General features: G+C 69.4%; 45 protein-coding genes, 2 tRNA genes and 1 pseudogene (1 of these 48 running past the window's edge). 20 read left to right on the top strand and 28 right to left on the bottom strand.

Features of this window, described 5'->3' with window-relative positions; genetic code table 11:
* Both typA and BUF17_RS07905 read left to right on the top strand, forming a co-directional pair.
* Window positions 1-343, top strand: partial view of a translational GTPase TypA gene (gene typA / locus BUF17_RS07910; protein WP_073627413.1) — the 3' portion only. The gene continues 1475 nt to the left of window position 1, outside the view; 343 of the gene's 1818 nt are visible here — the last part of the coding sequence; the start codon falls outside the window, past its left edge; its stop codon occupies window positions 341-343.
* Window positions 344-675: 332 nt separating this feature from the next.
* Window positions 676-1452: a metallophosphoesterase family protein gene (locus tag BUF17_RS07905; protein ID WP_073627411.1), complete on the top strand. Its 777-nt coding sequence runs from the start codon at window positions 676-678 to the stop codon at window positions 1450-1452.
* A gap of 127 nt (window positions 1453-1579) precedes the next feature.
* On the opposite strand, the gene BUF17_RS07900 is transcribed toward BUF17_RS07905, so the two are convergent.
* Window positions 1580-1849, bottom strand: a complete 270-nt coding sequence (locus BUF17_RS07900; protein WP_084564279.1) for a hypothetical protein — start codon at window positions 1847-1849, stop codon at window positions 1580-1582.
* On the opposite strand from BUF17_RS07900, the gene BUF17_RS07895 reads away from it, so the two are divergent.
* From BUF17_RS07895 to BUF17_RS07885, 3 genes are all read left to right on the top strand, one after another.
* The gene (locus tag BUF17_RS07895) at window positions 1848-3782 is read left to right on the top strand and encodes a type I secretion system permease/ATPase (protein ID WP_084564277.1); all 1935 of its coding nucleotides are present in this window, start codon (window positions 1848-1850) and stop codon (window positions 3780-3782) included. The two genes, BUF17_RS07900 and BUF17_RS07895, sit on opposite strands and share 2 nt — an antisense overlap.
* Before the next feature lie 3 nt (window positions 3783-3785).
* A complete protein-coding gene (locus BUF17_RS07890) occupies window positions 3786-5144 on the top strand; it encodes an HlyD family type I secretion periplasmic adaptor subunit (RefSeq protein WP_084564275.1) in 1359 nt (452 codons plus the stop codon).
* A gap of 112 nt (window positions 5145-5256) precedes the next feature.
* Window positions 5257-6249 (top strand): D-2-hydroxyacid dehydrogenase, encoded by a 993-nt coding sequence (locus BUF17_RS07885; RefSeq protein WP_244530816.1) that lies wholly within the window; start codon window positions 5257-5259, stop codon window positions 6247-6249.
* Window positions 6250-6304: 55 nt separating this feature from the next.
* Here BUF17_RS07885 and BUF17_RS07880 read toward each other — a convergent pair whose 3' ends face one another.
* From BUF17_RS07880 to BUF17_RS07855, 6 genes are all read right to left on the bottom strand, one after another.
* Window positions 6305-6781 carry a YbaK/EbsC family protein gene (locus BUF17_RS07880; RefSeq protein ID WP_073627405.1) on the bottom strand — a complete coding sequence of 159 codons (477 nt, stop codon included), beginning with the start codon at window positions 6779-6781 and terminating at the stop codon, window positions 6305-6307.
* A 287-nt stretch (window positions 6782-7068) separates the two neighbouring features.
* Entirely contained in the window at window positions 7069-8586 is a 1518-nt protein-coding gene (locus tag BUF17_RS07875) for a tripartite tricarboxylate transporter permease (RefSeq protein ID WP_073627403.1), read from the bottom strand.
* A 10-nt stretch (window positions 8587-8596) separates the two neighbouring features.
* On the bottom strand, window positions 8597-9082 hold the full coding sequence (locus BUF17_RS07870) for a tripartite tricarboxylate transporter TctB family protein (protein WP_073627401.1): 486 nt from the start codon (window positions 9080-9082) through the stop codon (window positions 8597-8599).
* Window positions 9079-10044, bottom strand: coding sequence for a Bug family tripartite tricarboxylate transporter substrate binding protein (locus BUF17_RS07865; RefSeq protein ID WP_073627399.1), 966 nt, complete (start codon window positions 10042-10044; stop codon window positions 9079-9081). The genes BUF17_RS07870 and BUF17_RS07865 overlap by 4 nt, the downstream gene beginning before the upstream one ends.
* A 376-nt stretch (window positions 10045-10420) precedes the next feature.
* Window positions 10421-12937: a sensor histidine kinase gene (locus tag BUF17_RS07860; RefSeq protein ID WP_244530815.1), complete on the bottom strand. Its 2517-nt coding sequence runs from the start codon at window positions 12935-12937 to the stop codon at window positions 10421-10423.
* Entirely contained in the window at window positions 12924-13598 is a 675-nt protein-coding gene (locus BUF17_RS07855) for a response regulator transcription factor (RefSeq protein ID WP_073627378.1), read from the bottom strand. Before BUF17_RS07855 ends, BUF17_RS07860 begins: the two co-directional genes overlap by 14 nt.
* 317 nt (window positions 13599-13915) lie before the next feature.
* Between BUF17_RS07855 and ybaK the strand changes: the two genes are divergently transcribed.
* The 4 genes from ybaK to BUF17_RS07835 all read left to right on the top strand — a co-directional run bounded on the left by ybaK (window position 13916) and on the right by BUF17_RS07835 (window position 16821).
* Complete coding sequence (ybaK, locus tag BUF17_RS07850) at window positions 13916-14389, top strand: Cys-tRNA(Pro) deacylase (RefSeq protein WP_073627376.1); 474 nt, start codon at window positions 13916-13918, stop codon at window positions 14387-14389.
* 216 nt (window positions 14390-14605) lie between these two features.
* Window positions 14606-15064: a hypothetical protein gene (locus BUF17_RS22525; protein WP_139282462.1), complete on the top strand. Its 459-nt coding sequence runs from the start codon at window positions 14606-14608 to the stop codon at window positions 15062-15064.
* A gap of 509 nt (window positions 15065-15573) precedes the next feature.
* Complete coding sequence (locus BUF17_RS07840) at window positions 15574-15924, top strand: ArsC family reductase (RefSeq protein WP_073627372.1); 351 nt, start codon at window positions 15574-15576, stop codon at window positions 15922-15924.
* Between the two features lie 96 nt (window positions 15925-16020).
* Entirely contained in the window at window positions 16021-16821 is an 801-nt protein-coding gene (locus BUF17_RS07835) for a 3D domain-containing protein (RefSeq protein WP_073627370.1), read from the top strand.
* A gap of 82 nt (window positions 16822-16903) precedes the next feature.
* Here BUF17_RS07835 and BUF17_RS07830 read toward each other — a convergent pair.
* Window positions 16904-16978 (bottom strand) — tRNA-Thr (locus BUF17_RS07830).
* A gap of 575 nt (window positions 16979-17553) precedes the next feature.
* Here BUF17_RS07830 and BUF17_RS23080 point away from each other — a divergent pair.
* Window positions 17554-18228 (top strand): BA14K family protein, encoded by a 675-nt coding sequence (locus tag BUF17_RS23080; protein ID WP_244530814.1) that lies wholly within the window; start codon window positions 17554-17556, stop codon window positions 18226-18228.
* A gap of 243 nt (window positions 18229-18471) precedes the next feature.
* Here BUF17_RS23080 and BUF17_RS07820 read toward each other — a convergent pair whose 3' ends face one another.
* Window positions 18472-19293 (bottom strand): TrmH family RNA methyltransferase, encoded by an 822-nt coding sequence (locus tag BUF17_RS07820; protein WP_073627366.1) that lies wholly within the window; start codon window positions 19291-19293, stop codon window positions 18472-18474.
* 417 nt (window positions 19294-19710) lie between these two features.
* Here BUF17_RS07820 and BUF17_RS23205 point away from each other — a divergent pair, with 417 nt between their 5' ends.
* Window positions 19711-20046 (top strand): DUF2794 domain-containing protein, encoded by a 336-nt coding sequence (locus tag BUF17_RS23205; protein ID WP_073628181.1) that lies wholly within the window; start codon window positions 19711-19713, stop codon window positions 20044-20046.
* A gap of 143 nt (window positions 20047-20189) precedes the next feature.
* On the opposite strand, the gene BUF17_RS07810 is transcribed toward BUF17_RS23205, so the two are convergent.
* The 5 genes from BUF17_RS07810 to BUF17_RS07790 all read right to left on the bottom strand — a co-directional run bounded on the left by BUF17_RS07810 (window position 20190) and on the right by BUF17_RS07790 (window position 25860).
* Window positions 20190-21230, bottom strand: a complete 1041-nt coding sequence (locus BUF17_RS07810) for a sulfate/molybdate ABC transporter ATP-binding protein (RefSeq protein WP_073628179.1) — start codon at window positions 21228-21230, stop codon at window positions 20190-20192.
* A 145-nt stretch (window positions 21231-21375) separates the two neighbouring features.
* Complete coding sequence (gene cysW / locus BUF17_RS07805; RefSeq protein ID WP_073627364.1) at window positions 21376-22266, bottom strand: sulfate ABC transporter permease subunit CysW; 891 nt, start codon at window positions 22264-22266, stop codon at window positions 21376-21378.
* 73 nt (window positions 22267-22339) lie between these two features.
* Entirely contained in the window at window positions 22340-23188 is an 849-nt protein-coding gene (gene cysT / locus BUF17_RS07800) for a sulfate ABC transporter permease subunit CysT (RefSeq protein WP_073627362.1), read from the bottom strand.
* 176 nt (window positions 23189-23364) lie between these two features.
* On the bottom strand, window positions 23365-24366 hold the full coding sequence (locus BUF17_RS07795) for a sulfate ABC transporter substrate-binding protein (RefSeq protein ID WP_084564269.1): 1002 nt from the start codon (window positions 24364-24366) through the stop codon (window positions 23365-23367).
* Between the two features lie 273 nt (window positions 24367-24639).
* Window positions 24640-25860 carry an MFS transporter gene (locus BUF17_RS07790; protein ID WP_073627358.1) on the bottom strand — a complete coding sequence of 407 codons (1221 nt, stop codon included), beginning with the start codon at window positions 25858-25860 and terminating at the stop codon, window positions 24640-24642.
* A gap of 166 nt (window positions 25861-26026) precedes the next feature.
* Between BUF17_RS07790 and BUF17_RS07785 the strand changes: the two genes are divergently transcribed.
* The gene (locus BUF17_RS07785) at window positions 26027-26779 is read left to right on the top strand and encodes a TetR/AcrR family transcriptional regulator (RefSeq protein ID WP_244530813.1); all 753 of its coding nucleotides are present in this window, start codon (window positions 26027-26029) and stop codon (window positions 26777-26779) included.
* A gap of 46 nt (window positions 26780-26825) precedes the next feature.
* Here BUF17_RS07785 and pyrF read toward each other — a convergent pair whose 3' ends face one another.
* The 9 genes from pyrF to BUF17_RS07740 all read right to left on the bottom strand — a co-directional run bounded on the left by pyrF (window position 26826) and on the right by BUF17_RS07740 (window position 34804).
* Window positions 26826-27548: an orotidine-5'-phosphate decarboxylase gene (pyrF, locus tag BUF17_RS07780; RefSeq protein ID WP_073627356.1), complete on the bottom strand. Its 723-nt coding sequence runs from the start codon at window positions 27546-27548 to the stop codon at window positions 26826-26828.
* Window positions 27549-27659: 111 nt separating this feature from the next.
* Window positions 27660-28607 (bottom strand): type I pantothenate kinase, encoded by a 948-nt coding sequence (gene coaA, locus BUF17_RS07775; RefSeq protein ID WP_428977633.1) that lies wholly within the window; start codon window positions 28605-28607, stop codon window positions 27660-27662.
* Between the two features lie 74 nt (window positions 28608-28681).
* Window positions 28682-29011 (bottom strand): phosphoribosyl-ATP diphosphatase, encoded by a 330-nt coding sequence (locus BUF17_RS07770; RefSeq protein WP_073627352.1) that lies wholly within the window; start codon window positions 29009-29011, stop codon window positions 28682-28684.
* Window positions 29008-29802 carry an imidazole glycerol phosphate synthase subunit HisF gene (gene hisF, locus BUF17_RS07765; RefSeq protein WP_073628174.1) on the bottom strand — a complete coding sequence of 265 codons (795 nt, stop codon included), beginning with the start codon at window positions 29800-29802 and terminating at the stop codon, window positions 29008-29010. Before hisF ends, BUF17_RS07770 begins: the two co-directional genes overlap by 4 nt.
* Window positions 29803-29812: 10 nt before the next feature.
* A complete protein-coding gene (gene hisA / locus BUF17_RS07760) occupies window positions 29813-30550 on the bottom strand; it encodes a 1-(5-phosphoribosyl)-5-[(5-phosphoribosylamino)methylideneamino]imidazole-4-carboxamide isomerase (RefSeq protein WP_073628172.1) in 738 nt (245 codons plus the stop codon).
* The gene (gene hisH, locus BUF17_RS07755; RefSeq protein ID WP_073627350.1) at window positions 30547-31197 is read right to left on the bottom strand and encodes an imidazole glycerol phosphate synthase subunit HisH; all 651 of its coding nucleotides are present in this window, start codon (window positions 31195-31197) and stop codon (window positions 30547-30549) included. The genes hisA and hisH overlap by 4 nt, the downstream gene beginning before the upstream one ends.
* Window positions 31194-31700 carry a DUF2628 domain-containing protein gene (locus tag BUF17_RS07750; RefSeq protein WP_073627348.1) on the bottom strand — a complete coding sequence of 169 codons (507 nt, stop codon included), beginning with the start codon at window positions 31698-31700 and terminating at the stop codon, window positions 31194-31196. The genes hisH and BUF17_RS07750 overlap by 4 nt, the downstream gene beginning before the upstream one ends.
* A 74-nt stretch (window positions 31701-31774) precedes the next feature.
* On the bottom strand, window positions 31775-32368 hold the full coding sequence (gene hisB / locus BUF17_RS07745; RefSeq protein WP_073628170.1) for an imidazoleglycerol-phosphate dehydratase HisB: 594 nt from the start codon (window positions 32366-32368) through the stop codon (window positions 31775-31777).
* A gap of 141 nt (window positions 32369-32509) precedes the next feature.
* The gene (locus tag BUF17_RS07740) at window positions 32510-34804 is read right to left on the bottom strand and encodes an NADP-dependent malic enzyme (RefSeq protein ID WP_073627346.1); all 2295 of its coding nucleotides are present in this window, start codon (window positions 34802-34804) and stop codon (window positions 32510-32512) included.
* Between the two features lie 212 nt (window positions 34805-35016).
* On the opposite strand from BUF17_RS07740, the gene mutS reads away from it, so the two are divergent.
* From mutS to blaOXA, 5 genes are all read left to right on the top strand, one after another.
* Entirely contained in the window at window positions 35017-37743 is a 2727-nt protein-coding gene (mutS, locus tag BUF17_RS07735; RefSeq protein WP_073627344.1) for a DNA mismatch repair protein MutS, read from the top strand.
* Between the two features lie 174 nt (window positions 37744-37917).
* Complete coding sequence (dapB, locus tag BUF17_RS07730) at window positions 37918-38721, top strand: 4-hydroxy-tetrahydrodipicolinate reductase (RefSeq protein WP_073627342.1); 804 nt, start codon at window positions 37918-37920, stop codon at window positions 38719-38721.
* A gap of 197 nt (window positions 38722-38918) precedes the next feature.
* On the top strand, window positions 38919-39539 hold the full coding sequence (locus BUF17_RS07725; protein WP_073627340.1) for a 2,3-bisphosphoglycerate-dependent phosphoglycerate mutase: 621 nt from the start codon (window positions 38919-38921) through the stop codon (window positions 39537-39539).
* A complete protein-coding gene (locus BUF17_RS07720) occupies window positions 39536-40246 on the top strand; it encodes a GNAT family N-acetyltransferase (protein WP_084564261.1) in 711 nt (236 codons plus the stop codon). Before BUF17_RS07725 ends, BUF17_RS07720 begins: the two co-directional genes overlap by 4 nt.
* Window positions 40247-40423: 177 nt before the next feature.
* Window positions 40424-41344: a class D beta-lactamase gene (gene blaOXA / locus BUF17_RS07715; RefSeq protein WP_139282460.1), complete on the top strand. Its 921-nt coding sequence runs from the start codon at window positions 40424-40426 to the stop codon at window positions 41342-41344.
* A 239-nt stretch (window positions 41345-41583) separates the two neighbouring features.
* On the opposite strand, the gene BUF17_RS07710 is transcribed toward blaOXA, so the two are convergent.
* From BUF17_RS07710 to BUF17_RS07695, 4 genes are all read right to left on the bottom strand, one after another.
* Window positions 41584-42363 (bottom strand): glutamine amidotransferase, encoded by a 780-nt coding sequence (locus BUF17_RS07710; RefSeq protein ID WP_210215423.1) that lies wholly within the window; start codon window positions 42361-42363, stop codon window positions 41584-41586.
* 536 nt (window positions 42364-42899) lie between these two features.
* Complete coding sequence (locus BUF17_RS07705) at window positions 42900-43382, bottom strand: tellurite resistance TerB family protein (protein ID WP_073627338.1); 483 nt, start codon at window positions 43380-43382, stop codon at window positions 42900-42902.
* A gap of 155 nt (window positions 43383-43537) precedes the next feature.
* Window positions 43538-44683: a 3-dehydroquinate synthase gene (aroB, locus tag BUF17_RS07700; RefSeq protein ID WP_073627336.1), complete on the bottom strand. Its 1146-nt coding sequence runs from the start codon at window positions 44681-44683 to the stop codon at window positions 43538-43540.
* Window positions 44684-44788: 105 nt separating this feature from the next.
* Window positions 44789-45397: a shikimate kinase gene (locus BUF17_RS07695; protein ID WP_073627334.1), complete on the bottom strand. Its 609-nt coding sequence runs from the start codon at window positions 45395-45397 to the stop codon at window positions 44789-44791.
* Window positions 45398-46028: 631 nt separating this feature from the next.
* Between BUF17_RS07695 and BUF17_RS07690 the strand changes: the two genes are divergently transcribed.
* Both BUF17_RS07690 and BUF17_RS07685 read left to right on the top strand, forming a co-directional pair.
* Window positions 46029-47288, top strand: coding sequence for a methyl-accepting chemotaxis protein (locus BUF17_RS07690; RefSeq protein ID WP_073627332.1), 1260 nt, complete (start codon window positions 46029-46031; stop codon window positions 47286-47288).
* A 216-nt stretch (window positions 47289-47504) separates the two neighbouring features.
* A tRNA-Leu gene (locus tag BUF17_RS07685) sits at window positions 47505-47591 on the top strand.
* A gap of 316 nt (window positions 47592-47907) precedes the next feature.
* Here the strand turns inward: BUF17_RS07685 and BUF17_RS23200 are convergent.
* Window positions 47908-48077, bottom strand: a pseudogene (locus BUF17_RS23200) (IS3 family transposase); the annotation flags it as partial.
* 423 nt (window positions 48078-48500) lie between these two features.
* On the opposite strand from BUF17_RS23200, the gene BUF17_RS22510 reads away from it, so the two are divergent.
* Window positions 48501-57671 (top strand): autotransporter-associated beta strand repeat-containing protein (locus tag BUF17_RS22510; RefSeq protein ID WP_139282458.1); only part of this gene is annotated, 9171 nt, incomplete at its 3' end.

Raw genomic sequence — 57671 nt, 5'->3', positions numbered from 1 at the left:
CGAGGCGGTGGCCTACGCGCTGTGGAACCTCGAAGATCGCGGCCCGATGATGATCGAGCCGGGCTGGAAGGTCTACGAGGGCATGATCGTCGGCGAGCACACCCGCGGCAACGACCTCGAGGTCAACGTGCTGAAGGGCAAGAAGCTCTCCAACGTGCGCTCGAGCGGCAAGGACGAGATGATGATCCTGACGCCGCCGATCCGCATGACGCTGGAGCGCGCGCTCGCCTACATCCAGGACGACGAACTCGTCGAGGTGACCCCCGCCTCGATCCGCCTGCGCAAGGCGATCCTCGACCCCAACGACCGCAAGCGCGCCGAACGCGCCAAGGAAGCGGTCTGAGCAAGGAAGCGGTCTGAAACTGAAGCCGGCGCGCATCGCGCGCCGCCGCTGGCAGTCGAAGAGCATCGTAAGACCGGTCGCACCCGCGACCGGTCTTTTTTCGTAGGGCTCATGCCGGCGCTATCGATCACATTTTCGTGATCGATAGAGATTCTGCCGCGCGGCGACCCCCCGGATCCGTCTATGTCCGCGTTTGCGCAATCGGGATAGCGGCGATAATGCGTGTTCGTTTTTCCGCCAGCACGGCCGGACGTCCGGGCTGCGGGCACGAAGGCTGCCGGGAGCGGCCGGCCGCGGGTGAGAGTGCTGGGAAGCGCATTGCGTAACGGAACATGATCAGGAACGTTTTCCGTCTGCTGAAGCGGAAGTCTGCCGATGCCGTGCCCGCTCCGTCCGCGCATGTGCCGCCCGGCGAGGTCGTCTACGCCATCGGCGACATCCACGGCCGGGCCGACCTTCTGGCCGAGGTCGCGGACCTCATCGCCGCCGATGTCGCCGCCTCGCCCGACCTCAAGGCGACCACGGTTCTGCTCGGCGATTATGTGGATCGCGGCCCGGCCTCGGCGCAGGTGATCGAAACGCTCAGCCGGAGACAGTTCCCGACCGAGATCGTCCCTCTCAGGGGCAACCACGAGCAGGTGATGCTCGATTTCCTGTCCGATCCGGACGTGCTCGACCAGTGGGGCTCGTTCGGGGCGATCGAGACCATCGCCTCCTACGGCATGGACGCGCGGCTCGTGACCCGCGACAGCGATTACAGCCAGATCCGCGACGCCTTCGCGCTCTGCGTGCCGGCCTCCCATGTCGCCTTCCTCAGCAGCCTTCCCCATTTTCACGTCATCGGCGACTATTTCTTCTGTCACGCTGGCGTCCGGCCCGGCATCCCGCTCCACCTGCAGGCCGAGGAAGACCTGATCTGGATCCGCGAGCCGTTCCTCAATTCCGACGAACGGTTCGAGAAGATGATCGTCCACGGCCACACCCCCCAGGGCCGGGCCGAGTTTCTGCACAACCGCATCAATATCGACACCCGCGCCTACCAGAGCGGCCGGCTGACATGCCTGCGGCTCGAAGAGGGCGACGCACGCCTTCTGACGCCGGCCGTCTGAGCCGCGCGGTCTCTTAGAGCGCTTTCCGATCTGACGGAATCGTCAGATCGACAAGAATTCGCGCCAGATTCAAAGGGTTGAGCATATCCTCGTCGTTCAGAACGGTTCGATCTGAACGGGATATGCTCTAGTGCCGGTGCGGCGATTCGGCCGCCGCCCGCCGTTGCGCGGGCGTGAATATGTCTTCCCGAAAGCCATATCCGCGGGGCATGATCCCGCCGGCGGTATGCCCGGCGGGGGGCCGGCATTCCTGTCCCTGGAGTGTCTTGCGAGCGGATGCCATCATCTGATCGACAAGGAAGTGCTCCAGATTCAGGCGCTTGAGCGTATCCTTGCCGTCCGGCTCGCCTCGATCCGGACGGGATATCGCCGGGGGGATGTCGATGAGCTTTTCCATGTCGAGGCGGCCGCCTGCCGGCCCGCAGAAGGGCGGGTCCGTTGGAACGCTGGTGCGCAGGGTGCTCACGGCGTGCCGCTCGGCGCTCGTCTCCATCGCGCTCCTCAGCGGCGTCATCAACGTCCTCTACCTCACCGGCTCGTTCTTCATGCTGGAGGTCTACGACCGGGTGCTGCCGAGCCGCAGCGTGCCGACCCTCGTCGGCCTCGGCCTGCTCGCGGCGATGCTGTTCGCGTTCCAGGGCGTGCTCGACCTCATCCGCGGGCGGATGCTGGTGCGGATCGGCGGGGTGTTCGACGAGAGCGTCTCCGGCCCGATGTTCCAGGCGATGATGCGCGCGCCGCTCGTCGCCAAGGGAAGCGAGGCCGGGGCGGCGCTCCGCGACGCCGACCAGATCCGCTCCTTCATCTCCTCCGGCGGTCCGGTGGCGCTGTTCGACCTGCCGTGGATGCCGCTCTATGTCGGCATCTGCTTCCTGTTCCATCCCCTGATCGGCATCGCCGCGCTGGTCGGCGCGCTCATCCTCATCGTCACCACCATCCTGACCGAGGTGATGACGCGCACGCCGATGCGCGATGCCGTGCGCTTCGCCGGCCGCCGCGCCAGCCTCGCCGAGGCCGCCCGCCGCAATGCCGAAACCGTCCACGCGCTCGGCATGGGCGGGCGCATCGAGCGGCTGTGGAGCCGGATCAACGCGGACTACATGCGCTCCCACCAGAAGGCGTCCGACGTCTCCGGCGGCTTCGGCTCGTTCTCCAAGGTAATGCGGATGATGGTGCAGTCCGGCGTGCTCGCCGTCGGCGCCTTCCTCGTCATCCGCCAGGACGCCACGGCCGGCATCATCATCGCGAGCTCGATCCTGTCGGCGCGCTCGCTCGCGCCCGTGGAACTCGCGGTGGCGAACTGGAAGAACTTCCAGGCTGCGCGCCTGTCGTGGCGGCGTCTCAACGATCTGCTGGCCGCCTTCCCGGAGCGCGAGGAGCCGCTCGCCCTGCCGGCGCCGCAGGCCTCGCTCGCCGTCGAAGGCATTTCGGTCGTCCCGACCGGCGGCCGCGCCATCGTGCTGCACGAGATCGCGTTCGGCCTCAAGGCCGGCTCCGGCCTCGGCGTGATCGGGCCGAGCGGATCGGGCAAGTCGACGCTGGCGCGCGCCCTTGTCGGCATCTGGCGTCCGGTCGCCGGCAAGGTCCGCATCGACGGCGCCGCCCTCGACCAGTGGTCGCCCGATTCCCTCGGCCGCCATGTCGGCTACCTGCCTCAGGACGTGGTGCTGTTCGACGGCACGGTGGCGGAGAACATCGCCCGCTTCGACGAGACCCCGGATGCCGAGGCCGTGGTCGCCGCCGCCAAGGCGGCCGGGGTCCACGATCTCATCGTGCGCCTGCCCCAGGGCTACGACACCCCGGTCGGCGAAGGCGGCGAGGCGCTGTCCGGCGGCCAGCGCCAGCGCGTCGGGCTCGCCCGCGCGCTCTATCGCGATCCCTTCCTCGTGGTGCTGGACGAGCCGAACGCCCACCTCGACAGCGCCGGCGAGGAAGCGCTGGTGCGCGCCATCGCCTCGGTGCGCGCGCGCGGCGGCATCGTGGTGATCGGTGCCCACCGACCGAGCGCGCTGTCCGAGGTCGACCACATGCTGGTGCTGTCCGAAGGCCGGCAGCAGATCTTCGGCCCCCGCGACGAGGTGCTGGCCAAGCTGCGCGCCGGCATCCGCCCGGCGCCGCCCCCGCATCCGATGCCGCAGCGCCCGGCGCCCGCCGGCGCCGCCGCTGTCCGTCCCGCCCAGGGCGGTGTTGCGGGCGGCATGACCGGTGGTATGTCCGGTGGCATGTCGGCTGGAATGTCGGCGGGGATGTCGGGAAGCATCACGGCGACCGCGGGCGCAGCCTCCCCGGCGATCTTCCAGGTCGTGTCCGAGCCGAAGAAGGAGGGCTGAGCCATGGCGAGATCAGGCAAGGCGACATCCGGCAATCCGGCCCGCGGCGGCAATCCGGCCCCCGGCGCGAGCCCGGCCCGCCGTTCTCTGCGCCGCCACGGCGTCATCGGCGGCGTGCTGATGGTGCTGCTGGTGTTCGGCGTCGGCGGGTGGGCGACGGCGACGGAAATCTCAGGCGCCATCATCGCCGAGGGCGTGCTGGTGGTGAACTCCAACGTCAAGAAGGTGCAGCACCCGACCGGCGGCGTCGTGGCGGCGCTCAATGTCGACGACGGCGATCACGTCACCGCCGGCGAGGTGATCGTGCGCCTCGACGACACCAAGGCGAAGGCGCAGCTCGCCCTCGTCAGCAAGAATCTGGACGAGATGCTGGCCCGGCAGGCCCGGCTCGAGGCGGAGCGCGAGGGCGCGGACACCATCACCTTCCCCGAAAGCCTCACCAGCCGGGCGAACGAGCCCGAGGTCGCGCGGCTGATCGCCTCCGAAACCAAGCTGTTCGAGCTGCGACGCTCCGCCCGCGAAGGCCAGAAGGCGCAGCTCGCCGAGCGCGTCGCCCAGCTCGAGCAGCAGATCGTCGGCCTCGAGGAGCAGAGTGAGGCCAAGGACCGCGAACTCGATCTGATCAGCCAGGAACTGGAAGGCGTGCAGTCGCTGTGGAAGCAGCGGCTGGTCCAGTTCACCCGCGTGGTGTCGCTGCAGCGCGATCAGGCCCGGATCCAGGGCGAGCGCGGCGACCTAATCGCCTCCATCGCCACCGCCAAGGGCAAGATCGCCGAGATCAACCTCCAGACCATCCAGGTCGACCAGGACATGCGCTCGGACGTCGCCAAGGAGCTGTCGGACGTGCGCTCCGAAATCAGCAAGCTCGTCGAGCAGCGCATCGCGGCGAAGGACGAACTGTCGCGAATCGACATCCGCGCGCCCCAGGACGGCATCGTCCACGAGCTCTCCGTCCACACCGTCGGCGGCGTGGTCGGGGCGGGCGAGCAGATGATGCTGATCGTGCCGACCTCCGACGCGCTCAGCGTCGATGCCAAGATCGCGCCCCAGGACATCGACCAGATTCGCGGCGGCCTGCCGGCCAACCTGCGCTTCACCGCGTTCAACATGCGCACCACGCCGGAAATCGAGGGCCGCGTGGAGCGCGTCTCCCCCGATCTCATCGAGAATCCGAAGAACGGCAGCGCCTATTTCTCGGTCCGCATCTCGATCCCGCCCGACCAGCTCAAGAAGCTCGGCGACCTCAAGCTCGTCGCGGGCATGCCGGTCGAGGTGTTCATCCGCACCGACGACCGCACCGTGCTGTCCTATCTGATCAAGCCGTTGCACGACCAGATCGAGCGGGCGTTCCGCGAAAGCTGAGGCCGGTCCCGGCGATCAGGTCGCTTCGGTCCGGGCGGGATATGGTCTAGAACGGCGGAACCCCGCCGCCGTCCGGCCCCATGCCGAAGGGGCCGCCATAACCAAGACCGCCATGATCGAGGCCGCTATGACCGAGACCGCCGCCCGCCCGCTCCGCGTCGTCATGCTCGACCGCGAGACCATCTCGCCGGAAACGGTCCTGCGGCCGCAGGCCTTCCCGCATGAGCTCGTCGTCTACCAGCGCACCGCCCGCGACGAGGTGGCGGCGCGCATCGCCGATGCCGACATCGTGGTCACCAACAAGGTGCCCGTGCGTGCCGATGCGCTCGAAGGTGCCGCCCGGCTGAAGCTGATCGCGGTCGCCGCCACCGGCACCGACGTGATCGACCTCGCCGCCTGCACCGCACGCGGCATCACGGTTTCCAACATTCGCGGCTACGCCGTTCACACCGTGCCGGAGCACACCTTCGCGCTGATCTTCGCACTGCGCCGCTCGATCACCGCCTATCTGGAGGCGGTTCGGCGCGGCCGCTGGCAGGAAGCCGGCCAGTTCTGCTTCTTCGACTATCCGATCCGCGATCTCGCCGGCTCCACCCTCGGCATCATCGGCGACGGTTCGCTCGGCCGCTCGGTCGCCCGCGTCGGCGAGGCGCTCGGCATGAAGGTGCTGTTCGCCGCCCACAAGGGCCGCACCGGCATGGGTTCGCTCTACACCCCGTTCGAGGACCTGCTGCGGACGAGCGACATCATCACCCTGCACGCGCCGCTGCGCCCGGCGACGCGCAACATGATCGGCGCGGCCGAATTCGCGCTGATGGAGCGCCGGCCGCTCCTCATCAACACCGGGCGCGGCGGGCTCGTCGACGAGGTCGCCCTCGGCGAGGCGCTGCGCTCCGGCCAGATCGGCGGCGCGGGCTTCGACGTCGCGACCGCGGAGCCGCCGCCGGCCGACCACCCGCTGATGGGGCTGCTCGACCTGCCGAACTTCATCCTCACCCCGCATGTGGCATGGGCGAGCCGCGAGGCGATCCAGAGCCTCGCCGACCAGCTCGTCGACATCATCGACGCCTTCCAGCGCGGCGAGAAGCGCAACGTCGTCAATTGAGACGGTGTGAGGTTGAGATGGCGCCAGCCTGAGACGGGGCTGGCGCTGCCCGCGTTCAGGCGGGATCGCCGGCGAGCCTGCAGACGTCGATCCACGCCGCGCCGGTGATCTCCGCCATCCGCGCCGGGGCGATCCTGAGCGCGCTGTTGGTGGAGCCGGCGGCGGGCACCACCTCGTCGAACGCCTTGAGCGAGACGTCGCAATAGATGTCGAGCGGCGTCGCGAGCCCGAACGGGCACACCCCTCCGACCGGATGGCCGGTCAGCGCCGCCACCTCCTCGGCGTCGAGCATCCTTGGCTTGGCGCCGAAGGCCGCCTTCACCTTCCTGTTGTCGAGGCGGGCGTCGCCGCGCGCGACCACCAGCACCACCCGGTCGCCGACTCTGAGCGACAGCGTCTTGGCGATCTGCGCCGATTCGACGCCGTGGGCGGCGGCCGCGTCGGCGACGGTGGCGCTGGAGGCTTCCGTGACGATCACGGCGATGTCGGGGGCCTTCTCGGCGAGGAAGGCGCGGACCGATTCGAGGCTCATGGGGGCACGCTCGCAGGTTTCCCTGAGCATGTCCCGTTCAAATCGAACCGATCTGAACGACCAGGATATGCTCAAGCTTTTGAATCTGGAGTGATTTCGTGTCGATCGGATGATTCCATCCGATCGGAAAGCACTCTCTAAGCCCGCGAAGCTGCCACCGAATGCCGGCGATGCAAACCGCCGAGCGCATCCCCGGCGGCCGATTTCATCCGGCCTGTGATCCCGCATGAAAAAAGGCCCGCCCGCCCGGGGAGGCGGCGGGCCGTGGCGGTGAAACGCCGATCGGATCAGTCCTCGTCGGCCGCGAGCTGCGACAGCACCGCCCCGCGTCCACGGGCTCGCAGGATCAGCGGCACGATGATCGCCGCCGCCGCGAGCGCGAGGATCACGGCCGCGATCGGCGAGGTCACGAGCACCGTCGGATCGCCCTGGCTGATGGCAAGGGCGCGCCTCAGTTGCTGCTCGGCCATCGGGCCGAGGATGAGGCCGACCACCACCGGCGCGATCGGATAGTGGAACCGCCGCAGAACGAAGCCCAGCAGGCCGAACGCCAGCAACATGCCGAGTTCGAACACGGATGGGTTGGCGCCGATGGTGCCGAGGCTCGCGAACACCAGGATGCCGCCATAGAGCCACGGCCGCGGGATCGACAGCAGCCGCACCCAGAGCCCGATCAGCGGCAGGTTCAGCACCAGCAGCATCAGGTTGGCGATCAGCAGGCTCGCGATCAGGCCCCAGACGAGCTGCGACGAGGTCGTGAACAAGAGCGGGCCGGGCTGCAGGCCATATTGCTGGAAGCCCGCCAGCATGATCGCCGCCGTCGCCGTGGTCGGCAGGCCGAGGGTGAGCAGCGGCACCAGCGTGCCGGCCGCCGAGGCGTTGTTGGCCGCCTCGGGCCCCGCGACGCCCTCGATGGCGCCGTGGCCGAACTCCTCCGGGTGCTTCGTCAGCCGCTGTTCGGTCGCATAGGACAGGAAGGTGCCGATCTCCGCTCCGCCCGCCGGCATGGCGCCGATGGGAAAGCCGATCACCGTGCCGCGCAGCCACGGCTTCCACGACCGCTTCCAGTCCTCGCGGTTCATCCAGATCGAGCCCTTGACCGGTTCGATCTTGTCCGGCGCGCGCTTGCCGGCGGCGGCGACGCTGAGGCTCTCGCCGATGGCGAACAGCGCGACCGCGAGCGTCGTCACCTCGACGCCGTCGAGCAGGTCCGGCACGCCGAACGCCAGCCGCGCCTGTCCCGTCTGCAGGTCGATGCCGATCAGCCCGAGCGTCAGCCCGAGGCCGAGCGAGGTCAGGCCGCGCAGGGTGGAATCGCCGAAGGCGGCCGAAACCGTCATGAAGGCGAGCACCATCAGCGCGAAGTAATCCGCCGGGCCGAACGAGAGGGCGAACTTCACCACCCAGGGCGCGATGAAGGCGAGCCCGATGGTGGCGATCAGCCCGGCCACGAACGAGCCGATGGCGGCGGTGGCGAGCGCCGGGCCGCCGCGTCCGGCCCGGGCCATCTTGTTGCCCTCGAGCGCCGTGACGATCGAGGCGCTTTCCCCGGGCGTGTTGAGCAGGATCGACGTGGTCGAGCCGCCATACATGCCACCGTAGTAGATGCCCGCGAACATGATGAGCGAGCCGGCGGGGTCGAGCTTGTAGGTGACGGGCAGCAGCAGCGCGACCGTCAGCGCCGGCCCGATGCCGGGCAGCACGCCGACGGCGGTGCCGAGCGTCACCCCGATCAGCGCGTAGAGCAGGTTGACGGGCTGGAGCGCGACCAGGATGCCGTCGAAGAGCAGGCCGAAGGTGTCCATGGGCGTTGCCTCAGCCGAAAAGGCGTTCGATGGGGCCGGCCGGCAGCGAGAGCTGGAGGCCGCGCGCGAAGATCAGCCAAAGCACGAGCGACAGCCCGAACCCGACCGCGAAGGTCAGCCACAGCGGTCCGCGTCCGAACCCGCGCGTGGTGCCGGCGAACAGCACCGCGGTCGCGATCGAGAAGCCGGCGGTGTTGAGCAGCAGCATCTGCCCCACGAGGCCGCCGACGATCCAGGCCATCGGCCCGAATTCGTCGTGCTCCCGCGCCGGGAAGGAGCCGCGGATGCCGGCGACCGCGGTCAGGACCGCGAGCACGGCGAGGCCGCCCGCGACCGCGTAGGGAAAGGCCGCCGGGCCGATGCGGGCATAGCTGCCCGCACCGCTCATGTGCGCCGTCTCCCACAGGACGATGGCGGCGATGGCGGCGAGCGCCGCCGCGATCCCCAGCACCGGCCAGTCTGGCCGGTGCGCCGGTGCGTTGCTGGCGTCGCTCATTGCACCAGCCCGATGTCCTTCAGGATGGTGGCGGTGGCGGCCTGATCGTCCGCCAGCTGCTTCTCGAACTCCGGTCCGGCGAGGAAGGTGTCCTGCCAGCCCTTGGTCTTCAGCGTGTCCTGCCAGGTCTTGGACTTCGCCATCTTCTCGATGTCGGCGACGATGGCGGCGCGCTGCTCGTCGGTGATGCCGGGGGCGGCGGCGACCATGCGCCAGTTCTGCACCACCACGTCGACGCCGGCCTGCTTCAGCGTCGGCGCGTCGACGCCCGGCAGCGGTTCGGCACTGGTGACGCCGATCAGCCGGAGCGCGCCGGCCTGCACCTGGGATTCGAACTCGCCATAGCCGGAGATGCCGACGGTCACCTGCCCGCCGAGGATCGCCGCCAGCGCCTCGCCGCCGCCGGAAAACGCGATGTAGTTGACCTTGGTCGGGTCGACGCCGACCGCCTTGGCGATCAGGCCCGCCGCGATATGGTCCGTGCCGCCCGCCGAGCCGCCGGCCCACGAGACGGAGCCCGGATCGGCCTTCAGCTTGTCGACGAGGTCCTGCATCGTCTTGATCGGCGAGGCCGCCGGCACCACCAGCGCCTCGTATTCGCCCGTGAGCCGGGCGATCGGGGTGATGGCGTCGAGCGTCACGGCGGACTTGTTGGTGAGGATCGCGCCCACCATCACATAGCCGGCGACGATCAGCGACGTCGCGTCGCCCTTCGACTGGTTGGCGAACTGGGCGAGGCCGATGGTGCCGCCGGCGCCGGGCACATTGATGACCTGCACGCTGCCGGCGATCTTCTCGTCCTGCATCGCGGTCTGCATCGAGCGGGCGGTCTGGTCCCAGCCGCCGCCGGGCGCCGCGGGCGCCATGATCTTGTAGTCCGCCGCGGCGGCGAGGCCGGGTGCGGCGAGCAGCCCGGCGAGGGCCGCCACGATGGTCAGGCGCTTGGTGATGGCGCGGGTCATGAAATTTCCTCCGTCCCTGTTTTCGTTGTCGGCGGCGAACGCGCACCGGCAGGCCGCGGGGTCTCGGCCCGGCCTTCCGGCGGATCTCGTCTCAAGGGGGAGGTGTGGCGCAGAACGGGGGTGGCCGGGCTCAGCCCGCCCGCATCATCCCGTGCGTTCGTCGGCGCATGTCGGCGGCCGTGCCTGCCGGTCCGGAGCGCGTCCGATCGGGTCACCCGATCCTGCTTGCTCCAGGGGGCAGGGCCTCATCCTCCCGGTGTCGTCCGGGCGTGTTCTCCGCCCGTTACAGCTGAGGATAGCGAGGCTTTCTGTCGGCGACCTGTCATCGCCAAGGCGGCGTCCGGTGCAGCGGCCGGCTGCCGGAGTTCAGGGCGCGTCAGGGCCCGGCGACCAGCTTGCCCCACGCCTCGTAGAGCCGTCCCTTGCGTTCCTGGTCGAGGCCGACGAGCAGCGCCGGCCCGAGCGCGACCGGCTGGATGATGCCGCTCGCCTCCTCGGCGATCCGCTCCGCCGTCCACTGGCCGTGGCTGCCGGGCACGACGGCGCCGAGCGCGGTTGTTCCGGCCGCGATCGCCTGCCCGCGCGGCGACAGCAGATAGTCGAGGAAGGCCTCGGCGAGCCGCGGGTCGTTGGCGGTACGCGGGATCAGCGCCGTGCGGGTCAGCACCAGGGCATAGTCGTCGGGGATCACGATGCCGAACCGGGGATCGTCCGCCTGCCGGGCGAAGGCATAGGAGCCGAGCACGTTGTAGGCGAGGGCGAGCCCGCCGTCGGAGACGAGGTCGATCAGCTCCGGGCTCGATCCGCTGAGCCTGACGTCGACCTGCCCGAGGGCATGGGCGAGACGCCAGAAGTTCGACGAGATCACCGCGTCCTGCGCCGCCAGCATCTGGCCGACGCCGCTCGCCGCGATGTCGTAGGTGCCGACCCGGCCGCGAAACCGGTCCGGGTCGCTCTCCAGAAGCCGGATCAGGCCGAGATGCGAGCGCGGCCGGTCCGCCTCGGGCACCAGCGCGCGGTTGTAGAGGATCACCGCCGGCTCGAAGGTGAAGCCGAACACCTCATCGCGCCAGCGCGCCCAGGCCGGCAGCGCTTCGGTCTGCGGTGATTCGTAGGCGCGCGCGAAGCCGTCGTTGGCAAGCTTCACCTGCAGGTCGCTCGCCGAGGAAATGATCAGGTCCGTTCCCTCCGGCACGGTTCCCGCCACCACCGCCTCGTAGAGCGGCAGCGTCTCGATCTCGTCATAGAGCACCGCGACGTCCGGGCGCACGATCTGGAAATCGTGGATGAAGGCCGCGAACAGCGGCGTGCTGGTGGCGCCCGCGATCATCAGCACCGGCCCGTGCTCGTCGGGGGGATGCGGCGCCGGATAGCGGCTGGTCTCACCCGCGTCGGACCGTCCGCCGGAGGCGACGAGCCCGAAAACGGCGACCGCCGCCATCGCCGCCAGCATCCGTCCGCCGCGCCCGCCTTTCGGGCTGCCCAAGCGGGCAGGCGCCTCGGCCTTCAGGTCGATGCGCGCCACAAGCCCGCCGCCGTCGCGGTCGAGGAGGGCGATGCGGCCGCCATGGGCCTCCACCACGGTGCGGACGATGGAAAGCCCCAGTCCGCTGCCGGGTCGGGCGCCGCCGCTGCGCCCGCGCCGGAAGCGTTCCAGCACCGCCGCCTTCTCGTCGTCGGCGATGCCGGGGCCGCGGTCGGACACGGCGAGGCGGATGCCGGCGGGTGTCGCATCGGCCGTGATGCTCACGGGGCCGCCGGTATAGTCGAGGGCATTGTCGACGAGGTTGCCCAGCATCTCCCGCAGCGCCAGCCGGTCGCCCATCACCACAAGATCCCGCGCCCCGTCTGCGATCGTCACCCCGACGCGCGCCGCCGCCTTGGCGTCGAGGCGCTGCAGTACGTCGTCGATCACGGTTCCGATCGCGAGCGGCGCCACCTCGCGGGTCTCGATGCGGTGGGCCACGATCGCTTCCATCAAGAGCTGGTTGATCAAATCGCTGGCGACCACCGCGTTGTTGTGGATCTTCACCACCCGCTCCCTGAGCCGGTCGAAATCGCGTTCGTCGAGCGCCACCTCGGCCTGCGCCCGCAACGAGGCGAGCGGCGTGCGCACCTGGTGGGCGGCATCGGCCACAACGCTGCTCAGCGTGCGCATGATGCTGTCGAGCCGCTGCATGAAGCCGTTCAGCGCCTCCACCAGATGGCCGACCTCCACCGGCACCGGCACGGAGACCGGCGAGAGATCCTCCGACGGCCGCCGCCGCAGCTCCGCCTCGAGATCGGCGAGCGGCGCGAACGCGCGCTGAACCCCGAGCCAGACGAGCGCGAGCGAGAGCGCCAGCAGCCCGACCAGCGGCAGCACGGCGGTGTTGAAGATCTCGGCGGCGAGCCGGCTGCGGGCGAGCCGCGTCTCGCCGACGCGGATCGTCACCCAGCCCGCCGCCTCGCTGGCGGAGGTCAGCCGGCCGATGGTGGCGATCCTGACCGGCTCGCCGCGATAGCTGCGGTCGGCGAACACCGGCTCGTCGTCGGAAGCCGGCGGCAGGCCGGCGCCGAGATCGTCGTAGCCCGTGACGAAGGCGCCGTTCGGCTGCTCGACGACATAGAACACCCGGTCGCCGTCGGAACCGAGCATGGCGAGCGAGGCGATCGGCAGTTCCACCACCACGCGGCCGCCTTCCACCTGCACCGCGCCGGCGATGGAAAGCGCCGAGGCCGCCAGCAGCCGGTCGAAGGCCTCGTCGGCCGCGCGCCCGGCATAATCGCGCAGGAACAGCGCCACGGCGCCCGCCGCCAGCGCCAGCACCACCAGCGCGAGGCCGAGCACGCGGCGGCGGATCGAGGTCGCCCGCACCGGCACCGGGCCGGACAATCCGTCAGGGGCGGTCACTGGCCCGCGCCATGTAGCCGGTGCCGCGCACCGTGACGATGTCGACACGCGAGCCTTCGAGCTTGCGCCGCAGGCGCGAGACCAGAAGCTCGACGGCATTGATCGACACATCGTCGTCGAACGCGAACAGCTGCGTCATCAGCCGGTCCTTGGGCACCACCTGCCCGAGCCGGCCGATGAGAATTTCGAGCAGGCTGAACTCCCGCCGGCCGCACTCCACCGGCCGGCCGGCGACCATGACGCTGCGGGCGGCGAGGTCGATGACGAGATCGCCGACCTGCATCGCGCTCGCCGTCATCGCCGTGGGGCGGCGGGAGACGGCCCTGAGCCGCGCCTCCATCTCGCGCAGGTCGAACGGCTTGACGATGTAGTCGTCCGCGCCGAGATCGAGCAGGCCCACCTTGTCGTTCACCTCGGCGCGGGCGGTGGCGACCAGAACCGGCGTGTCGAGCCCCGCGCCGCGCAGGTCGCGCAGCACGGAAAAGCCGTCCCGGCCCGGCAGCATCACGTCGAGCACGATGGCGTCGAACGCCCCGTCGCGCGCCCAGTCCAGCACGGCCTCGCCGTCGCGCAGCCACTCCACGCTGTGGCCGCTCGCTCTCAACCGCGTCACCACAGCGTCACCAAGATCCTCGGCATCTTCGACGATGAGAATGCGCAAAGGCGTTGCCCCGCCGGTTCCGTCCCCATGGCTCCGGCTCTCGCGGCCGGTAATCCCTGCCTGTTTGTTTCCCCTCGGAGGGGCCTGCGTCAAGCGCCGGTTGCAATCCCGCCGTGCCGCGGCCCGCGCGCGACGCTCCGGGCGTGTCCGGCTTTCCGGCATTTCCCGGCCGCGCCCTTCCCGCCGCCCCCTCTGTCGGCGCCATCGTGCCGCGGCGAGGACGGCCTTGCCGCAAGCAGGCCTATTCCCTTAGAGCCTGTTGCGACGAGGTCGAACCGATCCGGCCAGAAAGCGCTCTTCGAGGCGATGGAGCAGGCATGTCGAGCAGCACCCAGGCGACGCTGGCCCTGACGCGGGCGGGCGTGGCGTTCTCCGTCCACCATTACGATTACGATCCGGGCGCGGACCGCATCGGCCTGCAGGCCGCCGAGGCCATCGGCGAGCCGCCGCACCGGGTGCTGAAGACGCTGATGGTGGAGGTCGACGGCAAGCCCGCCTGCACGGTGATCCCGTCCGATTGCGAACTCAGCATGAAGCGGGTGGCGGCGGCGTTCGGCGGCAAGGCGGCGCAGATGATGAAGCCGGCCGCGGCCGAGCGCCTGACCGGCTTCCGCGTCGGCGGCATCAGCCCGTTCGGCCAGAAGCGCAAGGTGCCGACCGCCATCGAGGCCGCGGCGCTGGGCGAGGCCTATGTCATCATCAATGGCGGCCAGCGCGGCCTGATGGTGCAACTCGCCCCCGGCGACGCCGTGAAGGCGGCCGCCGCCGTCACCGCCCCGCTGGTGGCCTGATCGCGCGCCGGCCGCAGGGGGGTAAGCCGGCCGCCGCTCTGGCGCACGCATTGGGGACGGTTGTTGCCTGTGGATTTCGGTAGCAACGTAACAGCTGTCTTGGTGACCGCAGTCTCGTGCTCATACACATTGCGCGATCAAAATTTATCGTTGACATGTACGGCATTCCGCCCATTATAGGCGTGGAAGCAGTCTATGATTCTAGGAGTGGTAGCCGTGGCCCGACCATCTTATGCGGTAAGGATACGCTCCCGCATTGCCGAGCTGGAAGCGTTGATACTGCAAATGCAGGCGGAGCTTGATGAGCTCCGCGTTGCAGAACGCGTAATTGAGCGGCTGGGTGGTGATGACGACGATGAGACGCCTGCGCGTGGCCAAAGAAGCCGAACCATAGGCGAATTGATCGTCGAGGTTCTCGGCCTGCATGGACCTCTTGAAAGCAAGGGCGTTCTGGAGCTTGTCCGAGACCGTCAGGATACCACGGCGAACACGATATCAACGACACTGTCGCGCTTGAAAGACAGCGGTCAAGTTCTCCTTGATGGGCGTATGTGGTCCTTGGCTCAAAAAGAAGAAGCCTCCCCGGACGGCAATCCGAAGGAGGCCATTGAACCCGGCGAAAACGAAGTTTCGCCGGTAAGCGCTGATGCCCCGGACGAGGGGGTGTTCAGTTGACTTCTGCAGCTGAGCAGCACACCCGGTGGTGTAGTCACTGGGGGAAATGAGGATTTATGGACCCTCCACCACTATACCTCCCGGCTGCACTCGGACCTAGGCCGATGTAGTCGGCAGCGCCCGCGAGGGGTGCACGATTAAGCCGGGGACGCCCGACTTAATCACCTACCCTTAAGGTGAAAGCCCTCCGAGGAATCGAAGTATTATAACTTGAGGCAACTCTCTGAACTCTACCACCTCAGAAGTGCCTGTCTCCACGGAACTCAATCCCCCTTCCAAAAGGGTGGGGAATATAAAGACCGTCGCCTACGCCACCAGCTACCAACTGGATGGCGTAGGCATTATTTTATATAGGATTGACAGTGCGTTGTCAAAGACGGATGCGGGCGGAAAGTCTGGCTATTCGGGTCTGATCAGGCCGTCAGTCAAGACAGATATCCTTCGCGCCAGCTGCTCAAGTCACTGGAACGCAGACGCGGCGTTGAATTTACCAGCCGCCCGGAGCGAACATGACCGCGATCACGATCTACGGCATCAAGAACTGCGACACCATGAAGAAGGCCCGCGCCTGGCTCGACGGCCACGGCATCGCTTATGCCTTCCACGACTACAAGGCCGCCGGCATCGACCGCGACAGGCTTGCGAACTGGGCGAGGGCGGTCGGCTGGGAGACCCTCCTCAACAAGGCCGGCACCACCTTCCGCAAGCTGCCGGACGCCGACCGCGCCGACCTCACCGAAGACAAGGCCATCGCCCTGATGCTCGCCCACCCCTCGATGATCAAACGCCCCGTCCTCGAATCCGGCCCCACCCTCCTCGTCGGCTTCAAGCCGGCGGAGTACGAGAAGGAGTTGGGGTGAGGGGGCGCCGTTGAGAGCAGCGCATCGTGGAGGCCTGCCGGATGACAGCTTTTCCGCCGCGCGCTTGCATTTTGCACGCAAAAGTTGCTATTCTCGATGGCGAACGATCCGAAAGCCATCCTGAGGAGGGGCATCATGCGCGGTATGGCGGCTGTGATGACGGTGATGGGTTTGACGGCCTGTGCGCCCGAGAAGCCAGTCGAGAAGCCTCAGGCGCCAACACCCATCGCCAGTATCGCGCCGGAAAAACGGGACCTGCCGCGCTTCGAAGCGCCCGCCTGTAAGCGGATCGCGCAGCATGCGGAGAGTTTTGGCGAAGAGCGCACCACCAGAACCACGCAATATTTTACCCCGGTGTTTCCTGCAGGACCGGATGGTGGTCTGCGACCTGAGGATCGCGACAACTGCCTGAAGATGGAGGGTAGCTGCATCGTCGGCAATAAATTGTACAACGCCGGTGGTCCGTCGGGCCGTGTTTACGATCTTACGCAAATTCCGACCGTCTTCGGCCAAGGCAGCGGAAAGAATGCGTTCAACGCGACAAACGCGCTCTTTCCATGTGTGACGGTTGCGGCCGATCCGGCTGAGTACAAGACTGGGACTGTCATCTACATTCCCGCGTTCCGCGGAAAGCTCTGCCCCCAGAACGGCCAGCCGGTGGATGGCTGCTTCGTTGTCGGAGACGTCGGTTCCAAAATCCGCGGTCCCGGACGCTTTGACATCTTCACCGGAGATTGTGCGCGATATGACGGCAGCAGACACGTCTGCCGCGATCCTGGTACGGCTTCTTTCAATGTCCCGTCGGGGACGCCGTTCCGGGTCATCCCTCGTGACGACAAATTGGCCGTCGACCTTCGGGCCGAAGTCGATGCTTTCGTCGAGAACGGGTGGAAGTGATTTTCAGGCAGACGACAGGCGCGGCAGAATAGACGGCTTTCGTCCGCAAGCCGGCACGCCAATCACTCTCGACCAAGAAAAATGGTGCCGGTTGAGGGGATTGAACCCCCGACCTTCGGTTTACAAAACCGCTGCTCTACCGCTGAGCTAAACCGGCCCTTCGGTGCCGGATCCGCGGGCGCGGATTCCGGTGCCTGTTTCCGGGTTGGTTATCATGTCTCGCGCGGGCTTGCATCCGCCAAGGCGTCGCGCCGCGTGGTTTCCACGACCTGTTGAAGCGCGCGGGCCGGCGGCTCGCCGACCGGGCTTATCGGCGCGCACGAAGTGCTGAGGCCCGCGAAGAACGCGCCCGGTCCTTCCGGTGCACCGATCCCGGCGCAACGCCGCCATCCCCTCGCATCGTTCGCCAGAGGCTGCAACGCGCGACGCGGCGTCTCTCCCGGCGGACACGGCGCCTCTCTCGCGGGTGCGCCAGCGAACGCAGGCGGACGGAACCGGAGCGTTCAGGCGCGGTTCATTTCGTCAGGGCCACCATCGGCCCCGATCCTAGCGCCCGTGCGCCGGGATCGCCCGTCCGGATCGCAACGACCCGGGCGGCGACGTGACGAAACCGATTGAACCGCAGCGCCTGCCGTCCGCCGGATGCATCCGCGCGGCCGAAGGCGCGTCGGGCAAACCCCGATGCAAGCCGCCCGGAGCAAGCCGCCCGGATGCGTTCGCGAGGATGGAACGATGACAGTCGCCATGATGATGCGGCGGGGTGTCCTGCGGAGAGGCAGCCCGCATCCGAACGTCCTCCGGCGCGGGGCGCTCGCCGCCGCGCTCTGCGCGGCCCTCGGCGCCGCGGTCGCCACCGGTCCCGCCGAAGCGGCGATCCCGGCCGGTCCCGCGGTCGCAGCGGCGCTTTCCGGCGCTGCCGTCCCGCCGTCCGGGTCCGCCGGAGCGACCGCCTCTGGGCTTTCGGATCGTGCCGCGGCCGTTCCCGTGCAGTGGGGACCCGGCTGGCGCGGCCCCGGCCCGGGGCCCGGCTGGCGCGGCGGTCCCGGCTGGCGAGGCCCCGGTTGGGGCGGGCCTGGCTGGCGTGGCCCCGGTTGGGGTGGTCCTGGCTGGGGTGGTCCTGGCTGGCGCGGCCCGGGTTGGCGCGGCCCCGGCTGGGGTTGGCGGGGGCCGGGCTGGGCGGGCCCCGGCTGGGGCGGCCCCGGGTTCGGATGGGGCGTCGGCGTCGCGGTGCCGCCGATCGTCGTGGCCCCGGCCCCGCCGCCCGTGGTGGTCGCGCCGCCGGCCTACGCCGCGCCGCAGCCGTGGACGCCGGCCTGGTACAGCTACTGTTCCGCGCGCTATCGCAGCTTCAACCCGAACACCGGAACCTTCACCAGCTATTCGGGGCAGCAGCTTTTCTGCCGCTGATCGCCGGGGCCCGGCGCACGCGCGGGCCTCGCCCGCCTCCCAACGGGACACGCAAGAGCGCGGGCAGGGCGCCGATCATCGCGCCTTGCCCGTCGCACCATAACCGTGGCATCGGCGTTGAATGGCCGGCCCGCTCCGAACGGGGCGCGCGGGCGGGAGAACGGCGAGCCTCGTCCGTTCGCCGCATCGCCGGGGCCGGTCGAGCGGGCTGCTTGTGTCTGTCGCCGCGCCGGTCCGCGCGTCTCAGCCGCCCGCGAGCCGGCGGCGCATCACGTAAAGCGCGATCGCCGCGGCGTTGGAGACGTTGAGCGAGGCGAACGGGCCGGGCGCCTCCAGCCGGGCCACCGCGTCGGTCGCCGTCTTGACGGCGCCGCGCAGGCCCTTGCCTTCCGACCCCAGCACCAGCGCCACCTTGTCGCCGACCGGCACGGATTCGAGGTCGTGCTCGGCCTCGCTGTCGAGGCCGATGATGGTGAAGCCCTCGTCCTTCAGGTCGCGCAGCGTGCGCGGCAGGTTCGGCACCGAGGCGTGGGGCAGAAGGTCGACGGCGCCCGAGGCCGCCTTGGCCAGCACGCCGCTTTCCTGCGGGGAATGGCGGCTCGTGGTGAACAGCGCGGAGGCGCCGAGCGCCACGGCCGAGCGCATGATGGCACCGACATTGTGCGGGTCCGTCACCTGGTCGAGCGCCAGCACCAGCCGCGCCGTGCCGAGGTCGCCCACCTCGGCCGGGGCCAGAGGCTCGGTGACGAGGGCGATGCCCTGGTGGACCGCGTCGGCCGGCACCATCTCGGCCACCACCTTCGGGTCCGCGACCTCCGGGGCGACGGGCAGGTCGATGCCGGCCTCGGAAAGCCGCGCCAGTGCGTTGTGGGTCGCGACCAGCCGGTGCTTGATGCGGGCCGGGTTGGCGAGCGCGGCCGCGACCGCGTGCACGCCATAGATCACGATGCGGTTCTCGCCCGGGCTCCAGTGGCTGCGCGTCGACGACGTGCGCCGCGGCGGGCGGCGCTCGGTCCTGCGGTCGTCCGGCTTGCGGTCCGGTCTTCTCGGCGTGTCGGCGGTCATCGGCGCACTCGGGGTCGTGGAACTCGGGGTGGTGGAACGCGGGGCGGTGGAACCGCGTCTCAAAGGGGGCTGACGGGCTTATTGGCACGGCGGCGGCGGCGGGGCAATGCGGCGGCATCGAAGCCGGCATGCGTGCCCCGCGGGGGCGAAGCCCGCATCGAAGGCTTGCGTCCGGCCCGCCGACGCCCGATCATGACAATCGCACGACAACGGGAGGCGCTCTTGAGCGAAGCACCGGGAACCGGGGATGACGCCGATCCGTCCGGCGTCGCGGCAGGCCGGACGGGCGCCGGGTCGCGCACCGCGCGGGTGCCCAAGATAGCCCAGAGTCAGATCGCCCAGAGTCAGACCGCGCAGAGCCCCGTCACTCAGGCCCAGATCGCCCAGCCTCACGCCGGCGCTGCCGGCCAGCCGCCCTTGCAGGCGGAGACGGCGGCGAACGCCCGGACCGTGATCGCCTTCGACCGCCGCGAACTCGATGCCATCCTGCGCATCTACGGGCGGATGGTGGCGGCCGGGGAGTGGCGCGACTACGCCATCGACTTCCGCGCCGACGAGGCGGTGTTCTCGATCTTCCGCCGCACCAGCGAGATGCCGCTCTATCGCATCGTCAAGAATCCGAAGCTCGCCCGCAAGCAGGGCGCCTATTCGGTGATGGCGCCGGGCGGCATGATCCTGAAGCGCGGCCAGGACCTCGCCCGCGTGCTGAGCGTGCTCGAACCGAAGCGCACGCTGCACCTCGTCGGCGGCTGATTTAGAGCATATCCCGTTCAGATTGAACCGATCTGAACGATAAGGATGTGCTCAAGCTTTTGAATCTGGAGCGATTTCTTGTCGATCTGATGATTCCATCAGATCGGAAAGCGCTCTAGCTCGGCGGCTGATCCCGCCCGGGCTCAGGCTGCGGCGGGATAGACGCGGAAGGCGTTCAGCACCAGCCCGACATCGGCGCCGGCCGTCACCTCGACGCTCGCCGGCACGGCGAACTCGACGCGCTGGTGCCCGGCACCGACTTCGGCCTCCACCAGCCGATGGCCGGCCGTGCGCCGGACGGCGATGACGCGGGCCGCGATGCCACGGCCGGGCGCGGCGATCTCGACGTCCACCGGGCGGGCGAACACGTCGGCGCGTCCGTCCTTCTCACCCGTCAGGTCGAGATCGAGCGGCTGGCCGGCGAGGGTGCCCCTGCCGCCGCGGATCTCGACTTCGAGATGCACGGATTCGCCGATGAAATCGAACACGAACGGCGTCGCCGGGCGGTCGTAGATGTCGTCGGGCGTGCCGACCTGCTCGATGCGGCCGGCGCGCATCACCACGATGCGGTCGGCGAGTTCCATCGCCTCCTCCTGGTCGTGGGTCACGAACAGGGTGGTGTGGCCGGTGCGGGCGTGGATTTCCTTCAGCCAGCGGCGCAGGTCCTTGCGCACCTTGGCGTCGAGCGCGCCGAACGGCTCGTCGAGCAGCAGCACCCGGGGCTCGATGGCGAGCGCTCGGGCGAGCGCCACGCGCTGGCGCTGGCCGCCTGAAAGCTGGGTCGGGTAGCGCTTCTCCAGCCCGGAAAGCTGAACGAGATCGATCAGCTTCAGCACCCGCTCGCGGATGTCCTTCTTGGAGGGCCGCGTCGCGGCGGGCCGCACCGTCAGGCCGAAGGCGACGTTGTCGAACACCGTCATGTGCTTGAACAGCGCATAGTGCTGGAACACGAAGCCGATATTGCGCTCCTGCACGCTGAGGTGCGAGGCGTCCTCGCCGCCGAACATGACGCGGCCGCCGGTCGGGAATTCCAGCCCGGCGACGATGCGCAGCAGCGTGGTCTTGCCGGAACCGGACGGCCCGAGCAGCGCGACGAGCTCGCCGCCCGGCACGTCGAGGTCGATGCCGTGCAGCGCGGGCGTGGTGTCGAACGACTTGGTGACGTTCTCGACGTGCACGTCGATCGGCACGGCATGGATCGGGGAAGGTTCGGTCGGCAAGAGGTGGTCGCTCCCGGAATGTCGGCTCGCCCCGGCGGCGCGGTCGGCGAGGCTGGCATCGTGAATGACGCGCTGATCCATGCTCGAATGCCCTCGGCGCGGGTTCAGGTCAATGGCGGCGGGTGGAATTGGCGATGCCGTCCGAATAGTGCCACTCCAGCAGCGTCTTGGCGACGAGGGTGACGAGGGCGAGCAGAGCCAGCAGCGAGGCGACGGCGAAGGCGCCGACGAAATTATATTCGTTGTAGAGGATCTCGACATGCAGCGGCATGGTGTTGGTCAGGCCGCGGATGTGGCCGGAGACCACCGAGACCGCGCCGAACTCGCCCATGGCGCGGGCGTTGCAGAGCAGCACGCCGTAGAGCAGGCCCCATTTCACGTTCGGCAGCGTCACCCGGAAGAACGTCGCCCAGGGGCCGGCGCCGAGCGACAGTGCCGCCTCCTCCTCCAGCGTGCCCTGTTCCTGCATCAGCGGGATCAGCTCGCGCGCGACGAACGGCAGCGTCACGAACATGGTGGCGAGCACGATGCCCGGCACCGCGAAGATGATCTCGATGCCGTGATCGCGCAGCCACGGCCCGAGCAGGCTCTGCGCGCCGAACAGCAGCACGTAGACGAGGCCCGAGATGACGGGCGAGACCGAGAACGGCAGGTCGATCAGCGTGGTCAGCAGGCTCTTGCCGGGAAATTCGAACTTGGCGACGGCCCAGGCGGCGGCAAGGCCGAACACCATGTTGCACGGCACCGATATCGCGGCCACCAGCAGCGTCAGCCGGATCGCGGCGAGCGCGTCCGGCTCCGCCAGCGCCTCGAAATAGGTTTCCGCACCCTTGGAGAACGCCTCCGAGAACACCACCGCCAGCGGCAGCACCAGGATCAGCAGCAGGAACGCCAGCGCGGCGAGCACGAGCGCGACGCGCACCCAGGGCGCCTCGGTCACGGCGGAGCGGGCGCGGGCACGGGCGGCGGCGGGTGCGGCGGAAAGGGCGGCGTCGGTCATGCGGGTCGGTCCGAGGCGTCGGTACGGGTGGCGGCGGAAAGGACGGCGGCGGTCCTGCGGGAAGCGGCGTGCCTCATCCCGCCTGCCCCATGCGGCGGCGGGCCCAGGCCTGCAGCAGGTTGATGGCGAACAGCATCAGGAACGAGATGATCAGCATCACCGCGGCGATGGCCGTCGCGCCGGCATAGTCGAAGCCCTCGAGCCGGGTCACGATCAGGAGCGGCGCGATTTCCGAGACGAACGGGATGTTGCCGGCGATGAAGATCACCGAGCCGTATTCGCCGACCGCGCGCGCAAAGGCCAGCGCGAAGCCGGTGAGAAGCGCGGGCAGGATCGTGGGCAGCACGACGCGGGTCACGGTCTGCAGGCGGCCGGCGCCCAGGGTGGCGGCGGCTTCCTCGTATTCGCGGTCGAGTTCCGCCAGAACGGGCTGCACCGTGCGCACCACGAACGGCAGGCCGATGAAGATCAGCGCGATCACGATGCCGCGCGGCGTGTAGGCGATCTTGATGCCCCATTCGGCGAAGAAGCGGCCGATCATGCCGTTCGGGGCGTAGATCGCGGTCAGCGCGATGCCGGCGACGGCGGTCGGCAGCGCGAACGGCAGATCGACGGCGGCGTCGATCAGGCGCCGGCCGGGAAAATCGTAGCGCACCAGCACCCAGGCGACGAGCAGGCCGAACACGCCGTTGATGGCGGCGGCGATCAGCGACGACCCGAAGCTCACCTTCAGCGCGGCGATCACGCGCGGTTCGGTCGCGACCGTGAGGAAGCCGGAAAGGCCGAGGTCCGCCGTCCGCAGCACCAGCGCGGCGAGCGGGATCAGCACGATCAGCGCGAGATAGGCGAGGGTGAAGCCGAGGGCCGGCCCGAAACCCGGGATGATGCTCGGCTGCCGCCTCAGCGCCTTGGCAAAAGCCATGTCGAATGCCGCCCTTGATGCGTCGGTGTTGGAAGTGGTTGCCGCGAGATTTGGCTTGCCGCCAGAATAGGGGCGTCGGTCCCTTGAAGTCGATTCCCCGTCCGCCCTGCGGCCTGCACGGAAACGCGCCGCCGCTCTGGAGCGACGGCGCTATGCCGGCGGGCGATGGTTTGGCGTTACTGCTTCGGCTTGTAAAGCTGGTCGAAGGTGCCGCCGTCGCCGAAGTGCTCGGGCTGCGCCTTTGCCCAGCCGCCGAACAGCGGATCATCGATGCTGACGAGCGGAATGTCGGCGAAGCGCTTCAGGTAGGCGGGGTCCACGCCGTCCGTCTTGTAGGGACGGTAGTAGTGCTTGGCCGCGATGTTCTGACCCTCGGGCGAATAGAGATATTCGAGATAGGCTTCCGCGGTCTTGCGCGTCCCCTTGGCGTCGACGTTGCCGTCCACCACCGTCACGGGGGGCTCGGCGAGGATCGAGACCGAAGGCGCGATGATCTCGAACTGGTCGGGGCCGAGTTCCTCGATGGAGAGGAAGGCCTCGTTCTCCCAGGCGAGCAGCACGTCGCCGATGCCGCGCTGGGCGAAGGTGGTGGTCGCGCCGCGGGCGCCGGTATCGAGCACCGGCACATGCTGGAACAGCTGCGTGATGTAATCGCGCACCTTGGCCTGATCGCCGTTGAAGTGCTTGTCGGCCCAGGCCCACGCGGCGAGGTAGTTCCAGCGCGCGCCGCCCGAGGTCTTCGGGTTGGGCGTGATCACCTCGACGTCGTCGCGGACGAGGTCGCCCCAGTCCTTGATGTTCTTCGGGTTGCCCTTGCGGACGAGGAACACGATGGTAGATGTGTAGGGCGCGGAATTGTTGGGCAGGCGCTTGCGCCAGTCGGCCGGAATCTTGCCGGTCCTCTTGGCGATGGCGTCGATATCGGCTTCCAGCGCCAGGGTCACCACGTCGGCCTGAAGGCCGTCGATCACGGCGCGGGCCTGTGCGCCGGATCCGCCATGGGAGGCGCGGATCGTCACGGTCTCGCCTGCGGTTTCCTTCCAGTGCTTGGCGAAGACCGCGTCGTAGTCCTTGTAGAGTTCACGGGTCGGATCGTAGCTGACATTGAGCAGCGTCTGGTCCGCCATCGCCGGCAGGGCCGTGCCGCCGAGGCCTGCGGCGAAGGCTGCCGCTGCCATGGCACCGAGCACGGTGCGGCGGGTGGGTCTGGCTTTGGGTGTCGACCTCATCGGGAGCCCCTCCGAAAACGCGATTGCGGGAATTCAATTTCCTGCAATGTCTATTTATTGGATGGACTTTGTCAACAAAGCCGGCGGCCCGGCGGCGAAAAAGCACGCTTATGCTCTTTCAACCGGGTCCGGAGAAAAGCGTTCCGCGCTCGCGGCGCCGCGAGCGCAAATGCCGGCTGCGACCTGCGATTGCCGGGCGGCTTCCGCGGCGCTGGCGACCGTTCAGCCGGCGCGGGCGTGCACCGGCACCAGCCGCGCCGTGGAGAGCAGCAGCCCGGTGGAGAGCGTGCTCACCGCGCAGAACGCGATGACCGCGTTCGATACCCCGACGGCGTCGGACAGGAAGCCGACCGCCAGGATCGGCGCGATGGTACCGAGATAGCCGATGGACAGGAACGAGGACAACAGGCCGCCCCGGTTGTGCTCGCCGGCGATGCGGTCGACGATGGCGATGCCCGACATGAACGCCAGCCCGTGCCCGAGGCCGATCGAGAGATCGGCGGCGAAGAACAGCGGCGCGATGTGCAATCCGAGCGACAGGCCGAGCAGGATCACGCCGAGGCCCATCAGCGACAGCGCCATGCGAAGGCCGGTCTTCGGTTCCAGGCGCCGGGCGGGGAACTGCACGCCGGCCGAGCAGAACAGCACCATGGCGAGGGCGACGCCGCTGACGGCCGGTCCGTGCCAGGGCAGCAAATCCTTCAGGAAGGTGGGTGCGAGCGAGGCGAGCAGACTGAACAGGCCGTAGGCGGTGAAGACGGCGAACGAGGCGACGAGGAAGCCGGGTAGGGCCTCGCGGTCGGGCAGCACCAGGCGGGGCATCAGCGACAGGCGAACCGCACGGGCGCCGCCCGCCGCCGCGGTCTCGCCGCGCCCCGCGGTGCGCACGGCCAATAGGCCACCGAACACCAGCGCCGTCGGGGCGAGCACCACCAGATAGGGCGTCACCAGCGGGGAGGCGGCGAGCTGCGCGGCGACACCGGCGACGAGCGGTCCAAGCCCGAAGCCCGCCATCGTCGTCATCGAGGCGATCAGCGGCGCCCGGCGCACGGTCCCCAGCGGCTCGAACGCCACGAGGCCGACCGTTGCCGATGTCGTCACCATGCCCGAGGCGATGCCGATGGCGAAGCGCGCCGCGATCAGGGAGCCGAGGCCCCCGGCCGTGGCCGACAGCGACAGGCCGCCCAGAATCAGCAGCAGCGCCGCCCGCAGCACGGGCACGGGGCCGAGCCGGTCGGTCAGCCGGCCGAGAAACAGGAAGGCGGCCATCACGCCGATCATGTAGGAGACGAACACGATGGTGATCGAACTCGCCGCCAGTCCCCACAGATCGGCGTAGAATGGAAACAGCGGGCTCGCCATGGTCGCGCCCATCGTTCCCATGACGAGGGAAAGGGCGATGACGCGAAATGGCAGCCATGAGACCGGCCTGGCAGCGACCATGGTTCGGCTCCACGAATGGGGACGGTGTGAACGGGGATGCGAGGGCGGTCGCCGGAGAGCGGGAGAGGCGCGGTCGCACATGGCATCGGAAGCAACGATGCTTTAAATGACCGTGTGGTCATTTAAAGTCAATGGGTATCCGGTACGCAATCGGGAGGAAGGGACGTTGAACGCGGCGGATGAACAGGCGGGCGGTGCCGGCAGGAGCCGTGCGAGGGCCGGCGCTGCTGTGGAACGCGGCAAGGCTGCGCACCCCCGCGCGGCCGGCGGCAAGCCGCCGTGCAGCGAGCCGGCGCCGGCGAAGACGCGCGGCCCGAGCCCGGAAAAGACGGCGCGCACGCGCGAGGCGATCGTCAAGGCGGCGGCCGAGGAGTTCTTCGAGCACGGCTTCTCGCGTGCCACGATGGCGGGTGTCGCCCGGCGGGCCGGCCTCGCCAAGGGCACGGCCTATCTTTATTTCCCGACCAAGGAGGCGCTGTTCGCCGGTGTCGTCCGCCACATCGTCAGCGACGTGCTCGCCGCGGCGGAGGAGCGCGAGATCGAGCCGGGCGAGCGGATCGGCGATTATTTCCGCCGCACGCTGGCGCCGGTGATGACCAACGCCGTGTTCGCCCAGCGCGCCGCGGTGGCGCGTCTCGTCATCTCCGAGGGGGCGGAGTTCCCCTTCCTGGCGGAAATCTATCGCACCGGGGTGTTCGAGCCGCTGATGGACCACATCCGCAGCCATGCCGAGCGCGCCCGGGCGCGGGGCGAACTCGCCTGCGACGCGCTCGTGCGGCTGCCGCAGCTTCTGGTCGGGCCCATCTGGGTCGGCATCGTCTATAACGGCATCCTCAACCCGGCGGAGCCGCTCGATATCGGCGCGATGTTCTCCGCACAGATCGATCTCCTGTTCCCACCCTCGGACAAGGCGGGATAGCGCGCTGGACGGGATCGGCCGTGCAGTCGCCGCTCGCCCGCCCGGTTCAGCCGAGCGCGGCGGCGATCTCGGCGACGACGGCGTCCGCCGCCGCGCGCCGGTCCGGCGCCCCGACGATCGGTCGGCCGACCACCAGCATGTCGGCGCCGTCGCGGATGGCCTCGCCGGGGGTGGCGACGCGCTTCTGGTCTCCCACCGCGGCGCCAGCCGGCCGCACGCCGGGCGTCACCAGCAGCATGTCCGGCCCGACGACGGCGCGCACGGCCGCCACCTCCTTCGGCGAGCACACGATGCCGTCGATGCCGGCGGCCTTCGCCTGGGCGGCGCGTTCGGCGACGCGCTCGGCGACCGTGCCGCGATAGCCTGCGGCCGCGAGGTCTTCGTCGTCGAGCGAGGTCAGCACGGTGACGGCGAGCAGCGCGGTCCGCGCCTCGCCGCGGGCCGCTACCGCCGCCGCCATCGCCTTCGGATAGGCGTGCAGCGTCAGGAGGTCGGCGCCGAGCGCGACCGCCGAGCGCACCGCGCCGGCGACGGTGTTGTCGATGTCGAGCAGCTTGGCGTCGAGGAAAACGCGCTCGCCCGTGCGCACGAGCTCGCCGGCAAGCTCCAGCCCGCCCGGCGCATAGATCAGTTCCAGCCCGATCTTGTAGACGCCGACCGCGCCCCGGGTATCCGCGATCACGGCGCGCGCCTCTGCGACGTTCGGGGTGTCCACCGCCAGGATCAGGCGGTCGCGCGCGGTCTTCGGGTGCCAGCGGGCCTCGGGCATGGGCAGGCGTCCTCTTCTGGGTGGAAGCAGGCTCTTCGGGATGGAAGCAGGCGGGGCGAAGATGAGCGCCGCGGATTGGTGCGGCAGAGATCGGCGCGGTGGGCGCGGCCGTCACAGCTTGCGCAGGGCGACGCTCTCGATGTCGTGGTTGGCGCCCTTGGTCAGGATCAGGTCGGCGCGCGGGCGGGTCGGCAGGATGTTCTCGTGCAGGTTCACCCGGTTGATGCGGGCCCACAGCCGCTCGGCGAACTGCCGCGCCTCTTCCTCGGAAATGTCGGCATAGCGGTGGAAATAGGATTGCGGATCGCGGAACCGCGTCTGCTTCAGCGCCATGAAGCGCGAGACGTACCAGCGGTGGATCAGGTCTTCCTCGGCGTCGATATAGATCGAGAAGTCGAAGAAGTCCGACACGAAGGGGATCGCGCGGCCGTGGCGCGGCAGCCGGTTCGGCTGCAGCACGTTGAGGCCCTCGACGATCAGGATGTCGGGTTCCTCGACCGTGACGGTCTCGCCGGGCATCACGTCGTAGACGAGGTGGGAATAGACCGGCGCGGTCACCTTCGGCTTACCGGCCTTGATGTCCGTGAGGAAGGCGAGCAGCGCCTGCCGGTCGTAGCTCTGCGGGAAGCCCTTGCGCTCCATCAGGCCCTCCGCCTGAAGCACGGCGTTGGGCAGCAGGAAACCGTCGGTGGTGACGAGCGACACCCGCGGGCTCGTCGGCCAGCGCGCCAGCAGCGCCTGCAGCAGGCGCGCGGTGGTGGACTTGCCGACCGCGACCGAGCCGGCGATGCCGATCACGAACGGGATCTTGCCGTCGTCGCGGCCGAGGAAGCGGTTGGTCGCCGCGTGCAGGCCTTGGGTGGCCTCCACATAGAACGACAGCAGCCGCGACAGCGGCAGATAGATGCGCTCGACCTGGCTCATCGACACCGGATCGTGCAGGCCTTGGAGGCGCCCGACCTCCTCGGCCGTCAGCGTCATCGGGGTGTCGGCGCGCAGGTTCGCCCACTCGGCCTCGCCGAACACGCGGTAGGGCGACAATTCACGCTGGGTAGCCATGTCCATGGACGCATCCCTGCCCGCGTCCGGGCGCGCTGCCGCCGCATCCATGACGCTACCCCACATTTCATCCGTCAGCCGCGCGGCCGGGACGCCTTTTCCTCAAGCCCCGTCTGCGCGGTTCGCCGGCGCAGTTCTTCCATGACATCGCCGAGGGGCAGATCGCAAGCCCGCAAAAGGACGAGGAGGTGGTAGAGAAGGTCCGCCGCCTCTCCGGTCAGCCCCGCCTTGTCGCCGAGCGCGGCGGCGATGGCGGCTTCCACCGCCTCCTCGCCGACCTTCTGGGCGATCTTCGGTACGCCCTTGCCCATCAGCCGGGCGGTATAGGAGCCCGGATCTTCCGAGGCGGCGCGGGTGCGCACGATCTCGTCGAGGCTTTCGAGCGTGAAGCGGTCGCCGGTCATTGCGCGGCCTCCGTGAGCCCGTCGAGGCGCACCGCCAGCCCGGCGCCGGCGAGGCGGTCCTTGGCCTCGCGGATGGTGTAGGTGCCGAAGTGGAAGATCGAGGCCGCCAGAACCGCCGAGGCATGGCCGTCGCGCACGCCGTCGACCAGGTGGTCGAGGTTGCCGACACCGCCGGAGGCGATCACCGGCACTTCCACCCGGTCGGCGACCGCGCGCGTCAGCTCGACGTCGTAGCCGATCTTGGTGCCGTCGCGGTCCATCGAGGTCAGCAGGATCTCGCCGGCGCCGAGGCGGGTCACCTCCTCGGCGAAGTCGAGTGCGTCGATGCCGGTCGGGGTGCGGCCGCCGTGGGTGAAGATCTCCCAGCGCGGCGGCTCGCCCTCGTCGGAAACCCGCTTGGCGTCGATCGCGACCACGATGCACTGGCTGCCGAACTTCTCGGCCGCGCGGCGCACGAAGTCGCGGTCCGTCACCGCGGCGGTGTTGATGGAAACCTTGTCGGCCCCGGCGAGCAGCAGCGCGCGGATGTCCTCCACGGTGCGCACGCCCCCGCCCACCGTCAGCGGCATGAAGCAGCGCTCCGCGGTGCGCCGCACCACGTCGAGCAGGATGCCGCGGCCCTCGTGGCTCGCGGCGATGTCGAGGAAGGTGAGTTCGTCAGCCCCGGCGGCGTCGTAGGCCTCGGCGGCCTCCACCGGGTCGCCGGCGTCGATCAGGTCGACGAACTGCACGCCCTTGACCACCCGGCCGTCCTTGACGTCGAGGCAGGGAATGACGCGGACCTTGAGCATGTCGTCCCCCTTATGCCGCCTGCCGCGCCTTGACGAGCGCCAGCGCCGCCGCCGGATCGAGCCGGCCGTCATAGAGCGCGCGGCCGGCGATGGCGCCTTCCAGAATGGCCGCGTCCGGCTGCATCAGCCGCTCGACGTCGCCGATGCCGGCGAGGCCGCCCGATGCGATCACCGGGATCGAGACCGCCGCCGCGAGTTCCAGCGTCGAGGCCCAGTTGAGGCCCTGCAGCATCCCGTCGCGGTCGATGTCGGTGTAGACGATCGCCGCGACGCCGGCGTCCTCGAAGGCGCGGGCGAGGTCGACCGCCGCCATCTCGGAGGTCTCCGCCCAGCCTTCGACCGCGACGCGGCCGCCCTTGGCGTCGATGCCCACCACCACCCGGCCCGGATGGGCGCGGGCGGCCTCCTTCACGAGCGCGGGATCGCGCACCGCGACGGTGCCGAGGATGACGCGGGTCACGCCCTTCTCCAGCCAGCCCTCGATGGCGGCCCGGTCGCGGATGCCGCCGCCGAGCTGCACCGGCAGGCGGATGCGCTTCAGGATCGCCTCCACCGCGGCGCCGTTGCGGCTCTGGCCGGCGAAGGCGCCGTCGAGGTCGACGACGTGCAGCCACTCGAAGCCGGCCTCGGCGAACGCCGCGGCCTGGGCGGCCGGGTCGTCGTTGAAGACGGTGGCCTTGTCCATCTCGCCGCGCACGAGACGAACGCAGCGGCCTTCCTTGAGATCGATGGCCGGGAACAGGATCATGGGCGCCACGCGAGGAAATTGGCGAGAAGGGCGAGGCCGAGCCGCTGGCTCTTCTCGGGGTGGAACTGGGTGCCGACGACATTGTCGCGGCCGACGACGGCCGTGACCGGCCCGCCATAATCGGTGGTGGCGATCACGTCTTCGGGCCGCGCGGCGGCAAGATGATAGGAATGGACGAAATAGGCGTGCAGCCCGTTCGGCCCGGTCGGAATGCCGGCGAGGATCGGGTGCTCGCGCTTCACGTCGAGCGTGTTCCAGCCCATGTGCGGCACCTTGAGCGCCGGGTCGGAGGGGGCGATGCGCACCACGTCGCCCGCGATCCAGCCGAAGCCGTCGGTGGTCTCGTATTCGACGCCCCGGCTCGCCATCAGCTGCATGCCGACGCAGATGCCGAGGAACGGCTTGCCCTTGGCCTCGACGTGCTCGACCACGGCGTCCTTGAGGCCCGGCACCGCCTCAAGCCCCCGGCGGCAGTCGGCGAAGGCGCCGACGCCCGGCAGCACCACGCGCTCGGCCGCGGCCACCGCCGCGGGATCGGAGGTCAGCACGATCTCGGTGGCGAGGCCGGCCTCACGGGCGGCCCGCTCCAGCGCCTTGGTGGCCGAGCGCAGGTTGCCCGAGCCGTAATCGATGACGGCGACGCTCATGACGGACGCTCCGGCTGCGGAAAGAGGCCGAGCACCGGCTCGCCCTCGGAGGGAACGGCGCGGGCGGCCGGAAAGGACGGGACGGAGGCCGGCGGCGGCGCGGGGGCGTCGTCCTCCTGAACGGCGGCGCGGGCCTGCCGCTCGGCGAAATAGCGCCGCTCGCAGTCCGCGCGGCTGTGGCCGGCGACCACAGCAGCCTCGCGGTAGCCGCGGCGGGCGAGCGTCCAGCGCCTCAGCCCGTTGGCCTCGAACGCGCAGGCGACATTGAAGGCGAGCCCGGCGATCAGGTCGGCCGCGGTGCCGAGGCGCTCGACGGCGAGATGCAGCGCCACCGCCACCACGATCCAGCCGATCAGGACCAGCCACATGCGATGGCACAGGAGCCACAGCGCCGGCACGAACAGCGCCAGCCAGGAAAAGCCCTCGCGCACGAACGCGACGCGCTCGGCATCGCGCCGGGCATCGCCGGACCGCGGCGGCTCCATGACGATATAGAGGCTCATGGCATGGTCCTCGGCATGGTCCTCGTTTCGCGGCCGGCGACAGGCCGCCGGAAGTCCGCGTCCGCCGGTCCGGCTCAGCCGTCGAGGCTGCCCTTGGTCGACGGAATCACGTTCGCCTGGCGCGGGTCGATGGCGAAGGCCGCCTTCAGCGCGCGCGCCAGCCCCTTGAAGCAGCTCTCCGCTATATGGTGGCTGTTGGCGCCGTAGAGAGTCTCGACGTGGAGGGTCAGCCCTGCGTTGAACGCGAAGGCGCGGAAGAACTCCTCCACCAGCTCGGTGTCGAAGGTGCCGATCTTGGGGCTCGGGAACGTGGTGCGGAACACCAGGAACGGCCGGCCGGAGACGTCGACGGCCACCCGCGTCAGCGCCTCGTCCATCGGCAGGTAGGCGTCGGCGTAGCGGGTGATGCCGCGCCGGTCGCCCAGCGCCTGCCGCACCGCGACGCCGAGCGCGATGCCGACGTCCTCCACGGTGTGGTGGTCGTCGATGTGCAGGTCGCCCTTGGCCGAAATGTCGAGGTCGAACAGCCCGTGGCGGGCGATCTGGTCCAGCATGTGGTCGAAGAAGCCGACGCCGGTCGAGATCGCGGCCTTGCCCGTGCCGTCGAGGTCGATGCCCACGACGATCTCGGTCTCGTTCGTCTTGCGCTCGATGCGCCCGCTGCGCATGGCCAGCTCCAGCATTCGCAAAAAGGGAAGCCGGCGAACGCCCGTCCGCCGGCTGCGCCGTTCTATCAGAGGGGGCCGGCCGATGAAAGCCGTCGCGCCGCCTCGTTTCGGCGGGGGGCGACGGCGATCCGGCGGCCCGGTTCAGGTCACGTTGAAGGCCGCGACCGCCGCCATATTGGCGAGTTCCGCATCCTTGGCGCCGAGCGAGACGATCTGGACGGACTTGTCGAGCCCGACCAGGAACGGCCCGACCACCGTCGCCCCGCCGATCTCGCGCATCATCCGCGTCGCGATCGAGGCGGCGTCGGCCGAGGGCATCACCAGCACGTTCGCCGGGCCGGACAGGCTCGTGAACGGGTAGGTGGCGAGCAGTTCGGCATTGAGCGCCACGTCGGCGGCCATCTCGCCGTCCACCTCGAAATCGATGCGCCGCTTGCCGAGCAGCCGCACCGCCGCCTGCACCCGGGCCGCGCTTTCGCTCGGCGGCTGACCGAAGGTGGCGTTGGCGAGCATCGCCACCTTCGGCTCGTAGCCGAGCCGGCGGGCGACGTGGGCGGCCTCGACCGCGATGTCGGCCAGTTCCTCCGCCGTCGGGGTGTCGTGAACGGCCGTGTCGGCCACGATCACCGTGCGCCCGCGGGTCAGCACCAGCGAAACGCCGATCAGCGTGTGGCCGGGCTTGCGGTCGATCACCTTCAGCACCGCCTCGAAGGTGGTGGCGAAGTTGCGCGTCGCGCCGGTCACCATGGCGTCCGCCTCGCCGCGGGCCACCATCAGCGCGCCGAAGAAGTTGCGGTCGTTGTTGACGAGCCGCTGGCAGTCGCGCCGCAGGAAGCCCTGGCGCTGCAGCCGGGCATAGAGGAAGTCGGCATAGTCCTTGTTGCGGCTCGAAAGGCGCGCGTTCAGCACCTCCATGCCGGGCTTGAACTCGATGCCGGCATCGGCGGCGGCCGCGGCGATGATCTCCTCGCGGCCGATCAGGATCGCGGTGCCAAGGCCCTGGGAGACGAAGCTGGAGGCGGCGCGGATCACCGGCACTTCCTCGCCCTCGGCGAACACCACGCGCTTCGGCGACTGGCGCACCTTGGTGAAGATGCGGGCGAGCGAGCCGACCACCGGGTCGCGGCGGGCGGAAAGCTGCTCGGCATAGGCCTTCATGTCGACGATGGGCCGGCGGGCGACGCCGGATTCCATCGCCGCCTTGGCGACCGCCGGCGGCACGGTGGAGATCAGCCGCGGGTCGAACGGCACCGGGATCACGTAGGACGGCCCGAACCGCAGCAGCTTGCCCTGGTAGGCGGCGGCCACCTCGTCCGGCACTTCCTCGCGGGCGAGCGCCGCGATGGCCTGGGCGGCGGCGATCTTCATCGCGTCGTTGATCGTGGTGGCGCGCACGTCGAGCGCCCCGCGGAAGATGTAGGGGAAGCCGAGAACGTTGTTGACCTGGTTGGCGTAGTCCGAGCGGCCGGTCGCGACGATGGCGTCGTCGCGCACGGCGGCCACTTCCTCCGGCGTGATCTCCGGGTCGGGATTGGCCATGGCGAAGATGATCGGGTTCGGCGCCATGGAGCGCACCATGTCCTGCGTCAGCGCGCCCTTGGCGGAAACGCCGAGGAACACGTCGGCGCCCATCATCGCCTCCTGCAGCGTGCGGGCGTCGGTCGGCACGGCATGGGCCGTCTTCCACTGGTTCATGCCCTCGGTGCGGCCCTGGAAGACCACGCCCTTGGTGTCGCAGAGGATGACGTTGTCGTGGCGCACGCCCATCGCCTTGATGAGCTCGATGCAGGCGATACCGGCCGCGCCGGCGCCGTTGCACACCACCTTGATGTCGCGCACGTCGCGCCCGGTCAGGTGCAGCGCGTTGATCAGGCCGGCGGTGCAGATGATCGCGGTGCCGTGCTGGTCGTCGTGGAAGACCGGAATGTCCATCAGCTCGCGCAGGCGGCTTTCGATGATGAAGCAGTCCGGCGCCTTGATGTCTTCCAGGTTGATGCCGCCGAACGAGGGGCCGAGATAGCGCACCGCGTTGACGAAGGCGTCCACGTCCTCGGTGTCGATCTCGAGATCGATGGAATCGACGTCGGCGAAGCGCTTGAACAGCACCGCCTTGCCTTCCATCACCGGCTTGGAGGCGAGCGCGCCGAGATTGCCGAGGCCGAGAATGGCGGTGCCGTTGGAGATCACCGCCACGATGTTGCCGCGGGCAGTGTAGTCGAACGCCCGGGTCGGTTCTTCGGCGATGGCACGCACCGGCACGGCGACGCCCGGCGAATAGGCGAGCGAAAGGTCGCGCTGGGTCGCCATGGGCTTGGTCGGAACGATCTCGATCTTGCCGGGCCGTCCCCGCGCGTGGAACTCGAGCGCCTCGCGATCCGTGATCGTGCCGCCGTTCGTGGTCGCATTCGCGCCCGTGGCGGGCTTGTTCGCCGACATCTGGCCGTCCTTCCCTGCGGTTTCTTTGCCCCACGCCCGCGGTTCCGCTTCGCGGCGCCGCGCCCGTTCCCTTGATTCCCCTGTGGAACGAAAGTCCGCGGGCGCGCATCGCGCCCGCGAGGGCAGGGCCGCGACCTTATCCACGCCCGCGTATGCGGCGCAAGGCCGGCGGGCGATGAAACAGTCTTGCCGTTCTGCTAACGTCGCACCCCATGCGGGACATGAATGCCGACATCGCGGGCGCCGGCCGCCCGACCCCGATGATGGAACAGTATATCGAGATCAAGGCGGCCAATCCGGACTGCCTGCTGTTCTACCGGATGGGCGATTTCTACGAGATGTTCTTCGAGGACGCCGAGATGGCGAGCCGCGCGCTCGGCATCGCGCTCACCAAGCGCGGCAAGCACCTCGGCGCCGACATCCCGATGGCCGGCGTGCCGATCCACGCCGCCGACGACTATCTGCAGAAGCTCATCTCCCTCGGCTTCCGCGTCGCGGTCTGCGAACAGCTCGAAGACCCTGCCGAGGCGAAGAAGCGCGGCTCGAAATCCGTCGTCCGGCGCGACGTCGTGCGCCTCGTCACCCCCGGCACGCTGACCGAGGAGACGTTGCTCGATACCCGCCGCTCGAACTTCCTCGCCGCTCTCGCTCGTGTCGGGGCGGGGGAGGGCGCGGCGTTCGCCCTTGCCTGGATCGACATCTCCACCGGCGCGTTCCGCGTCGCCGAAACGGCGTTCGAGGCGCTGTCCGGCGACATCGCCCGCATCGACCCGCGCGAACTCGTCGTGCCCGACCAGCTCTTTTCCGACGACAGCCTGCGCACGCTCCTTCGCGGCCTCGGTCCGGCTGTGACGCCGGTGCCGCGCGCCACCTTCGACGGCGCCACGGCGGCCGACCGCATCGCACGCTATTTCGGCGTCGCCACGCTCGACGGCTTTGGCGGCTTCTCGCGGGCGGAGCTTTCGGCGGCCTCCGGCGCGCTCGCCTATGTCGAGCGCACCCAGATCGGCAGCCGCCCGGCGCTCGACCCGCCCCGGCGGGAGGCGGCGAGCGAGGTGATGGCGATCGACCATTCCACCCGCGCCAACCTCGAACTGGTGCGCACCACATCCGGCGAGCGCCGGGGATCGCTGGTCGCGGCCATCGACCGCACGGTGACCGGTGCCGGCGCGCGGCTTCTCTGCGAGCGGCTGGCGAGCCCGCTCACGGTGCCGGAGGCGATCGACCGCCGGCTCGACGCCGTCGCCTGGTTCGTCGACAATCCCGATGCGCGCCGCGGCACCCGCGAGGTGTTGTCGTCGTCGCCCGATCTCGCCCGCGCGCTGTCGCGGCTCGCGCTCGACCGCGGCGGCCCGCGCGATCTCGGCCAGATCGGCGCCGCGCTCGGCGGCGCGGTGGCGCTCGCCGAAGGGCTCGGCGCGGCGGATCCGACGTCCGGGAATCTGCCGTCCGAGATCGCCGCGGCCGTGGGCGCGCTCGCCGCGCTGCCGCCGGAACTCGGCCTCAGGCTCGCCACCGCGCTTGCCGACGAGCTGCCGCCCCACCGCCGCGACGGCGGCTTCGTGCGGCCCGGCTTCTCGCTCGAACTCGACGAGGCCCGCGCGCTGCGCGACGAGAGCCGGCAGGTCATCGCCCGCCTCCAGGCCGATTATGCCGAGGAGACCGGCGTCCGCACCCTGAAGATCCGCCACAACGCGGTGCTCGGCTGGTTCATCGAGGTCGGTCAGGCCCATGGCGAGAAGCTGATGGCGGCCGATGCCGGCACCCGGCGCTTCATCCACCGCCAGACCATGGCCGGAGCGTTCCGCTTCACCACGACCGAACTCGCAGACCTCGAAACCCGCATCGCCTCGGCGGCCGACCGCGCGCTCCAGATCGAGCTTTCGGTGTTCGCCGATCTCGTCGAGCGGGTGGTGGCAGCGTCGGCGAGCCTCAAGGCGGCGGCCGAGGCGCTCGCCGTGCTCGACGTGTCGGCCGCGCTCGCCGAGATCGCCGAGGCCGAGCGCTTCACCCGCCCGAAGGTGGACCGTTCCCTGGCCTTCTCCATCACCGCCGGCCGCCATCCCGTGGTGGAGCAGGCGCTGCGCGCGGAGGCGGGCGATCCGTTCGTCGCCAACGATTGCGTGCTCGGCCCCGGGCCGGGGGAGAGCCGGGGGCGGCTGACCATCGTCACGGGCCCGAACATGGGCGGCAAGTCGACCTTCCTGCGCCAGAACGCGCTGATCGCGGTGATGGCGCAGATGGGGGCGTTCGTGCCGGCGGAGCACGCGGAGATCGGCGTCGTCGACCGCCTGTTCAGCCGCGTCGGCGCCGCCGACGATCTCGCGCGCGGCCGCTCCACCTTCATGGTCGAGATGGTCGAGACCGCGGCGATCCTCAACCAGGCGACCGAAAGAAGCCTCGTCGTGCTCGACGAGATCGGCCGCGGCACCGCGACCTACGACGGCCTTTCCATCGCCTGGGGCACCATCGAGCACCTGCACGAGATCAACGGCTGCCGCACGCTGTTCGCGACCCACTATCACGAGCTGACCGGGCTCGCCGACAAGCTCGCCCGCGTCCACAACGCCACCGTGAAGGTGAAGGAGTGGAAGGGCGACGTCGTGTTCCTGCACGAGATCGTGCCGGGTGCCGCCGACCGGTCCTACGGCATCCAGGTCGCGAAGCTCGCCGGCCTGCCGGAGGCGGTGATCCGCCGGGCGCGCGGCGTGCTGAGCCGGCTGGAGGCGGCCGACCGCCAGAACCCGCGCGCCGCCCTGGTCGACGACCTGCCGCTGTTCCAGTCGCGGCCGGCGGCACCCTCGGCCGAGCCCGCGCCGCCGGACCCGGCCCTCGGCCTGCTCGACACCATCGACCCCGACGACCTCACGCCGAAGGCCGCGCTCGAGGCGCTCTACCGCCTCAAGGCCGCCCGGGCGGAGGGTGCGAAGCGGGAGTGAGGCCGCCGCACGCGGCCAGTTGACGGACAGGCCCCGCCTCTCGCACCATCGGGCGGCTTCGGCGGCGGCCCTGAGCCGGGCCCGCGATGCCCCGACAATCGAAAAGAACGAGGCGGTGGCCGCGAGACGCGCGATCTGCGCGGGCGGCGCGCCTTCAACAGCACGGTGAACGACATGCGTCTGGTGGTGATGGGAGCGGCGGGCCGCATGGGCCGGGCGTTGGTGTGCGCCATCAAGGCAACCCCGGGGGCCGAACTCGTCGGCGCGCTGGAGCGGCCGGGTTCGGTGGCCCTCGGCGAGGACGTGGGCCTTTTGTCGGGCATCGGCCGCGCGGATGTCGCCATCACCGACGATCCGCTGCCGCTGTTCGCCCGCGCCGACGGCGTGATCGACTTCACCACGCCGCAGAGCACGCTCGCCGCCGCCGAGATCGCGGCCCAGGCGCGCATCGTCCACGTCATCGGCACCACCGGGCTGTCGGCGTCCGACGACGCCGCGATCGCGGCGGCCGCGCGCCATGCCGTCATCGTCAAGTCCGGCAACATGAGCCTCGGCGTCAACCTGCTGGTCGCGCTGGTGCGCAAGGCCGCCCGCGCGCTCGATGCCGACTACGACATCGAGGTGCTGGAGATGCACCACCGCCACAAGGTCGACGCGCCGTCCGGCACGGCGCTGATGCTCGGCCGCGCGGCGGCGGAAGGGCGCGGCGTCGATCTCGAGGCCGCCTCGGTCCGGGTCCGCGACGGCCACACCGGCCCGCGGGAATCCGGGTCCATCGGCTTCGCCACGCTGCGCGGCGGCTCGGTGGTCGGCGACCATCAGGTCATCCTCGCAGGCGAGGGCGAGCGCATCGAGCTCGGCCACCGCGCCGAGAACCGCGACATCTTCGCCCGCGGCGCGCTCAAGGCCGCGCTGTGGGGGCAGGGCCGCAAGCCCGGGCTCTATTCGATGGCCGACGTGCTCGGCCTCGCCGACTGATCCGCGACGGCGCCGGCTAGGTGGAATCAGCCGCGCCCGGCGCCGCTCGCGTCTTCAAGTCGGCCCGTTCTTCGTCTAACCTCTCGTCGACGACCGGCACGGCCGGACCGCGGTTTCTCCCGCCCGGTTCCCGCCGAAGATGCAGCCGGCGACGTTGCGTCAGGCAGCAAGGTTGCCTCAGGAAGGAACGCCCGATCATGGATCATCTGCTCGTCCTCGTCCGTCACGGCCAGAGCGAATGGAACCTCAAGAACCTGTTCACCGGCTGGAAGGATCCCGACCTGACGGAGAAGGGCGTCGCCGAGGCACGCGCCGCCGGCGTGAAGCTCAAGGCGCTGGGCATCCGCTTCGACGTGGCGTTCACCTCGGCGCTGTCGCGCGCCCAGAAGACCTGCGCCCTGATCCTGGAAGAGATCGGCCAGCCCGAACTGCCGGTGATCGAGGACCAGGCCCTCAACGAGCGCGACTACGGCGATCTCACCGGCCTCAACAAGGATGACGCCCGCGAGCGCTGGGGCGAGGAGCAGGTGCACATCTGGCGCCGCTCGTTCGACGTTCCCCCGCCGGGCGGCGAAAGCCTGAAGGGCACGGCCGAGCGCGTGCTGCCCTATTTCCGCGCGCACATCCTGCCCCGCGTCGAGCGCGGCGACCGGGTGCTCGTCGCCGCCCACGGCAACTCGCTGCGCGCCCTCGTGATGGAGCTCGAAGGGCTCAGCGGCGAGGAAATCCTCAAGCGCGAACTCGCCACCGGCGCGCCGATCATCTACCGGCTCGACGCCAGCGGCGCCGTCATCGACAAGAAGGACCTCGCTGCATGACCTCACGATCGCCCCGCCGTCCCTCGAAGGGAAACCGGCCGCCGCATCACCCGGGTGACGACGAGCCGGTCGCGGGTGCGATCGAACCGGTCCGGGCCGACGAGACCCACGACGGCCCGGAAGGCAGCGGCACCGCCCGGGTCGAGGTCTGCAATCCCGAATTCGACGTGGTGCTGCTCAGCGCCGAGGAAGCCCGCGCGAAAGTCTCCGAACTCTGCGCGATCCTGGTCGATTGCGTGAACGGCGGCGCCTCGGTCAACTTCATGCTGCCGTTCGGCGAGGACGAGGCCCGCGCGTTCTGGGACCGCGTGATCGAGGACGTCGCGCGCGGCAACCGCATGCTGATCGTGGCGCGGGAGGACGGGGTCGCGGTCGGCACCGTCCAGCTCGTGGTCGGCATGCCGCCGAACCAGATGCACCGTGCCGAGGTCTCCAAGCTCCTGGTGCGCAGCGATGCCCGCGGCCACGGCGTCGGCGAGGCGCTGATGCGGCGCTGCGACATCGAGGCGGCGCTCCACGGCCGCACGCTCCTCACCCTCGATACCGCCGTCGGCTCTCCGGCCGACCGGCTCTATCGCCGCCTCGGCTGGCAGGAAGTCGGCACCATCCCCGGCTACGCCCTGTTTCCGGAAGGCGAGCCCTGCGACACCGTGTTCTTCTGGAAGCGGATGGACATCGCCCACGACGAGGACGGCCCGCAGCGTTGAGGCCCGCGCGGCCTCTGTGCGGACGGCGCGGAGAACCCGCGTTCATGGGACGCAGATATCCCCGCTTTCACGCGGCGTTCGTCACGCGGTCGCCGAAAATCAGGTCCCAATATCCCCGATTGCGACCGGCTCCGCACGGCCCTCTGAGGCCGTCGGGGCGAAACATCGGGTGACGGGATGACGACGGACAGGCGCGGTTTCCTGCGTGGCGTGGCTCTGGCGGCGGGCGCGGGCCTGCTGGCACGGCCGGGGCTGGCTCTTGCGGCGTCCGACGCCGCCTCATCCAAGCCTGGTTCATCCACGCCAGCATCGTCCAAGCCAGCTTCATCGAAGCCGGCTTCGCCGCATCTCGGCCCCTCGCAGCCTGTTTCCTGTACGATCGTGGCGGATGCCGCCTCCGGCAAGGTGCTGGTGCGGCAGGGCCCATGCGACCATCGCTTCAGCCCGTGCTCCACGTTCAAGCTTCCGCTCGCGGTCATGGGCTACGATTCCGGCATCCTGGAGGATGCCCACCATCCGCTGTGGAAGTATCAGCCCCATTTCAATGCCGGCATCCAGCGCCACCGTCAGGATACCGACCCGACCATCTGGCTGAAGGAATCCGTCGTCTGGTACTCGCAGGAACTCACCCGGAAGCTCGGTGAGGAGCGCTTCAAGTCCTATGTCACCGCGTTCGGCTACGGCAACGAGGACATCTCCGGCAACCCTGGCAAGAAGGACGGCCTGACCCACGCCTGGCTGACCTCGTCGCTGCAGATCTCGCCGGACGAGCAGATCGCCTTCCTCCAGCGGTTCCTCGACCGCAAGCTCGGCGTCTCCAGCCGCGCCTACGCCATGACCGAGGCGATCATGCCCCAGTTCTCCGCCGAAGGCGGCTGGACCGTCATGGGCAAGACCGGCAGCGGCTGGCGGCAGCACGCCTCCGGCGCCCCCGACAAGGACCAGCCGCTCGGCTGGTTCGTCGGCTGGGCGGAAAAGGCGAGCCGGCGGCTCGTGTTCGCGCGCCTTGAATCGAAGCACGGCATGAAGGTCATGCAGGCGGGGTCTTCGACGCGCGAGAGCCTGCTGAAGGACCTGGCCACGCTGGCTGGAAAGTAGAGCGCTTTCCGATCGGATGGATCATCCGATCGGAAAGAAATCGCTGCAGATTCAAGAGCTTGAGCATATCCTTGCCGTGCAGGGGGGGCGATCTGAACGGGATATGCTCTAGCCGCTCGCGGCTCTCGCGGCATCTGTTTTGCCGGCAAACCATGGTCTTGCCGGCCGAACGGGGCCGCCTGACTCCGCGGCGGAATAACCGCGAATCCCGCGGTCCGGCCCGTCCGGGGCCGGACCGGTCACATCTCTGCCGCTGCCGTCGCCGGCACGTGCACCGGCGTCTCGACGCAGGGGCGCGCCGAACCGATCCACAGGTCGAGGAACGCGTCGAGCCACGCGCGCACGGCCGCGTCATAGGCGAAGCGGTCGGAGAAATGGGTCTGAATGCCGCGCGCGCCGGAGGCGAGCGTCATCGCGCTCGCCCGCGATGTCCAGCGATGCACCATCGCCAGCGTCACCTCGGGATGGAACTGGATGCCGTAGGCCGCCGGCCCGACGCGGATCGCCTGGTTCGGGAAGGCGTCGCCTTCGGCCAGCAGTTCCGCGCCCGACGGCACCTCGAAGCCTTCGCGGTGCCAGTGATAGACGTGATCGGGCCACGGCAGCAGCGACTTGCCGCATTCGGTCGGGTTCAGCTTGTAATAGCCGACCTCCACCAGTCCGCCCGGGTGGGCGCCGACATTGGCACCGAGATGCTTCGCCAGCATCTGCGCGCCGAGGCAGATGCCGAGAAACGGCTTCTGCTCGCTCAGCGGCACCTTCAGCCAGTCGATTTCCTGCTTCACGAACGCATCGGTGTCGTTGGCGCTCATCGGCCCGCCGAAGATCACAGCACCGGCGTGGTCGTTCATGTCGGTCGGCAGCGGATCGCCGAAGCGGGGGCGGCGCACATCGAGCTTGAAGCCACGCTCGGCGAGCGCCATGCCTACACGTCCGGGCGTCGAACGCTCCTGGTGCAGCACGATCAGCACGCGATCCGGCCTGTCCGCCCCCGGCTTGTCCCACACCTGCGTGTCCAAAAGCTGCTTGTCCCCGGCCTGCCTGTCAGCAGCGGGCGCGTGGAATTGCGGCTTTGCATCCTGTTCGTTCGAAAAGGCCAACTCGGACCTCCCTGGAGGCGGAAAGCCCGACGGGGCCGCCTTCCGCTCCACCTCGAATACGACGTCCACTCCGTGGCCCGGCAAGGCCGTCCGGCTCGCGGTCCGGGCGCTCGAACCCGATCCACGAGCCCCGAAGCCCTGAACCCCCGAAGCCCTGAACCCCCGAAGCCATCAACCCGAAATCATGCCGATCCGCGAGCGATTCTCAACGATCCGGCATCACGCGTGCAGTGCAGCATAACACCCGTGGCACGGGTTGTAAGCCCCGTTGACGGCATCGTGCCGCAGACGCGCCGTGAAGCGCTTCCGCGATCGCACGGCAATCGCTCCAGAACCCTCTCCGAAGGGAGAGGCTTTCCTATCGATCAGGAATATGCCCGGAAAATGGACGTGCCGATGGATTTCGCGCGCAGGTCTTCGCGGCGCGCCGCGCAGAAGCGGCGCGAAGGAAACCGTTAGCCGGCTTCCGTGGCCGGCTTGTCGGTGGTGTGTCCATGCGCCACCCGTTGGCGCAGCGTGATGCGGTCGCGGGAGGAAATCCCCAGCAGCTCGGCCACGCGCCACACGGTGTTCTCCTCGAACTCCGAGGCGGCGCCGTCCGCGAACACGGCTTCCCACATCATCTCGATCACGCGCCGCCGGCCGTCCTCGTCGAGCGCGCGCTTCAGCACGGAGGTGAAGCCGTAGAGATCGACCGCTTCCTCGTCCATGCGGTCCGCCTGGGCGATCAGCTGCGCGGTGTCCTCGGCGGAAAGGCCGTACTGGCCGGCCAGGGTGCGCTCGATGGCGGCCCGTTCCGCGGGCTTCACCACGCCGTCGACCGAGATCAGGTGAACGAGCAGCGCTGCCACGGCAAGGCGTTCGTCGTTGGCCTCGAACTGGCGCTGCGGCACGTCGCTGGTCAATTCGGTGATGAGATCGCGGATCGCCTTTAACATCGTCTCCTCGGGCCGGCTGCGCTGCCAAAGCGGAACTGTCCCGGCTGAAGCCGGTGGCGTCAACCGGCGAGCGCCGTTCGGGGGCGACGCTGCCGAGGTCGTTGCCGAAATGTGACAGCCATATGGCGGGTGGGGCCGGGCCTGCGGCCTGCCGCTCAGAGCGTCCGTTCGGTGGCGAGAAAGGCCCGCACGGCGTCCGGCGGCACGTCGTTGGCGACATAGGCCTCGCCGATGCCGCGCGCCAGAATGAAGGTCAGCCGGCCGCGCTTCACCTTCTTGTCCTGTCCCATCAGGGCGATCAGCGTCTCGTCATCGGCCACGTCGCCCGGAATGTCCGCGAGCCGCGTCGGCAGTCCGGCGGCCGCGAGGTGGGCGGCGACCCGTTCGGCATCCGCCGGCGCGCAGAGCCCGAGCGAGGCGGAGAAGCGGAATGCCTGCGCCATGCCGATGGCGACGCCCTCGCCGTGGATCAGCCGCTCGCCGTAGCCGGTGGAGGCTTCGAGCGCATGGCCGAAGGTGTGGCCGAGATTGAGCAGCGCCCGGGCGCCGGTGGTCTCGAACTCGTCCGCCACCACCACGCGCGCCTTGGCGCGGCAGCTTGTGGCGACCGCGTGGGTCAGCGCCGGCCCGCGCGCCAGCACCTCGCCGTGGTTCCGCTCCAGCCAGGCGAAGAAGGGCGCATCGTCGATCAGGCCGTATTTCGCCACTTCGGCATAGCCGGCGCGCAGGTGGCGGGGCGAAAGGCTCGCCAGCGCGTCGGTGTCGGCCAGCACCAGGCTCGGCTGGTGGAAGGTGCCGACCAGGTTCTTGCCGCGCGGGGTGTTGATGCCGGTCTTGCCGCCGACGGAGGAATCCACCTGCGCCAGCAGGCTCGTCGGGATCTGCACGAAGCGCATCCCCCGCCGGGTGATGCTGGCGGCGAAGCCGGCGAGGTCGCCGATCACGCCGCCGCCGAGCGCCACCACCAGGTCGCCGCGCTCGCGGCGCTGGGCGATGAGGCCGTCCACCACGGTCTCCAGCACCGCGAAGCTCTTGGTCTTCTCACCGGCCGGAACCACGATGGTCTGCGGTTCGAGCCCGGCGGCCTCGAGCGAGGCATTCAGGGCGCCGGCGAGATGGCCGGCGACGGTGTCGTCCGTCACGATGGACGCCCGCGCCCCGGGGAACCGCGCCGCGATCTCCGCCCCCGCCCGGGCGATCAGCCCCGGCCCGATCAGGATGTCGTAGGCCTTGCCGGCAAGCGGCACCACGACGGTGGTGGTGGCCTCGGCATCGGAACGCGGCGCGGAGAGGGTGGTCATGGTCTTCCTCGGGCGGTTCTCGGAAGCCTGCCGGCGGCAGACCTTCGTGTGTACAGACCTTCGCGTGTGCAGGCCTTCACGTGTCTTTGTGGCGGCGGCGCGGCGTCAGCCCGCGGCCGCCGGCCGTGCGGCGTCGACGCCGAGCCGCGCGCCGACGGCGTCGACGATGGCATTCACCACCACGTCGTGGGGAATATCGAGCGAGCGCACCGTGATGTCGGCCTGCGCGAACACCGGCTCGCGCACGGCGAGCAGCGCGCGCAGCGTGCCTTCGGGGTCGCCATTGGCCAGCAGCGGCCGGTTGGAACGCCGCTTCACCCGGGACAGCAGGGTTTCCACCTCCGCCTTCAGCCACACCGATAGGCCGTTGCGGGCGATGGCGTCGCGCGTCTCCGGCGCCATGAAGGCGCCGCCGCCGGTGGCGATCACGCGCGGGCCTTCGGCCAGCAGGCGGGCGATCACCCGCTTCTCGCCGTCGCGGAACGCCGCCTCGCCGTGGAGGGCGAAGATCTCCGGGATCGTCATCGCCGCCGCGCGCTCGATCTCGTGGTCGGCATCGACGAACGGCAGCCCGAGCACCTGGCCCAGCCGCCGGCCGACCGTGGTCTTGCCGGCGCCGGGCATGCCGACGAGCACCACGGAACGCCCGCCGAGGCGTTCGACGATCTCGGCGGCCCCCTCTCGCGGCAGGGTCTCGTGGGTTGGGGGTGTCATCGTGCGCCTCCGCCGTCTCTCCGCCGCACGGCGCGCGGCGTGGACGATGCTTTGCGATGCTTGAAGAGCCCCGCTGCCGTTCTGTCAAGGGTTCGGGCGGGGAGGCGCCGGCAGCCGTCACGCCGCTGCGCCGGCAAAGCTGCCGCGCGGCGGGAAATCCGGGGGCGGGCAGGCAAGTCAGGCACAGCAAGCGAAGCCGGCGAATAATGCGGTCGATCAATGACGCGCGCCGCCGGGGCAGCGATACGGGGCGATCCGGTCCGCAAGATCGTGGCGGCAGGTGGAACGGCAGACGATGCCGGCCGGCGACGCCCGTTTCCGGCGGGTTTGCCGGCGCGCGAAGCAGACACCGCCGCGGCGGCGATCTTCAATCCGGCTCATCTATGACGGTTGGATGTCGGAATCTCCTGTGAAAATCGGCGCCGTTCGCCGTACATCTTTTAAGTCTATTGAAATCCTTTTAATTGAATCCGTGCCGCGCGTGGTGCGTCGTTTCAGAATACATATAAGACGATTATTTCATTTGCCCGCGTTGTTCGCCGTGCTTACGATTGACTCGGTCTCGGAATGGGAACGGCACCCGGATAGCAGTCTTGGCCATCTCCAGGTGTCCGTTGGGGAGCGTTTGTCTATGCGATTTGTCGATCTGAGCATCCGCACCAAGCTGGTGGTCACGCTTGGTGCTCTCTTCGCGATTCCAACGGTGATCGTCTACGGATCCGGCTTCTGGATCGCCACGTCCGCCGATTCGGCCACGGCCGACCAGCGCATGACCATGATGCTCCTGATCTCCTCGATCACGTTCCTCGTGGTTCTGGTGCTGGTCTTCCTCGTCGCCGGGCAGACGGCGCGGCCGATCAAGCAGATGGCCGCGAAGATGCACGCGCTCGCCGCCGACGACACCTCGATCAAGATCGAGGGCACCGACCGCAAGGACGAGATGGGCGAGATGGCGCGCTCGGTCGACGTGTTCCGCCGCTATATCGTGGAGCGGCGCGAGCAGGAGGCGGCCAAGGAGCGCGACCAGGCGACCCAGTGGGCGCGCCAGCAGGCGGTCGAGCACATGATCTCCTCGTTCCGCGAGGCGGCCACCAACATGATCGCCCAGGCGAGCATGGCCTCGGACGAACTGGCGACGGTGTCGCGGGAACTGTCGGATTCGGCGGCGGAAAGCCGCTCCCGCGCCGATTCCGCGCGTCAGGCGTCGCTGCGCGCGACCTCGAACGTCCAGTCGGTCGCCTCGGCGGCGGAGGAACTCACCGCCTCGATCACCGAGATCGCCGGGCAGGTGGCGCGCACGTCCTCGATGGTCGGCTCCGCGGCGGACGGCGCGCGCATCGCCAACACCAAGGTCACCGGGCTCGCCACCGCCGCCTCGCGGATCGGCGAGGTCGTCGGCCTGATCGAAGCGATCGCCCAGCAGACCAACCTTCTTGCCCTCAACGCCACCATCGAGGCGGCGCGGGCGGGCGATGCCGGCAAGGGTTTCGCCGTGGTCGCCGCCGAGGTCAAGGCGCTCGCCGAGCAGACCTCCAAGGCGACGGACGAGATTTCCAGCCAGATCGCGGCCATTCAGGGCGAAACCCGCGCCGTGGTCGATGCGATCCGGGCGATTTCCGGCACGATGGAGGAGGTCAACGGCTTCGCCACCGCCATGGCCGCCGCCATCGAGCAGCAGAGCGCGGCGACCAACGAGATCGGCACCAACATCGACGGCGCCGCGACGGGCACGGGCGCCGTCGCCTCCGACATCGCCGAGCTCAACGAGGCGGTCGTCAGCACCAGCAGCTCCGCCACCCGCGTGCTCGACGTCTCCCGCACCGTCAACGCCGTCACCGAACGCCTCGAGAACGAGATCGACGACTTCCTCCGCTCCGTCTCGATGGCGTGACCCGCGCGCGGGCGGCAGCGCCGGCCTCCGGCGCCGCCCGAACCCGGAAAAGCGCCCCGCATCCCGCCCCACCGGGCCCTCCGGCGTGGCGAGGGTGCCCCCGCAGGCGGGGATTTCGCCCGTCTGCGGACTGGACTTCGGCCATCCGGTCGTGGCACATAGCTGCGCCGGGAAAACGGCCGTCGCGCCCTCCGCGACGGCACCTCGTTCCCGCGTGCGGGCGTGGCGGAATTGGTAGACGCAGCGGACTCAAAATCCGCCGTCCTTACGGATATGTCGGTTCGAGTCCGACCGCCCGCACCAATTGCCCTGGCAAGCTCCGCCAAGGTCGGGGTCGTGGGGCGCGTCCCATCGCCCGGACCATTTTCACGGCTCAGGGCGGGCTATAAACTCTCATAAGCATGCGATTTCAATCAGTTGAGCGTCTCGCGGCGCCTCATCCGTGCGCGTGGCGCTCCGCTGCATCTCGGAAATCTGGAGGCATCGCCGCCATGGGCCGATTTGAGATGCCTCCACTTGCCGCTGACCGACATCGCCCTTCGCTCGACCATCGGCTGCGTGTCTCGCCTGGCGATCTCGGCCTTGCGCGCGGCAGCCGATCCGACAGCCTCCCTTCGCGCGTGGTGGGACATGATCCCGGCTTGCCGGCCTCTGGCGCGCAAGGGCCATGGCGAGGGCCTCAAGCCCGCTCCGAGTGTGCAGGGTCTCGCGCATGGGCCAACCGACCGGCTTGCGGGTGTGCATGTCGAGTACGCCGGCGAGGTGGAGCCAGCCTTCGCCTGTTGAGAGCGATCGGAAAGGAATAGCGGCTGTCGGTCGGGCGAGGAGACAGGCCATCTGAGGCCGGCCTGCCAGCGACTTTTCAGTCGCAGCGAATCAGGTCGAACTTAAAGCGGGGCAAGAAGCGCGCTTCAAACCGCACGCAAAACAGCGCGCCTTCGACCCGTACGATCACGCGCGGCAGAACGCATTTCCGGGCGCTTCGCCTCCCTGAGCCGCGGGTGATGAAAGCGGTCAAAAATCGCCATCCCTTGCCATGGTCTTTCCTTACCGCGCATACGGACAACATTTCTCGGGCAGCTTATAACGTCTGATTTGGCGGTCCGGTTTGCCACCACGCCGCACCACAGAAACGGCTGGGGAATTGAGGTTTTGGCTAGCCTTTTGAAAGCGCGCGCGGCCCGCCTTCATGCCGGCGTCGCGGCGCTATCCGTGCTTCTGCAAGTCGGGGCCGGCAGCCGTGCGGCAGCCGATTCCATCATCGTCACGGATCAGGCCTCGTTTGCTGCCGCCGTGAACGACGCGATCTCCTCCGGTCAGCCGAACAGCATCACGGCACAGGGCGGCTCCACCCTGCACGCAGAGGCCTGGGTTCTTCCCGGCAATGCCTCCCCCCTCACCATCACCTTCGACACGACGCCGTTCGTCATCGGCTCGTCTACCCCCGGTACGACCATGGCGGTCGGAAGTGGCACGACGCTGACGATCAACACCACCAGCGACAGCAGCGACGGGCGGGTGGAGATCGGCAATGGCGGCACCGGGTCCTTGAATATCACCGGCGGCACGCTGCAGGTGAATCTGGCGGACACGTCCACGGCGCCCGGCAGTGCCATCGGGCAGATCTGGGTGGGGGGAGGCCTCACCGGCAGCGGCGGCACCGGCACGGTCGACATGACCGGGGGCGAGGTGCTTTTTGCCGCCAATGCCGGCAGCCTGAATTATGGCAACCTCGCCATCGGCAGCGGTGCCGGGGTCACCGGCACGTTCACCCAGTCCGGCGGCGAGGTCCGGTTCAACAGCGCCGGCACGCTGGATCTGGGCGTGCTGGGAGGCAGCGGAACCTATAGCCTCTCGGGCAATGCGATCTTCAACGCTTCCTCCGGCGGAATGATCGCCACCATCGGCTCCGGCATTGCCACGGACGGGTCCGGGACGGCTTCGACCGGCACGCTGCATATTTCCGACAACGCCCGGTTCTCCCTCACCACAGGAAGCTTTACCGGCGGCCAGTTGCGCGTGGGCGACGCCGGCGGCACCGGCGTGATCACGCAGGATGGCGCCGGTTCGGTCGTGACCCTCGCGCTGGATTCGGCCATCCAGTTCGGCAGCGACGCCAGCGCCTCCGGCACGGGCGGCTCCGGCACCTACAATCTCTCCGCCGGCACCCTCTCGGTGCAGAACCGCGGCGGGACGGCGCAGCTCGTCTTCGGCACAACCTCCGGCGGCACGGGCATCTTCAATGTGTCCGGCGGGTCGGCCGATGTGGCGTCCGCGCTCGTTCTCGGTCAGGTCGCGGGAGCGACCGGCACCGTCAACCTTACGGGCGGGGCGCTCACCCTGTCGGGAACCGGCTCGCTGACGTTCGGCGCGGGCACCGGCACCTTCAATCTCGACGGCGGCACGTTTTCCGTCGGCGGGACCGACGGCATTCAGGGCACCGGCGCGTTCAATTTCGGCAATGGCACGCTCGTGGTCAGTTCCGCGCTGACGACATCGACCGCCATGACGCTGAAGACGGGCGCGACGGGGACGATCGACACCAGCGGGAACAGCGCGGTCCTCTCCGGCGCGCTGTCGGGCTCGGGGAACCTGACCAAGACCGGTGCCGGAACGCTCACCCTCGCCGGAGCCAGCAGTGCCACGGGTACACTGACCGTCGCCGCCGGCACGTTGGACGTGACCGGCAGTTTCGCCGGCGCTGCCAGTCTGCTGAACGGCGCGACGGTGACAGGGGCGGGCACACTGGGGGGCACCGTGCAGGTGGCGGACGGCGCCACGCTGTCCGGCGCGCAGGGCGCCGGCCTCACAGCGGGCCAGCTCGACCTTTCGTCCGGCACCTCGGTGGATATCGCCCTCGGGAGCGGCGGTCGGGTGTTCACCGTCAACGGCAACCTGACGCTCGACGGGACCCTTACGGTCACGCAGGCGGCGGGCTTCGGCACCGGCATCTACACCTTCATCAACTATACCGGCAGCCTGACCGACAACGGCCTCACCGTGACGCCGCTTAGCGGCGGGTATACGGCGGATCTGCAAACGTCGGTTCCAGGCGTGGTGAGCCTCATCGTGGACGGTTCTGTTCCCACGATGCAGTTCTGGAACGGCAGCACCACCGCGGCGACCGGGACGGTTCAGGGCGGCAGCGGCACCTGGAGCGCAGGCAGCACCACCAACTGGACCAACATTTCGGGCTCGGCCACGCAGTCCTGGAATGGCGGCTTCGCTGTCTTCGAGGGCACGGCCGGCACGGTGGTGGTGGATGCCAGCGCGGGCGCGGTTTCCCCGACCGGCATGCAGTTCCTCACCAGCGGCTATGTGGTGACGGGCGACACCCTCACCCTCACCGGCAGTACCCCGGTGAACGTGCGCGTCGGCTCCGGCGCCGCGAGTGACGAAGGCCTGGTGACGACCATTTCCAGTGTCCTCACCGGCACGGCGGGGCTGGAGAAGAGCGATTACGGCACGCTTATCCTCTCCGGCACCAACACCTATACCGGCGGCACCACGATCTCGGCGGGCACGCTACAGGTCAGCGCCGACGCCAATCTGGGCGATGCCTCCGGTGGCCTCACCATCAATGGCGGCACGCTGGCGACCACCGCGGGCATCGCGTCCGCCCGCACCATCGCCCTCACGGGAGCGGGCACCTTCTCTCCCGCCACCTCCACGAGTCTGAACCTGTCCGGCGTGATCTCCGGACCCGGCGCGCTCACCAAGTCCGGCGCGGGGACACTGATCCTGTCCGGGACCAACACCTATACCGGCGGCACCACGATCTCGGCGGGCACGCTACAGGTCAGCGCCGACGCCAATCTGGGCGCGGTGGCCGGGCTGACCCTCTCTGATGGCACGCTGGCGACAACGGCGACATTCACGTCGACCCGCGGCATCTCCCTCAGCGGCAACGGCACCTTCAGCCCCGGCAGCGGCACGACGCTGACCCTTTCAAACGTCATTTCCGGCTCGGGCGGTCTCATCAAGGCCGGCGCGGGCACGCTGACCCTGTCCGGCACCAACAGCTATAGTGGTGGCACAACGATCTCCGCCGGCACGCTGGTGGTGACGTCCGATGCCAATCTGGGGAATGCGGCCGGGAGCATCACGCTCGCCGGAGGCACGCTCTCCGCCACCAACTTCACCCTCACCCGCGACGTCGTGTTGAGCGGCGGCGGCACCCTCACCCAGGCCAGCGCCGCGCTGACCCTGTCCGGCACAATCTCCGGCTCCGGTGGCCTCACCAAATCCGGCACGGGCCGCCTGATCCTCTCCGGGACCAACACCTATACCGGCGGCACCAGGATCTCGGCCGGCGCCCTGCGGATCTCCGCAGACGCCAATCTGGGCGATCTGACGGGCGGGATCACCTTCGCGGGCGGCTCGCTGGAGACGACGGCCACCTTCAGTTCCGCCCGCTCGATCGCGATGATCAGCAACGGCACCATCGACACGGCCGATGGCACCACGCTGACCCTGACGAACGTTATCAGCGGCTCCAGCCGCAACCTCACCAAGACTGGTACCGGCACGCTCGTCCTCAGCGGCACCAACACTTATACGAACGGCACGACGATTTCCGGCGGTACGGTGCAGATCAGCTCCGATACCAATCTCGGAAGTAGCGGCGGCGCGATCACCTTCAACGGCGGCTCGCTGACGACGACGCAGAACATCAACTCCAACCGCGCCGTGGTCCTCACCGCGACAGGCACGATCAACACGGCCCAGGACACGAACGGCAACGACACGACCTTTACCATCTCCGGGGTGGTTTCCAGCGGCGGCGGGCTGGTCAAGACCGGCACCGGCACCCTGACCCTCACGGGGATCAACACCTATACCGGCGGGACCACCGTTTCCGGCGGCACCCTGAGGATCGCAGCCGACACCGCCCTCGGAAACGCCTCTGGTGACCTCGCCCTCTCCGGCGGCACGCTGGCCACCTTCGGCAGCTTTATTTCCCGGCGCGCCGTGACGCTGACCGGCGCCAGCGGGATCGATACGGCCGCTGGCACCACCCTGACGCTCTCCGGGGTCCTTTCGGGCACGGGCAGCCTTACCAAGACCAGCAGCGGCGCGCTCACCCTGTCGGGCGCCAACACCTATTCCGGCGGCACCACGATTTCCGACGGCACGCTCGCGGTGAATGGCAGCGTCGTCGGCGATGTGACGGTCTCGGCGGGCACGCTCGCCGGCTCGGGCAGCGTGGCAGGCACGGTGCAGGTGGCCTCGGGCGGCACCCTCACCGGCGTGCAGGGAAGCGGCCTCACTATGGGCGGGCTGCAGCTCGCCTCCGGCTCCAATGTCAACGTCACGCTCGGCAACACCTATGCCGGCAACGTGTTCACGGTGAATGGCGCCCTGACGCTCGACGGCACGCTGAACGTGACGCAGAGCACGGGCTTCGGCAACGGCCTCTACACCCTCATCAGCTATACCGGCAGCCTCACCGACAACGGCCTCGACGTGACCGCCCTGACCGGCGGCTACAGCGCGCAGGTGCAGACCTCCGTCGCAGGCCAGGTGAACCTGATCGTCAGCGGCGGCACGTCGTCGACGCTGTTCTGGAACGGCAGCACGACGACCGCCTCGGGCACGATCGAGGGCGGCAGCGGCACCTGGGCGGCGGACAGCACCACAAACTGGACCGACAGTTCGGGCACCACTTCGTCCAGCTGGAACAGCGGCTTCGCAGTCTTCGCGGGGACTGCCGGCACGGTGACGGTGGACACCACCGCCGGTGCCGTCAGCACGGTCGGCATGCAGTTCGCGACCACCGGCTACACCGTCTCCAGCGGCACGCTCACGCTGGGCGGCACCGTGCCCACCCTCATCCGCGTGGGCGACGGCACCGTGTCCGGCGCCAGCACGACCACGACCATCTCCAGCGTCCTCGCCGGCACGGTGGGGCTGGAGAAGAGCGATTACGGCACGCTCATCCTGTCGGGTGCCAACACCTATACCGGCGGTACCACGCTCACGGCGGGCACGCTGCAGGTCGGCGCCGATAACAATCTGGGCGGCACCGGCGGCCTCACCTTCAATGGCGGCACGCTGGCGACCACCGCGACCTTCACGTCCGCGCGCACCGTCGCCCTCACCGGCGCAGGCACCCTCGCGCCCGCCACGGGCACGACCCTCACTTTGTCCGGCGTCGTCTCTGGAGCGGGCACGCTCACGCAGTCCGGCGCGGGCACGCTGATCCTCTCCGGGACCAATACCTATACGGGCGGCACCACCATTTCGGCGGGCACCCTGCAGGTCGCGACGAGCGCCAATCTCGGCAACGCGACGAACGGAATCACCTTCACCGGCGGCGCGCTGGCGACGACGGCAACCATCAACACGTCCCGGACGGTCCTGCTGAACGGCAACGCGACCTTCACCCCGAGCACCAGCACCACGCTGACCCTGTCAGGGGTCGTGTCGGGCACCGGCAGCATCACCAAGACCGGCGCCGGCACGCTCACCCTTTCGGGAAGCAATACCTATTCGGGCGGCACGATCGTATCGGCCGGCACGCTGATGATAGGGACAGATAGCGCGCTCGGCGCGACGACCGGCGGCGTTACGCTCTCCACCAGCACCACTCTGAACGTGCAGAGCGCCACGACGATCGCCCGCACGATCGCCCTGAACGGCAACGCCACCCTTTCCATCAACGCCACGGCCAACATCTCGGGCACCATCTCTGGAACCGGAAGGCTGACCAAGAGTGGCACTTCTACGCTGATCCTGTCCGGCACCAATACCTATTCCGGCGGCACCACCATCTCCGCTGGGACAGTGCAGATTTCGTCCGACGCCAATCTGGGCGACACGGACGGCGGCCTCACCTTCACCAGCGGCACTTTGACCGCGACGGGTACCTTCGATTCCGCGCGCTCCGTCGCCTTCAACGGCAACGGCACCATCAATACAGGGTCCGCCGCGACCCTGACCTTGTCGGGCGTGGTCTCCGGCAGCGGCCGGCTCACCAAGAGCGGGGCCGGCACGCTCGTCCTGTCGGGCACCAACACCTATACCGGCGGCACCACGGTCACGGGGGGAACGCTGCAGGTCGGCGCCGACGCCAATCTCGGCGATGTCGCGGGCACCCTCACCCTCAATAGTGGCACCCTGGCGGGCGCGGCCACCTTCTCGTCCGCCCGGTCCATCACCCTCACCTCCAACGGCACCGTGGCCCCGGCCACCGACACCACGCTGACCCTCTCCGGCGTCCTCTCCGGCAGCGGCGCGCTCACTGTGAGGGGTGCGGGCACCCTCATCCTGTCCGGCACGAACACCTATACCGGCGGGACCAACGTCGCCTCCGGCACGCTGCAGATTGCCGCCGACACCAATCTCGGCGGCACGGCAACCCTCACCTTGTCCGGCGGCACGCTGGCGACCAGCGCGACGTTCAGCTCCGCCCGTGCCGTGACCCTGTCCGGCACCGGCACGCTTGCGCCCGCCAGCGACACAACGCTCAACCTGTCCGGCATCGCCTCCGGCACGGGCGGCCTCACCATGGTGGGCGCGGGCACGCTCGTCCTATCGGGCACCAATACCTACACCGGCGGTACGACGGTCTCCGCGGGCACCCTGCAGGTGGCGGCCGATGACAATCTCGGCGGAGCAGGCACCCTCACTCTCTCCGGTGGCACGCTCGCCACCACCGCCTCTTTCACCTCGTCTCGCGCCCTCACCCTCACCGGCACGGGCACCGTCGCCCCGGCCACCGGCACCACGCTCACTTTGTCCGGCGTCGCCTCCGGCACGGGGAGCCTCGCCATGGCGGGAGCGGGTACGCTCATTCTCTCCGGCGCCAACACCTATAGCGGCGGCACCACGATCTCGGCCGGTACGCTCCAGGTCGGCGCGGGCGGCAGCACCGGGGCGATCACCGGCGATGTGGCCAACGGCGGTGCCCTCGTCTTCAACCGCTCCGATGATGTGACCTTCGACGGCACCATCTCCGGCACGGGCTCGGTGACGCAGGCGGGTGCGGGCACGCTGACACTGACGGGGGCGAATACCTATAGCGGCGGCTCGACGATATCGGCCGGCACGCTTCAGATCGGCAGCGGCGGCACCAGCGGGGCGATCACCGGCGATGTGGCCAACAGCGGCACCCTCGTCTTCAACCGCTCCGATGCGACCACCTTCTCGGGCGTCATCTCCGGCACGGGGTCGCTGACGCAGGCGGGCGCCGGCACGCTCGTACTGTCCGGCACCAATACCTATACCGGCGGTACCACGGTCTCGGCGGGCACGCTGCAGGTGTCGTCGGACGCCAATCTCGGCGATGCCTCCGGCGGCCTGACGCTCTCCGGCGGCACGCTGGCGACCACAGTCAACATCACCTCCGCCCGCGCCGTGACCCTGACCGGCAGCGGAACGCTCACGCCGTCTGCGAACACAGGGCTGACGCTCTCCGGCGTGATTTCCGGTGCCGGCAGCCTCACCATGGCGGGGGCGGGGCGGCTCACCCTCTCGGGTGCCAACACCTATCAGGGGGGCACCACGGTCTCGGGCGGCACGCTTCAGGTTTCGGCCGACGGCAATCTCGGCGATGCCGCGGGCAGCCTCGCTTTGGACAACGGGACGCTCAATACCGGCAACAGCACGTTCACCTCCGCCCGCGATGTCTCGTTGTCGGGCAGCAATACGGTGGCCATCACAGGGGCTGGCGCGCTCACCCTCAGCGGCATCCTCTCGGGGACCGGATCGCTCGCCAAGGGCTCCGGCGGCACGCTCATCCTGTCGGGAACCAACACCTATAGCGGCGGCACCGCCATCAGATCGGGCACGCTTCAGATCTCCTCCGACGCCAATCTGGGCAACGCGGCCGGCGGGCTGACGATGGCCGGCGGGACGCTGGCCACCACGGCCTCCTTCAGCTCGGGCCGCGCCCTCACCTTCACCAATGTCGGCACCTTCCAGGTGGCTGATGGCACCACCCTGACGCTCACCGGCGCCATCACCGGCCTCGGCCCCATCACCAAGACCGGGAGCGGCACGCTCATCCTCGCCGGCACCAATACCGAGAACGACGGCGGCGCCACCATCTCCGCCGGCACGCTGCAGATCGGCAATGGCGGCACCTCCGGCGTGCTGCTGGGCGATGTGAGCAATAACGGGGCGGTCGTGTTCAACCGCTCCGACGACGCCTCCTTCTCGGGCTCCATGGATGGGTCCGGCTCGCTCACCCAGGCGGGCACCGGCACGCTGACGCTGGGCTTCTCAGGCAATTCCTATACGGGCGGCACCTTTGTCACCGCCGGCACGCTGCAGGTGGCCGCAGACGGTGCGCTGGGCGATCTGTCGGGCGGGCTGACGCTCTCCGGCGGCACGCTGGCGACCACGGCGACCTTCAGCTCCACACGCGGCGTGGCGCTGACCGGCGCCGGCACGATCACCCCCTCCACCGGCACCACGCTCACCCTGTCGGGCGTGATCTCCGGTGTCGGCGGCCTCACCAAGACCGGCGCCGGCACGCTCGTCCTGTCCGGCTCCAACACCTATTCCGGCGGCACCACGGTTTCGGCGGGCACGCTGCAGGTGTCTTCGGACGCCAATCTCGGCGATGCCTCGGGTGGCCTGACGCTCTCCGGCGGCACGCTCGCCACCACCGCTACCTTCAGTTCCACGCGCACGGTGGCGCTCGCGAGCGCCAGCACGATCACCCCCTCCACCGGCACCACGCTCACCCTGTCGGGCGTCATCTCCGGCTCCGGCGGCCTCACCAAGACCGGCGCCGGCACGCTCGTCCTGTCGGGCACCAACACCTATACCGGCGGCACCACGGTCTCGGCCGGCACGCTGCAGGTTTCGGCCGATGCCAATCTCGGCGGCACCGGCGGGCTCACCCTCAATGGCGGCACGCTCGCCACCACCGCTACCTTCAGTTCCACGCGCACAGTGGCGCTCGCGAGCGCCGGCACGGTCACCCCCTCCACCGGCACCACGCTCACCCTGTCGGGCGTGATCTCCGGTGTCGGCGGCCTTACCAACACCGGCGCCGGCACGCTCGTGCTCTCCGGAACGAACACCTATACCGGCGGCACGACGGTTTCGGGTGGCACGCTGCAGGTGTCTTCGGACGCCAATCTGGGCGACGCGGCCGGCGGGCTGACGATGGCCGGCGGGACGCTGGCCACCACGGCCTCCTTCAGCTCGGGCCGCGCCCTCAACTTCACCAACGTCGGCACCTTCCAGGTGGCTGATGGCACCACCCTGACGCTCACCGGGGCCATCACCGGCCTCGGCGTCATCCAGAAGACCGGCACCGGCACGCTCGTCCTCACCGGCACCAATACCGAGAACGACGGCGGCGCCACCATCTCCGCCGGCACGCTGCAGATCGGCAATGGCGGCACGTCCGGCGTGCTGCTGGGCGAT

It is taken from the genome of Pseudoxanthobacter soli DSM 19599 (assembly GCF_900148505.1).
Taxonomy (GTDB): Bacteria; Pseudomonadota; Alphaproteobacteria; order Rhizobiales; family Segnochrobactraceae; genus Pseudoxanthobacter; species Pseudoxanthobacter soli.
The sequence above is the reverse complement of the archived record's forward strand: the minus strand, read 5'-3'. Positions and strand labels throughout refer to the sequence as shown.

Coding starts and splice junctions, on each gene's coding strand:
- BUF17_RS07885 (WP_244530816.1), top strand. CDS start 5,257: ATGATCGAGGCCGCTATGACCGAGACCGCCGCCCGCCCGCTCCGCGTC.
- BUF17_RS07770 (WP_073627352.1), bottom strand. CDS start 29,011: ATGACCGGCGACCGCTTCACGCTCGAAAGCCTCGACGAGATCGTGCGC.
- cysT (WP_073627362.1), bottom strand. CDS start 23,188: ATGGCTTTTGCCAAGGCGCTGAGGCGGCAGCCGAGCATCATCCCGGGT.
- BUF17_RS07740 (WP_073627346.1), bottom strand. CDS start 34,804: ATGTCGGCGAACAAGCCCGCCACGGGCGCGAATGCGACCACGAACGGC.
- BUF17_RS07900 (WP_084564279.1), bottom strand. CDS start 1,849: ATGGAAAAGCTCATCGACATCCCCCCGGCGATATCCCGTCCGGATCGA.
- blaOXA (WP_139282460.1), top strand. CDS start 40,424: ATGACGACGGACAGGCGCGGTTTCCTGCGTGGCGTGGCTCTGGCGGCG.
- BUF17_RS07875 (WP_073627403.1), bottom strand. CDS start 8,586: ATGGACACCTTCGGCCTGCTCTTCGACGGCATCCTGGTCGCGCTCCAG.
- pyrF (WP_073627356.1), bottom strand. CDS start 27,548: ATGCCCGAGGCCCGCTGGCACCCGAAGACCGCGCGCGACCGCCTGATC.
- BUF17_RS07705 (WP_073627338.1), bottom strand. CDS start 43,382: ATGTTAAAGGCGATCCGCGATCTCATCACCGAATTGACCAGCGACGTG.
- dapB (WP_073627342.1), top strand. CDS start 37,918: ATGCGTCTGGTGGTGATGGGAGCGGCGGGCCGCATGGGCCGGGCGTTG.
- BUF17_RS07905 (WP_073627411.1), top strand. CDS start 676: ATGATCAGGAACGTTTTCCGTCTGCTGAAGCGGAAGTCTGCCGATGCC.
- hisB (WP_073628170.1), bottom strand. CDS start 32,368: ATGCGCAGCGGGCGCATCGAGCGCAAGACGAACGAGACCGAGATCGTC.
- BUF17_RS23080 (WP_244530814.1), top strand. CDS start 17,554: ATGACAGTCGCCATGATGATGCGGCGGGGTGTCCTGCGGAGAGGCAGC.
- mutS (WP_073627344.1), top strand. CDS start 35,017: ATGCGGGACATGAATGCCGACATCGCGGGCGCCGGCCGCCCGACCCCG.
- BUF17_RS07695 (WP_073627334.1), bottom strand. CDS start 45,397: ATGACACCCCCAACCCACGAGACCCTGCCGCGAGAGGGGGCCGCCGAG.
- BUF17_RS07725 (WP_073627340.1), top strand. CDS start 38,919: ATGGATCATCTGCTCGTCCTCGTCCGTCACGGCCAGAGCGAATGGAAC.
- BUF17_RS07880 (WP_073627405.1), bottom strand. CDS start 6,781: ATGAGCCTCGAATCGGTCCGCGCCTTCCTCGCCGAGAAGGCCCCCGAC.
- BUF17_RS07895 (WP_084564277.1), top strand. CDS start 1,848: ATGTCGAGGCGGCCGCCTGCCGGCCCGCAGAAGGGCGGGTCCGTTGGA.
- hisH (WP_073627350.1), bottom strand. CDS start 31,197: ATGAGCGTCGCCGTCATCGATTACGGCTCGGGCAACCTGCGCTCGGCC.
- hisA (WP_073628172.1), bottom strand. CDS start 30,550: ATGATCCTGTTCCCGGCCATCGATCTCAAGGAAGGCCGCTGCGTTCGT.
- BUF17_RS07870 (WP_073627401.1), bottom strand. CDS start 9,082: ATGAGCGACGCCAGCAACGCACCGGCGCACCGGCCAGACTGGCCGGTG.
- BUF17_RS07720 (WP_084564261.1), top strand. CDS start 39,536: ATGACCTCACGATCGCCCCGCCGTCCCTCGAAGGGAAACCGGCCGCCG.
- BUF17_RS07750 (WP_073627348.1), bottom strand. CDS start 31,700: ATGAGCCTCTATATCGTCATGGAGCCGCCGCGGTCCGGCGATGCCCGG.
- BUF17_RS07795 (WP_084564269.1), bottom strand. CDS start 24,366: ATGGCAGCGGCAGCCTTCGCCGCAGGCCTCGGCGGCACGGCCCTGCCG.
- BUF17_RS07840 (WP_073627372.1), top strand. CDS start 15,574: ATGACCGCGATCACGATCTACGGCATCAAGAACTGCGACACCATGAAG.
- BUF17_RS07820 (WP_073627366.1), bottom strand. CDS start 19,293: ATGACCGCCGACACGCCGAGAAGACCGGACCGCAAGCCGGACGACCGC.
- BUF17_RS07890 (WP_084564275.1), top strand. CDS start 3,786: ATGGCGAGATCAGGCAAGGCGACATCCGGCAATCCGGCCCGCGGCGGC.
- ybaK (WP_073627376.1), top strand. CDS start 13,916: ATGTCGAGCAGCACCCAGGCGACGCTGGCCCTGACGCGGGCGGGCGTG.
- BUF17_RS07835 (WP_073627370.1), top strand. CDS start 16,021: ATGGCGAACGATCCGAAAGCCATCCTGAGGAGGGGCATCATGCGCGGT.
- BUF17_RS07790 (WP_073627358.1), bottom strand. CDS start 25,860: ATGGTCGCTGCCAGGCCGGTCTCATGGCTGCCATTTCGCGTCATCGCC.
- cysW (WP_073627364.1), bottom strand. CDS start 22,266: ATGACCGACGCCGCCCTTTCCGCCGCACCCGCCGCCGCCCGTGCCCGC.
- aroB (WP_073627336.1), bottom strand. CDS start 44,683: ATGACCACCCTCTCCGCGCCGCGTTCCGATGCCGAGGCCACCACCACC.
- BUF17_RS07865 (WP_073627399.1), bottom strand. CDS start 10,044: ATGACCCGCGCCATCACCAAGCGCCTGACCATCGTGGCGGCCCTCGCC.
- hisF (WP_073628174.1), bottom strand. CDS start 29,802: ATGCTCAAGGTCCGCGTCATTCCCTGCCTCGACGTCAAGGACGGCCGG.
- coaA (WP_428977633.1), bottom strand. CDS start 28,607: ATGGCTACCCAGCGTGAATTGTCGCCCTACCGCGTGTTCGGCGAGGCC.
- BUF17_RS07690 (WP_073627332.1), top strand. CDS start 46,029: ATGCGATTTGTCGATCTGAGCATCCGCACCAAGCTGGTGGTCACGCTT.